The organism is Thalassovita mangrovi, assembly GCF_009857745.1.
GTDB classification, from domain to species: domain Bacteria; phylum Pseudomonadota; class Alphaproteobacteria; order Rhodobacterales; family Rhodobacteraceae; genus Thalassobius; species Thalassobius mangrovi.
On record NZ_WWEN01000002.1, the window covers coordinates 168,718 to 226,388 of the forward strand.

The 57,671-nt window shown below is 63.1% G+C and carries 52 protein-coding genes and 1 tRNA gene (2 of these 53 only partly in view); 22 read left to right on the forward strand and 31 right to left on the reverse strand.

Going from position 1 to position 57,671, the window contains the following annotated elements; all coding sequences use genetic code 11:
• Positions 1-352, forward strand: partial view of a helix-turn-helix transcriptional regulator gene (locus tag GR167_RS02600; RefSeq protein ID WP_160971893.1) — the 3' portion only. Its footprint begins 347 nt before the window's first position; 352 of the gene's 699 nt are visible here — the last part of the coding sequence; its start codon lies off the left edge, out of view; its stop codon occupies positions 350-352.
• 111 nt (positions 353-463) lie between these two features.
• On the forward strand, positions 464-1,333 hold the full coding sequence (locus GR167_RS02605) for an acyl-homoserine-lactone synthase (protein ID WP_160971894.1): 870 nt from the start codon (positions 464-466) through the stop codon (positions 1,331-1,333).
• Between the two features lie 62 nt (positions 1,334-1,395).
• On the opposite strand, the gene GR167_RS02610 is transcribed toward GR167_RS02605, so the two are convergent.
• The 3 genes from GR167_RS02610 to GR167_RS02620 form a co-directional block, all read right to left on the reverse strand.
• Positions 1,396-1,812 carry a DUF1330 domain-containing protein gene (locus tag GR167_RS02610; protein ID WP_160971895.1) on the reverse strand — a complete coding sequence of 139 codons (417 nt, stop codon included), beginning with the start codon at positions 1,810-1,812 and terminating at the stop codon, positions 1,396-1,398.
• A 138-nt stretch (positions 1,813-1,950) separates the two neighbouring features.
• Positions 1,951-3,285: a trigger factor gene (gene tig / locus GR167_RS02615; RefSeq protein WP_160971896.1), complete on the reverse strand. Its 1,335-nt coding sequence runs from the start codon at positions 3,283-3,285 to the stop codon at positions 1,951-1,953.
• Between the two features lie 22 nt (positions 3,286-3,307).
• Positions 3,308-3,392: transfer RNA gene (locus GR167_RS02620), tRNA-Leu, on the reverse strand.
• Between the two features lie 271 nt (positions 3,393-3,663).
• On the opposite strand from GR167_RS02620, the gene GR167_RS02625 reads away from it, so the two are divergent.
• The gene (locus GR167_RS02625; RefSeq protein ID WP_235915827.1) at positions 3,664-4,080 is read left to right on the forward strand and encodes a Hint domain-containing protein; all 417 of its coding nucleotides are present in this window, start codon (positions 3,664-3,666) and stop codon (positions 4,078-4,080) included.
• Here GR167_RS02625 and GR167_RS02630 read toward each other — a convergent pair.
• A complete protein-coding gene (locus GR167_RS02630) occupies positions 4,067-5,746 on the reverse strand; it encodes an NAD(P)H-hydrate dehydratase (protein WP_160971898.1) in 1,680 nt (559 codons plus the stop codon). The two genes, GR167_RS02625 and GR167_RS02630, sit on opposite strands and share 14 nt — an antisense overlap.
• 173 nt (positions 5,747-5,919) lie before the next feature.
• On the opposite strand from GR167_RS02630, the gene GR167_RS02635 reads away from it, so the two are divergent.
• The 4 genes from GR167_RS02635 to GR167_RS02650 all read left to right on the forward strand — a co-directional run bounded on the left by GR167_RS02635 (position 5,920) and on the right by GR167_RS02650 (position 9,802).
• Entirely contained in the window at positions 5,920-6,258 is a 339-nt protein-coding gene (locus GR167_RS02635) for a P-II family nitrogen regulator (protein WP_058261561.1), read from the forward strand.
• Positions 6,259-6,285: 27 nt separating this feature from the next.
• Positions 6,286-7,692 carry a type I glutamate--ammonia ligase gene (gene glnA, locus GR167_RS02640; protein ID WP_160971899.1) on the forward strand — a complete coding sequence of 469 codons (1,407 nt, stop codon included), beginning with the start codon at positions 6,286-6,288 and terminating at the stop codon, positions 7,690-7,692.
• 239 nt (positions 7,693-7,931) lie between these two features.
• Complete coding sequence (locus GR167_RS02645) at positions 7,932-8,876, forward strand: hypothetical protein (RefSeq protein ID WP_160971900.1); 945 nt, start codon at positions 7,932-7,934, stop codon at positions 8,874-8,876.
• 101 nt (positions 8,877-8,977) lie between these two features.
• Positions 8,978-9,802, forward strand: coding sequence for a lytic murein transglycosylase (locus GR167_RS02650; protein ID WP_160971901.1), 825 nt, complete (start codon positions 8,978-8,980; stop codon positions 9,800-9,802).
• A gap of 19 nt (positions 9,803-9,821) precedes the next feature.
• On the opposite strand, the gene GR167_RS02655 is transcribed toward GR167_RS02650, so the two are convergent.
• Positions 9,822-10,571 carry a heme-dependent oxidative N-demethylase family protein gene (locus tag GR167_RS02655; RefSeq protein ID WP_160971902.1) on the reverse strand — a complete coding sequence of 250 codons (750 nt, stop codon included), beginning with the start codon at positions 10,569-10,571 and terminating at the stop codon, positions 9,822-9,824.
• A gap of 511 nt (positions 10,572-11,082) precedes the next feature.
• Between GR167_RS02655 and GR167_RS02660 the strand changes: the two genes are divergently transcribed.
• The 5 genes from GR167_RS02660 to GR167_RS02685 all read left to right on the forward strand — a co-directional run bounded on the left by GR167_RS02660 (position 11,083) and on the right by GR167_RS02685 (position 16,512).
• The gene (locus GR167_RS02660) at positions 11,083-12,828 is read left to right on the forward strand and encodes a type I secretion protein (protein ID WP_160971903.1); all 1,746 of its coding nucleotides are present in this window, start codon (positions 11,083-11,085) and stop codon (positions 12,826-12,828) included.
• Positions 12,829-13,056: 228 nt separating this feature from the next.
• The gene (purB, locus tag GR167_RS02665; RefSeq protein ID WP_160971904.1) at positions 13,057-14,364 is read left to right on the forward strand and encodes an adenylosuccinate lyase; all 1,308 of its coding nucleotides are present in this window, start codon (positions 13,057-13,059) and stop codon (positions 14,362-14,364) included.
• A 69-nt stretch (positions 14,365-14,433) separates the two neighbouring features.
• Complete coding sequence (locus GR167_RS02670) at positions 14,434-14,586, forward strand: carbohydrate-binding module family 14 protein (protein ID WP_160971905.1); 153 nt, start codon at positions 14,434-14,436, stop codon at positions 14,584-14,586.
• Between the two features lie 172 nt (positions 14,587-14,758).
• Complete coding sequence (locus GR167_RS02680; RefSeq protein ID WP_160971907.1) at positions 14,759-15,628, forward strand: DMT family transporter; 870 nt, start codon at positions 14,759-14,761, stop codon at positions 15,626-15,628.
• On the forward strand, positions 15,625-16,512 hold the full coding sequence (locus GR167_RS02685; RefSeq protein ID WP_160971908.1) for a lysophospholipid acyltransferase family protein: 888 nt from the start codon (positions 15,625-15,627) through the stop codon (positions 16,510-16,512). The genes GR167_RS02680 and GR167_RS02685 overlap by 4 nt, the downstream gene beginning before the upstream one ends.
• Positions 16,513-16,638: 126 nt before the next feature.
• On the opposite strand, the gene GR167_RS02690 is transcribed toward GR167_RS02685, so the two are convergent.
• Positions 16,639-17,337 carry a DUF1223 domain-containing protein gene (locus GR167_RS02690; protein ID WP_160971909.1) on the reverse strand — a complete coding sequence of 233 codons (699 nt, stop codon included), beginning with the start codon at positions 17,335-17,337 and terminating at the stop codon, positions 16,639-16,641.
• 222 nt (positions 17,338-17,559) lie between these two features.
• On the opposite strand from GR167_RS02690, the gene acnA reads away from it, so the two are divergent.
• From acnA to GR167_RS02705, 3 genes are all read left to right on the forward strand, one after another.
• Positions 17,560-20,304: an aconitate hydratase AcnA gene (gene acnA, locus GR167_RS02695; protein WP_160971910.1), complete on the forward strand. Its 2,745-nt coding sequence runs from the start codon at positions 17,560-17,562 to the stop codon at positions 20,302-20,304.
• 205 nt (positions 20,305-20,509) lie between these two features.
• Complete coding sequence (locus GR167_RS02700) at positions 20,510-20,836, forward strand: TM2 domain-containing protein (RefSeq protein ID WP_160971911.1); 327 nt, start codon at positions 20,510-20,512, stop codon at positions 20,834-20,836.
• Positions 20,837-21,048: 212 nt separating this feature from the next.
• Positions 21,049-22,494 (forward strand): TrkH family potassium uptake protein, encoded by a 1,446-nt coding sequence (locus tag GR167_RS02705; protein WP_160971912.1) that lies wholly within the window; start codon positions 21,049-21,051, stop codon positions 22,492-22,494.
• Here the strand turns inward: GR167_RS02705 and GR167_RS02710 are convergent.
• The 10 genes from GR167_RS02710 to yajC form a co-directional block, all read right to left on the reverse strand.
• Positions 22,491-23,030: a DsbE family thiol:disulfide interchange protein gene (locus tag GR167_RS02710; RefSeq protein ID WP_212769813.1), complete on the reverse strand. Its 540-nt coding sequence runs from the start codon at positions 23,028-23,030 to the stop codon at positions 22,491-22,493. The genes GR167_RS02705 and GR167_RS02710 overlap by 4 nt on opposite strands.
• A complete protein-coding gene (gene ccmD / locus GR167_RS02715) occupies positions 23,023-23,178 on the reverse strand; it encodes a heme exporter protein CcmD (RefSeq protein ID WP_160971913.1) in 156 nt (51 codons plus the stop codon). The genes GR167_RS02710 and ccmD overlap by 8 nt, the downstream gene beginning before the upstream one ends.
• Positions 23,178-23,927, reverse strand: coding sequence for a heme ABC transporter permease (locus GR167_RS02720; protein ID WP_160971914.1), 750 nt, complete (start codon positions 23,925-23,927; stop codon positions 23,178-23,180). Before GR167_RS02720 ends, ccmD begins: the two co-directional genes overlap by 1 nt.
• A gap of 46 nt (positions 23,928-23,973) precedes the next feature.
• Entirely contained in the window at positions 23,974-24,630 is a 657-nt protein-coding gene (gene ccmB / locus GR167_RS02725) for a heme exporter protein CcmB (RefSeq protein ID WP_160971915.1), read from the reverse strand.
• Positions 24,627-25,244 carry a heme ABC exporter ATP-binding protein CcmA gene (gene ccmA / locus GR167_RS02730; RefSeq protein WP_160971916.1) on the reverse strand — a complete coding sequence of 206 codons (618 nt, stop codon included), beginning with the start codon at positions 25,242-25,244 and terminating at the stop codon, positions 24,627-24,629. Before ccmA ends, ccmB begins: the two co-directional genes overlap by 4 nt.
• A 141-nt stretch (positions 25,245-25,385) precedes the next feature.
• Positions 25,386-25,742 carry an Mth938-like domain-containing protein gene (locus GR167_RS02735; protein WP_160971917.1) on the reverse strand — a complete coding sequence of 119 codons (357 nt, stop codon included), beginning with the start codon at positions 25,740-25,742 and terminating at the stop codon, positions 25,386-25,388.
• Between the two features lie 26 nt (positions 25,743-25,768).
• Positions 25,769-26,521, reverse strand: a complete 753-nt coding sequence (locus GR167_RS02740) for a sulfite exporter TauE/SafE family protein (protein WP_160971918.1) — start codon at positions 26,519-26,521, stop codon at positions 25,769-25,771.
• Complete coding sequence (secF, locus tag GR167_RS02745) at positions 26,514-27,482, reverse strand: protein translocase subunit SecF (RefSeq protein WP_160971919.1); 969 nt, start codon at positions 27,480-27,482, stop codon at positions 26,514-26,516. The genes GR167_RS02740 and secF overlap by 8 nt, the downstream gene beginning before the upstream one ends.
• A 1-nt stretch (position 27,483) precedes the next feature.
• The gene (secD, locus tag GR167_RS02750; protein ID WP_160971920.1) at positions 27,484-29,148 is read right to left on the reverse strand and encodes a protein translocase subunit SecD; all 1,665 of its coding nucleotides are present in this window, start codon (positions 29,146-29,148) and stop codon (positions 27,484-27,486) included.
• A gap of 44 nt (positions 29,149-29,192) precedes the next feature.
• Positions 29,193-29,477 (reverse strand): preprotein translocase subunit YajC, encoded by a 285-nt coding sequence (gene yajC, locus GR167_RS02755; protein WP_160971921.1) that lies wholly within the window; start codon positions 29,475-29,477, stop codon positions 29,193-29,195.
• Between the two features lie 270 nt (positions 29,478-29,747).
• Between yajC and serS the strand changes: the two genes are divergently transcribed.
• Positions 29,748-31,040: a serine--tRNA ligase gene (serS, locus tag GR167_RS02760; protein ID WP_160971922.1), complete on the forward strand. Its 1,293-nt coding sequence runs from the start codon at positions 29,748-29,750 to the stop codon at positions 31,038-31,040.
• A 238-nt stretch (positions 31,041-31,278) separates the two neighbouring features.
• Here the strand turns inward: serS and GR167_RS02765 are convergent, their stop codons facing one another.
• The 4 genes from GR167_RS02765 to GR167_RS02780 form a co-directional block, all read right to left on the reverse strand.
• The gene (locus GR167_RS02765; protein ID WP_160971923.1) at positions 31,279-32,265 is read right to left on the reverse strand and encodes a fatty acid desaturase; all 987 of its coding nucleotides are present in this window, start codon (positions 32,263-32,265) and stop codon (positions 31,279-31,281) included.
• Positions 32,266-32,467: 202 nt separating this feature from the next.
• Positions 32,468-33,940: a ribosome biogenesis GTPase Der gene (gene der / locus GR167_RS02770; RefSeq protein ID WP_160971924.1), complete on the reverse strand. Its 1,473-nt coding sequence runs from the start codon at positions 33,938-33,940 to the stop codon at positions 32,468-32,470.
• 47 nt (positions 33,941-33,987) lie between these two features.
• Positions 33,988-35,310 carry a PQQ-like beta-propeller repeat protein gene (locus GR167_RS02775; protein WP_370741234.1) on the reverse strand — a complete coding sequence of 441 codons (1,323 nt, stop codon included), beginning with the start codon at positions 35,308-35,310 and terminating at the stop codon, positions 33,988-33,990.
• Positions 35,311-35,359: 49 nt separating this feature from the next.
• On the reverse strand, positions 35,360-36,028 hold the full coding sequence (locus tag GR167_RS02780) for a tetratricopeptide repeat protein (RefSeq protein ID WP_160971926.1): 669 nt from the start codon (positions 36,026-36,028) through the stop codon (positions 35,360-35,362).
• A 219-nt stretch (positions 36,029-36,247) separates the two neighbouring features.
• Between GR167_RS02780 and GR167_RS02785 the strand changes: the two genes are divergently transcribed.
• The 4 genes from GR167_RS02785 (at position 36,248) to GR167_RS02800 (ending at position 43,603) form a co-directional block, all read left to right on the forward strand.
• Positions 36,248-37,483 (forward strand): efflux RND transporter periplasmic adaptor subunit, encoded by a 1,236-nt coding sequence (locus tag GR167_RS02785; RefSeq protein WP_160971927.1) that lies wholly within the window; start codon positions 36,248-36,250, stop codon positions 37,481-37,483.
• A complete protein-coding gene (locus tag GR167_RS02790; RefSeq protein ID WP_160971928.1) occupies positions 37,480-41,067 on the forward strand; it encodes an efflux RND transporter permease subunit in 3,588 nt (1,195 codons plus the stop codon). The genes GR167_RS02785 and GR167_RS02790 overlap by 4 nt, the downstream gene beginning before the upstream one ends.
• Before the next feature lie 177 nt (positions 41,068-41,244).
• On the forward strand, positions 41,245-42,297 hold the full coding sequence (locus GR167_RS02795; protein WP_160971929.1) for a calcium-binding protein: 1,053 nt from the start codon (positions 41,245-41,247) through the stop codon (positions 42,295-42,297).
• Positions 42,298-42,511: 214 nt separating this feature from the next.
• Positions 42,512-43,603 (forward strand): calcium-binding protein, encoded by a 1,092-nt coding sequence (locus GR167_RS02800; protein ID WP_160971930.1) that lies wholly within the window; start codon positions 42,512-42,514, stop codon positions 43,601-43,603.
• Positions 43,604-43,622: 19 nt separating this feature from the next.
• On the opposite strand, the gene GR167_RS02805 is transcribed toward GR167_RS02800, so the two are convergent.
• Both GR167_RS02805 and GR167_RS02810 read right to left on the reverse strand, forming a co-directional pair.
• On the reverse strand, positions 43,623-45,446 hold the full coding sequence (locus GR167_RS02805; RefSeq protein WP_160971931.1) for an ABCB family ABC transporter ATP-binding protein/permease: 1,824 nt from the start codon (positions 45,444-45,446) through the stop codon (positions 43,623-43,625).
• 95 nt (positions 45,447-45,541) lie between these two features.
• Positions 45,542-46,963 (reverse strand): LysM peptidoglycan-binding domain-containing protein, encoded by a 1,422-nt coding sequence (locus tag GR167_RS02810; protein ID WP_160971932.1) that lies wholly within the window; start codon positions 46,961-46,963, stop codon positions 45,542-45,544.
• A gap of 100 nt (positions 46,964-47,063) precedes the next feature.
• On the opposite strand from GR167_RS02810, the gene GR167_RS02815 reads away from it, so the two are divergent.
• Positions 47,064-47,615: an LOG family protein gene (locus tag GR167_RS02815; RefSeq protein ID WP_160971933.1), complete on the forward strand. Its 552-nt coding sequence runs from the start codon at positions 47,064-47,066 to the stop codon at positions 47,613-47,615.
• A 10-nt stretch (positions 47,616-47,625) separates the two neighbouring features.
• On the opposite strand, the gene GR167_RS02820 is transcribed toward GR167_RS02815, so the two are convergent.
• The 9 genes from GR167_RS02820 to GR167_RS02860 form a co-directional block, all read right to left on the reverse strand.
• Entirely contained in the window at positions 47,626-48,081 is a 456-nt protein-coding gene (locus GR167_RS02820; protein WP_160971934.1) for a baeRF12 domain-containing protein, read from the reverse strand.
• A gap of 118 nt (positions 48,082-48,199) precedes the next feature.
• Positions 48,200-50,398, reverse strand: coding sequence for a PAS domain-containing hybrid sensor histidine kinase/response regulator (locus GR167_RS02825; RefSeq protein WP_160971935.1), 2,199 nt, complete (start codon positions 50,396-50,398; stop codon positions 48,200-48,202).
• A 184-nt stretch (positions 50,399-50,582) separates the two neighbouring features.
• Complete coding sequence (locus tag GR167_RS02830; RefSeq protein WP_160971936.1) at positions 50,583-51,182, reverse strand: superoxide dismutase; 600 nt, start codon at positions 51,180-51,182, stop codon at positions 50,583-50,585.
• Between the two features lie 171 nt (positions 51,183-51,353).
• A complete protein-coding gene (locus GR167_RS02835) occupies positions 51,354-51,782 on the reverse strand; it encodes a hypothetical protein (RefSeq protein WP_160971937.1) in 429 nt (142 codons plus the stop codon).
• Between the two features lie 105 nt (positions 51,783-51,887).
• Complete coding sequence (locus GR167_RS02840) at positions 51,888-52,460, reverse strand: sarcosine oxidase subunit gamma (RefSeq protein ID WP_160971938.1); 573 nt, start codon at positions 52,458-52,460, stop codon at positions 51,888-51,890.
• Positions 52,453-55,464, reverse strand: coding sequence for a sarcosine oxidase subunit alpha family protein (locus GR167_RS02845; RefSeq protein ID WP_160971939.1), 3,012 nt, complete (start codon positions 55,462-55,464; stop codon positions 52,453-52,455). Before GR167_RS02845 ends, GR167_RS02840 begins: the two co-directional genes overlap by 8 nt.
• Before the next feature lie 62 nt (positions 55,465-55,526).
• Positions 55,527-55,856, reverse strand: coding sequence for a sarcosine oxidase subunit delta (locus GR167_RS02850; RefSeq protein ID WP_160971940.1), 330 nt, complete (start codon positions 55,854-55,856; stop codon positions 55,527-55,529).
• Complete coding sequence (locus GR167_RS02855; RefSeq protein WP_160971941.1) at positions 55,850-56,134, reverse strand: hypothetical protein; 285 nt, start codon at positions 56,132-56,134, stop codon at positions 55,850-55,852. Before GR167_RS02855 ends, GR167_RS02850 begins: the two co-directional genes overlap by 7 nt.
• Positions 56,134-57,378: a sarcosine oxidase subunit beta family protein gene (locus tag GR167_RS02860; protein WP_160971942.1), complete on the reverse strand. Its 1,245-nt coding sequence runs from the start codon at positions 57,376-57,378 to the stop codon at positions 56,134-56,136. Before GR167_RS02860 ends, GR167_RS02855 begins: the two co-directional genes overlap by 1 nt.
• A 185-nt stretch (positions 57,379-57,563) precedes the next feature.
• On the opposite strand from GR167_RS02860, the gene ccmI reads away from it, so the two are divergent.
• Positions 57,564-57,671, forward strand: the beginning of a protein-coding gene (gene ccmI / locus GR167_RS02865; protein ID WP_160971943.1) for a c-type cytochrome biogenesis protein CcmI. 1,128 nt of this gene lie beyond the right edge of the window; only the first 108 of its 1,236 coding nucleotides appear in the window; its start codon is at positions 57,564-57,566; the stop codon falls past the right edge of the window.

Consider the following 57,671-nt stretch of genomic DNA (forward strand, 5'->3'; position numbering starts at 1 on the left):
GGATTTCGGCCTGTTGAGCGTCGCCCACGAATGCTCCGCCGAGGAATGGAAGAAATTCCTGCCCACCGTGATCGGCGACCTGCAGATGGCCGCCGTGCACCTGCATGACAATGTGCTTAACTCCGATATTCTGCCCAAGGCGCTGGCGCGCCCGACCCTTTCCAACCGGGAACTGGAAATCATGCAATGGGTCGCCGCCGGGAAATCGCAGCAGGACATCGGCGATATCCTGTCGATTTCTCATCGAACGGTTGAAGTTCACATCCGGTCCGGGCGCGAAAAATTGGGTGCGCTTACAACCGCACAGGCGGTTGGGCGCGCGATCAGCCTGGGTCTGATCCACCCCAGTTGAGCGAAAAGCGCCCAATTTACAACATTCTACACGGCTACGGGAATCCCCTAATAGTAGTATTGTCCAATTTTGCTCAAACTGAGTTCAAATCGGCAATAATAGGGGAAAGCCATGATTTTGACCGTAGACGCCTTGAACCGCCACTTATTCAAGGAAATCCTGGATGAAATGTATGCCCTGCGCGCACGGGTCTTCCATGATCGCCTGGGCTGGGATGTCGTCATCACCGACGGCAAGGAAATCGACGAATTCGATGCCCTGTCTCCCACCTACCTGATCGCGCTTGACGACGAAGGGGATGTCGTCGGATGCCTGCGCCTTCTGCAGACGACCGGCCCGCACATGCTGGCGGATGTCTTCTATGACATTCTCGACGGTGAACCGCCGCTGCGCAGCGCCCAGCTGTGGGAAGTCACCCGTTTCTGCGTCGACACGCAGAAGCTTCGCGGCGGCAAGACCCGCAACTCGGTGTCTTACGTGACCTCGGAACTGTTCATCGCGGCAACCGAATACGGCAAGAACGCCGGTATTCTCGATGCGATCGCCGTGATCGATCCGGTGATGAACCGGGTGATGATCCGGTCGCAGAACGCGCCTTACGACTATGTCGGTTCGACCAAGCAGATGGGCAAGGTCAAGGCGATGGCGGCCCTGCTCGATTGCTCGGATGAACGGATCGCCAGCATCCGCGATTTCGCCGGCATCAACCACGATGTCTTCGGCACCGAAGAAGAGGCGCTGAGCCTGTTCAAGGGAAGCGACGCCAAGAAAGGCGACCGCGAGATCGCGCTGGAATCGGCCTATGATTTCGCGGCCGAGCCGGAGGCCACCCGCAAGCCGACGCTGCAGGAACTGCGCGAGTATTGCGAAAGCCAGATTTCCACCGCGGCGGATGACGACGAAAAGGTCGCGGCCCTGGCGCTCAAGCTCGAACTGGCCGAAATCCTGCGCGGCGACGTCCATAAACGCTGCGACGCCTGACAGGCACCACTCACGCAACGCACAAAATGGCTGACCCCGTGTAAATCACGGGGCCGGCCATTTCACGTTCCGAAATTGTCCCCCACCTGCAGCGGCGCCATACGGATCAGTCTGGAATCCGCCACCCCCGCCTGCCGGTGCACCATCGCCGCGCGGTATTCGGGATCCTTCAGCATGTCGGCAAAGGCCTGCGGGCCGGGGTATTCGGCGATGAAGCACAGATCCCACTGCTGATCCCTGGGACCGATCACCATCTGCTCCATCCGGCCGCGCCAGACGATGCGCCCGCCCAGGCGCTTGAACACCGGCTCGCTGCCCTTGCCGTAAGCGGCATAGGCCTCGGCCCCGGTCGCGTCGCGCCCGTCGGCATACTCCGCCCTGTCGCGCAGCCTGACCAGATTGAGCATATGGATCGGCCCGGGCCGGTCATTTGCGCGGAACGCGTCGAAATCGTCCTTTGAAAAGCTGGTGTAGTCCATCACGTCCTCCCTGTGATCGCGCTCAGGAAAGGCCGGGCGGGGCAAACCGTCAACATGCGGGCCGAAAAACGCAGCGGAAAAAGCGAAAAGGCCGCCCCTGGGGGCGGCCTTTTGCAAAATGCGATATGGAAAGGAAGATTATTCGTCTTCCAGCGCTTCCACGGCTTTCTGCAGATCGTCCTTGCTGATCTCTTTTTCCGACACTTTGGCCTGTTCGACCACGTGGTCGATGACCTTGTCTTCGAAGATCGGCGCGCGCAGCTGCTGCTGCATCTGCTGGTTCTGCTGGATGAATTCGAAGAACTGACGTTCCTGACCCGGGTACTGACGCGCCTGGTTCATGATCGCCTGGGTCATCTCGGCATCGGTGACCTCGACCTCGGCCTTCTGGCCCAGCTCGGCCAGCAGCAGGCCCAGACGCACGCGGCGTTCGGCCAGCTTGTTATGCTCGTCGGTCGGCTCGATCTTGTCGTGGTTGTGATCGTGCACGTCGGGGTGCTCCTCGTGCCACAGCTGATGCGCGATCTGCTGGGCTTCGGCTTCGACCAGGCTCGGCGGCAGGTCGAAGGACACCAGGGTGTCCAGCTTGTCCAGCAGCTGACGCTTCAGCACCTGACGCGCGGCGCCGGCATATTCGGCTTCCAGACGCTCGGAAACCTGAGATTTCAGCGCGGCCAGATCCTCGGAGCCGAATTTCTTCGCCAGCTCGTCGTCGATCTCGGCCGCTTTGGGTTCCTTGACCGCCTTGATGGTGCATTCGAACACCGCTTCCTTGCCGGCCAGGTTTTCCGCGCCGTATTCCTCGGGGAAGGTCACGGTGACGTCTTTCTGCTCATCGGCCTTCACGCCGATCAGCTGATCTTCGAAACCGGGGATGAAAGAACCGGAGCCCAGCACCAGCGGGTAATCTTCGGCCGCGCCGCCTTCAAAGGCTTCGCCGTCGACCTTGCCGACGAAATCGAACACGATCTGGTCGCCTTCCTTGGCCTTGGAGCCTTTCTTGCGGTCGGCAAAATCCTGTGCGGTTTCGGCCAGCGATGCCAGCGCTTCGTCGACGGCCGCGTCATCGGCCTTGACCACCAGGCGTTCCAGCTCGACGCCCGAGAAATCGACTTCGGGGATTTCCGGCAGCGCTTCATAGGTCATAGTGACCTTCATGTCGTCGCCTTCTTTCCAGTCTTCCGCGCCGACCATTTCGACCTGCGGCTGCAGCGCCGGACGATCGCCGGAGTCTTCGAAATGCTTGTTCATCGCCTCGTCGACGGCTTCCTGCATGGCTTCGCCCAGCAGGCGCTGACCGAACTGCTTTTTCAGCAGGGCCATCGGCACCTTGCCCTTGCGGAAGCCCTTCATTTCGATTTCCGGCTGCGCCTCGGCAAGCTTGGCGTTGACTTTGTCGTCAAGCTCCTGCGCGGTCAGCATCATTTCATAGGCGCGCTTCAGGCCTTCATTCTGGGTCTCGGTGACCTGCATGTTCTCGTCCTTTTTTCCAACCTGGTGCGGGTGAAGGGACTTGAACCCCCACGCCTTGCGGCGCCAGAACCTAAATCTGGTGCGTCTACCAATTCCGCCACACCCGCAAAACTCGGGCAGGCAGCCCCGTCAAAGACGAGACTGCCCGCAGTTCCGGCGCTATCTAGCAAACAGTTCCAACGGATGCGAGAGGAAAATTAAGCGGCTCTGAAACGAAAAATTCACTAAAAAGGACAAGACAAGTGCCGTTATCCTCATTAATCTGTCTGTAAAAAAGCAGGCAGAGCAGTAGGATAAACGCCCATGGAACTCAAAACTCTGGGGCGCATAAGCGGTCAAAGAACCGCAAAGCGTCACGTTGACCTTATCAACGGGCTTATGCCCGGCACCTTGGTATTGACCGAAGACGGCGCGTTGCCGGTCGAAACCCTGGCCCCCGGCGACCGTATCATTACCCGCAATACCGGGCTGGTGACGCTGAAAGCGATCGAACACGACTTCGAGATTTGCGAAACCGTGCGCATCCGCGCCGGATCGCTGGGCCATGACCGCCCCGACGCCGACACGATCCTGCCCTCGCGGCAGAAGATCCTGATCCGCGACTGGCGCGCCAAGGCGCTGTATTGCGAGGACGAGGCCCTGGTCGACGCCCGCCGCCTGATCGACGGCGAATATGTCCGGCTGCAACCGCGCGCCCAGCACATGGTGTTCCGGCTCTATTTCGACGACCCGCAGGTGATCTATGCCGACGGTCTGGAACTGGAATGCGCCACCGCGCCGGTCATGGCCGGCTAAGCAGACGCCTCAAGACGTTCGGCAATTGCTCGGGCAGGTCCTCCGCGATCAGCCCGGGCCCGAAGTCCAACGCACATTCGACATGCAGCCAGGCCGCGGTTTCCGCCGCCTGTTGCGGCGCAATTCCCCGCGCCAGCAGCCCGGCGATGAAGCCGGTCAGCACATCCCCCGACCCTGCCGTCGCCAGCCAGGGCGCCGCCCGTTCGTATTGCGCCGAATTGATGCTGCAGCGCCCGTCCGGCGCCGCGATCACCGTGTCGGGCCCCTTGAACAACACCAGGCAGCCCGCCCGTTTCGCCGCCTCCCGCGTCGCATCCACCTTGGAATAGGCCGGGCCTTTTGTGGGCACAGCCTCCAGCTTCGCCGCGATATCCGGGAACAGTCGTTTGAATTCGCCCGCATGCGGGGTCAGCACGCATTTGTCGTGCAGCTTGGCAAACAGTGCCGCGTCCTTTGCCAGCAGGGTCAGCGCATCGGCATCCAGCACCGTCGCCCGCCCCGCCTCCAGCGCGGTGGCAACCAGTGCCGCCGCATCTTCGTCGAGCCCAAGCGCCGGCCCCAGCCCGATCGCGTTGAACCGCGCATCCTCCAGCACCTTGGCCAGCGCCGTCGCATCGCCCACCTGCCGCAGCATGATCGCGGTGACCTGCGCCGCCACCTCCTTCTGCGCCGCTGGCGGCACCGCCAGCGTCACCAGCCCGGCCCCGACCCTGAGAGCCCCCCGCGCCGCCATTCGCGCCGCCCCGGTCCGGCCGGGCCCGCCCGCAAGGATCAGGGCGTGGCCATGGGAATATTTGTGCGTGTCGCTGAACTTGGTCAGTGTTGATATCGTCGGATCGAACAAGCGTACAGCGTCGGCGATACAGGCATCCTTGAGACCAATATCCTTGACGACTACTTTTCCGCACCAAAGCGTTCCGCCGTCCGGTGGGCCTTTGGCCAACAGGTAGTGCCCGATTTTCGCGCGATGGAATGATACCGTCAGATCGGTAGGGAACGCCCCCTCCAAATTGCGGCCCGAGTCACTGCAAATGCCGCTGGGAATATCGACAGCGACGTATTTGGGTCTATCCTTTTGGTGCCAGCTGAAGACGCGGGGCACAAAACCATGCCACGTACGTTCTGTATCGTCCGGCATCAGGCGGGTAAGGCCGGTTCCGAAAACTGCGTCGACAACCAAATCATGGTCGCATTCGTCGAGGGTATCCTCGATAAAGTTGTCATCCCACCTGTGAACGCCTGCGTTTTCCAACCACCGCTCATAATTCGCCTTCGCATCCGGCGGCATTTTCACCGCATCACCGTAGAGAAAAACCTCCACCTCCCAGCCCCGCTGCCGCAACAGCCGCGCCACCACGAACCCGTCGCCGCCATTATTCCCCGGCCCGCACAGCACCACCGCCCTGAACTTCTTCTGTTCACAAATATCCTGGGGGGAATCCGGCAACGCCGGATGGAGGGCAACGCCCCCCTTCTCCGCCGGACGGGCAATGCCCCCCTCCCCGCCTGCCGCATCCGCCCCGGCAAGCTCCGGCCATTCCTCGAAAATCGCCTCGACAACGCCCGCGCCTGCGCGCTCCATCAGCTCCAGCCCGGTCACCTCACCCGACTCGATGGCGGCGGTTTCGATGGCGCGCATTTGTGCAGCGGTCAGGAGTTCTGTCATGATTTCAGCCCAAAAGTTTTCAAACGGCACATCTTTTAATCATCTTGCCGTTATTTTAATCTCACCCCAAGAATCCCGCCCAGCGGGTCCACGGGAATGACCTTAGCCAATTGAGACCCCCGGATGAAAGTGATCTGTGCCATGAACGAAGCATCTGGCGAGGAGACCCAGCGATGAAAAAGATCGAAGCGATCATCAAGCCATTCAAGCTCGATGAGGTGAAAGAAGCCCTGCAGGAAGCGGGCATTCAAGGCCTCAGCGTGATCGAGGTGAAGGGCTTCGGTCGCCAGAAAGGCCATACCGAGCTGTACCGCGGCGCGGAATATGTCGTGGACTTCCTGCCGAAAGTGAAAATCGAGGTCGTTCTGGACGACGATCTCGTCGACGGCGCCATCGAGGCGATCATCGACGCCGCCAAGACCGACAAGATCGGCGACGGCAAGATCTTCGTCAGCCCCGTCGAACAAGCCATTCGCATCCGCACCGGCGAAACCGGTTCGGACGCGCTGTAACACCCCATAAACGAAAGGGATAAGGGAATGAGCAAGGACGCAGTTCTCAAGACCATCGCGGATGAAGACGTCGAATATGTCGATATCCGCTTCACCGATCCGCGCGGCAAGCTGCAGCACGTGACCGTGGTTGCCGATCTGGTCGACGAAGACTTCCTGGAAGAAGGCTTCATGTTCGATGGCTCCTCCATCGCAGGCTGGAAGTCGATCGAAGCGTCGGACATGAAACTGATGCCCGACACCGACTCGGCCTATATCGATCCGTTCTATGCCGAAAAAACCCTGTGCATTCACTGCTCGGTCGTCGAACCCGACACCGGTGAACCCTATGAGCGCGACCCGCGCGGCACCGCCGAAAAGGCCGAAGCCTATCTGAAATCGACCGGTATCGGCGACGTGGCCTATATGGGCCCGGAAGCTGAATTCTTCCTGTTCGACAACGTCAAGTATTCGACCTCGATGAACAAAGTGTCCTACGAAGTCGACGCGATCGACGCCTCGTGGAACACCGACACCGATTACGAAATGGGCAACTCGGGCCACCGTCCGGGCGTCAAGGGCGGCTATTTCCCGGTCAACCCGATCGACGACGCGCAGGACCTGCGTTCGGAAATGCTGTCGACCATGAAGCGCATCGGCATGAAGGTCGACAAGCACCACCACGAAGTGGCGTCGTGCCAGCACGAACTGGGCCTGATCTTCGGGACCGTCACCAAACAGGCTGACGAGATCCAGAAGTACAAGTACATCATCCACAACGTGGCGCAGGCTTACGGCAAATCGGCAACCTTCATGCCGAAGCCGATCGCGGGCGACAACGGCACCGGCATGCACGTGAACATGTCGATCTGGAAAGACGGCAAGCCGCTCTTCGCCGGCGACAAATACGCCGACCTGAGCATGGAAGCGCTGTACTTCATCGGCGGCATCCTGAAGCACGCCAAGGCGCTGAACGCCTTCACCAACCCGTCGACCAACTCCTACAAGCGTCTGATCCCGGGTTTCGAAGCCCCCGTTCTGCGCGCCTATTCGGCCCGCAACCGTTCGGGCTGCGTGCGTATTCCGTGGGCGGAATCGCCGAAGGCAAAGCGTGTGGAAGCCCGCTTCCCCGATCCCTCGGCAAACCCCTACCTGGCCTTCTCTGCTCTGCTGATGGCCGGCATCGACGGCATCAAGAACAAGATCGATCCGGGCGAAGCCATGGACAAGAACCTGTACGATCTGCCCGCCGAAGAACTGGCCGGTATCCCGACCGTCTGCGGTTCGCTGCGTGAAGCCCTGGACGAGCTGCAGGCCGACATGGACTTCCTGATCGCCGGTGACGTGTTCACCAAAGATCAGATCGACGGCTACATCGCGCTGAAGATGGAAGAGATCCAGCAGTACGAACACACCCCGCACCCGGTTGAATTCGCGCTGTACTACAGCTGCTGATTTACCCGCAGGGGAAGAGTACGGAAAAGGGCGCCTGCGGGCGCCCTTTTTTATCAAGACAGCCTTAGCCATTGAGATTAAAGCACATTTTGCCAATTTCGCCGCCCCGCAGAGCACAATTAGGCCGGGAAAATTTTCGAAAAATTCACAACAATGCCTTCTTCCGCCGGAATTGCGCCACAGAATGTCCCATTTTGACTTCCACAAATGTCTCACAGGTTTCGAGCTGGAGATATGTCATGGAAAAGGACGTGTATCGGTATTCGGCAGGTTTGGTGTTCCTCGATGAAAAGCGTACCGAGGAAGCAGAGCTGAGCAACGCGCTGCAGGGCGTTCTGGAAGCGCGCGGTCAACGTATCCAGTCGGTGAACGTGCTGGAAAACGACCTGCTGCGCATCGTCACCGATACGCTGGAACTGGACCTGACCCCGCCGCTGCATCCCAACGAAATGGTGTTCGGCGCAGAGGACGACGACGGTATCGTGCCCTATGCCGATATGCTGATCGGCCTGTCGCTGACGCTGCGCGACGATACGGATGCGGGTGACAGCGACCCGGCCGATATCGAACACAGCCTGAAATCCTATCTCGCCGAAATGACCAGCCGCGTCGCCACCCTGACGGAACCCGATTTCGTGCTGTGGCTGCGCCCCTCCGACCTGCTGGAAACCTCGGAATTCCTCAAGGCGGCCACCCAAATCAAGCCGCGCAAGGTCCGCCGGACGGCCGCGGAGGCGAAACCACGCCATGCCCGCCCTGCCCCCATTCTGTTGCCGCAGCCCCGCGCCGCGACGGGTGCAGCCGCCAGCAATGTCACCCACGCGGCCGCCAAGCGGTTCCCCGAAATCCAGACCGCCTCGCGCAGCCTGGAAACCGAATACGAACGCCGCACCCATGTGTGCGACAGCCAGATCGACGCGGCCGACCTGCGCTCGGCGATCTATCCCCCGACCGACGATGCCCAGGATGCCAATAACAGCTTCGCTATGCGCATGGCCAGCTGGGTGCTGGTGACCACCGTGGGGCTGTTTTTCCTGCCGGTCGCGGTGTTGCTGACCTTCGCCAACGTGGTGCGGGGCGAAGATTTCCGCCTGGCCGCGCATACCCTGGCGCTGACCGGGATGATGATGGCGCTGAACACCTCCGGCGCGCTGGCCGATACGATGAGCATGATCGGCCTCTGATCCCCGCGACAGCGATCTTTTCGAAACGCCGTCAAAATCATTTGGCGGCGTTTTTCACTCCGGGTTACGCTGATCGCATTTAAACCGATCGGAACAGGCCCATGGCTGCAGTATTTTTCAAACCCGTTTCTCGTCTTCTCCCCGTCGTCATCATCGCCCTCGGCGGGATCGCCCCCGCGCCGGTCCGGGCCGCCTCTTGCGGCGACAATGCCGCGGGCTTCGCCGCCTGGAAAACCGCCTTCGCACGGGAAGCCAAGGCCGCGGGCGTCGGCAAAAAAGGGCTCGCCGCGCTGTCGGGCGCGCAATATGCCAGCCAAACGATCTGGGCCGACCGCAACCAGAAATCCTTCAAATATTCGCTGGAAAAATTCATGCAGGTGCGCGGCGCCGATACCATCGTCGCGCTTGGCCGCAAGCGCAAGGCGCGTAACCCGGCCTTCTATGCCAGCCTGGAAAAGACCTATGGCGTGCCTGCGGGCGTGCTGCTGGCGATCCACGGGATGGAAACGGCTTTTGGCAATTTCATGGGCGACAGCAACGTGGTGTCGGCGATCACCACGCTGGCCTATGATTGCCGCCGGTCGGATTTTTTCACCCCGCACGCGCTGTCGGCGCTGAAACTGGTCGACCGGGGCGCGATTTCGCCCGCCTCGATCGGCGCCAAGCACGGCGAGCTGGGCCATACCCAGTTCCTGCCCGGCAACATCCTGACCTACGGGGTGGACGGCAATGGCGACGGCCGGATCGATCTGACCGATGAGGTCGACGCGATGGCCTCGACCGCCAATTACCTGCGCAAGAAGGGCTGGAAACCCGGCCGGGGATACCTGCCGGACCAGCCCAATTTCAAGGTGATCAAGCAATGGAATGCCGCCGGGGTCTACCAGAAGGCCATCGCGATCATGGCCGACCGGATCGACCGCTAGCGCGCCACCCTCAGGACCGTCAGAACCAGGACCGGGCGATATCGCCGTGGATCATGAAGGTATGGATCGAAAACACCACCGCGCCGGTGTTAGGCAGCCGCATCAGCGCCTGCCTTTCGCTGCGCAAATAGCTCGCCTCCTCGCGCGGCACGGTGCTGTGCTCTTCGCTTTCCGAAAACGGATTGTGCAACAGGTCGTTGCCATACCACAGCACGTTGAAGCGCCATAGCGGCCGCCCCGGCTGGATGCCGTTGAACAGCCGCTGCACCCGCTTGGCGATATTGTCGTCATAGGCATTGACCGGGATGTGGATGCCGATCAGCGGCCGCAGGAACTTTTCCCGCAACATCCAGTTCGACGGGAAACACAGCACGGCGGCGGTCAGCACATGTTCCTCGCCGCGCTTTTCCATCACGCAGAGGTCTTCCTGCACCAGCATCCCCAGGATGGCCAGCGGGTCGTCGCGGTCGATTTCCACCCGCGCGCTGTCGGGCCGGATCACGTGATCGGCGGCGACCGTGAAACCGGCCATGCCGCGCAGCTGGTCCAGCACCATGTCGAGCAATTCGGCCACCGCCGGGGCGGCCGCGTCATCCATCGCGATCACCGCGTCGCGCCGGCCTTTGATCAGCCGCTCGCGTTCGGCCATCTGCGCCGCGTAAGCTTCGTCCACGATCAGCCAATCCACCGGATCCAGCGGCGCGATCCCGGGCAAGGGTCGCGGTTTGGTGATGTCATAAGGCAGGGAATTTTGAACAATCTTGGTCATTACCCGGCAATTTGACCTAATCCGAAAACAATCGCAATTCCTGCTAAACAGTTTTTGACTTATGACGTATGGCCTATGTGACAGGCAATAAAGGGTCCCCCACCTGGCATAGACCTTGCTGGACAGGACCTAGACCATAGGGATTAGCCACCCAAGGAAAGGGATTAGGCCTTAGAAATAAGGGTCATAGAATCACCTTTGCGCCCCGTCGCGGAACAAATCGGCCCGACCGATTTCGCTCCGCGCGAGCGTCGGCATGTGCGGATGCCCGCGCCCTGTTTTATACGTCGTAAACCGGAAATTTCGGACAATCGCCCCCTCCTTTTGGAGGTCGACGAGGGCGAATAAGTCGACCTTTTCGTGATCCCGTAGACCTCCGGCTTCGTCGCTCTCACGCTCATCTCATCAGGCAACCGACCGCCCCCTCACTCAAAGACGCGGCCGGATCGGGGCCACCCGGAAATGAAGACAGACGACCAACCACCTTTTCTTCGGAAAAGAGGGAACAGAGATGATTTACCTGGATACAAGAAGCGTAAGCAGTAACGATTATCATCAGGACCTGTTCGGCGCCAACATCCTGGCCAACCGCGACCAGCTTGGCGAGGATGGCACCTATGACGACGCGGCCGACGCCCTGGGCGTCACTCATATCCGTTATCCCGGCGGGTCGCTGACCGAAGACTATTTCGACATCTCCGACCCGGACAAAACCAGCGACATCGACCCCGACACCGGCCGCGAAATCGAACTGCTGCCCTATACCGAATTCATGACCTATGCCGAGGAAAACGATATCGACGTGACGATCGTTCTTCCGACGCGCAACTTCCTGAGCGAAGAAACCGACGCCGACGGTCACCGCTACGCCGATATCGACGAAGACGCGCTGCGCGGCTTCATCCAGGACACGCTGAACGGCGAATACGGTGAACCGACCATCCGTGCCTTCGAGATCGGCAACGAATACTGGGGCAGCGGCGAAATGGATTCGCTGGAATACGGCCGCGTCGCCAGCCGCATGGCCGAGATCCTGAACGAGGAAATCGACAGTCACGCGGAAAGCGACACCGCCTTCGCCGATATCGATATCCTGGTGCAGAACGGCCAGAATTACGGTTCCGCCCGGCTGGCCGACGATTACGATCACCTCGACACCGCCGAGGAACAGCTCGAAGCGATCATGGAAGACTATAACGTCGAGCTGGACGAAAGCTTCATCTTCAATTCCGGCGAAGTGTCCTGGGCCCGGGTCGCGAATGAAATCATCATCAGCGAATTCGACACCGAAGCCGAACGCGACGCCGTCGACGGCATCATCGCGCACATCTATTCCAAGGGCGAAGACAACCCCAACAGCCGCGAATACGATCTCAACGTGATCGAGTCGACCTGGGAAGCCGAGCTCGGCAATCTCGACACCTATGTCACCGAATGGAACCTGCGCGCCAGCCGCACCAGCTGGGACCCGGAAGAGGAATACGGGCTGCGCCAGGCGCATGAAATGCTCAACATGACCGAGGTCTTCGTCGAACACGAAGTCGACGCCGCCCATGTCTGGGCCATCCAACAGAACAACCTGACCAACCTCGCCGGCAACGAAGGCGGCGACGGACGGCTGACCGTCCCCGGCGAAATGTTCCGCATGATGAATGAATCCCTTCCCGGGACTCGCCCGATCGACTTCGTGTCGGATGACCGCGGCGAACACGAAGCGGTACAGGACGATACCAGCGTCCACGGTTTCTATGCCGAGGACCGGCTGGTCCTGTTCATCGCCTCGAATACCGAAGACCCGCAGAATGCGGTGATCGACATGTCGCAGATCATCGACGGCGCCGGTGGCATCCATGTCGACATCCTCGGGGTCAAGGACGGCTACAACCCCACCTCGCCCGACGCCCTGGCCGAAGTCACCGAAATGGACGGCGACCGGATGTTCGAAGACGGCATCCTGACCGCGCAGATGGACGGCTATGAAATCGTCCGTGTCGAAATCGACAATCCCGATTACAACAACGATTTCCTCGCCGCGCTCGACAGCAGCCCGAAGGCAAACGACATCGCCGAGGACGACCTGACCGATCTGTTCGACACCCCCGAAATCCCCGACGCCGCGGACGATAGCGTCGAAGAGGACGACGGAAACGATCCGATGGAAGCGGACGCGGCCGGCGATTCCGACGGCGGCACGTTTGGCGGCATGGGCATTGCGCTTGCCATTCTGCCCATCCTGGCGCTGCTGGGCGGCATGTGATCGCGCCCCTTCGGATTGCCGATCCCGGCGCCGCCGCCCCGATGACGCCCCCGCTGCGCCGGACCGCCTGACTTCCCCCGCGCGAACCCGCGACAGGCCGGCGCATTATTCCTCCCGGCCCGGCCAAAGCGCGGCGATGCGACGACATATCTTTCCCCCTGCCCTTGCTGTAATGGCTTTGCGCCGCTAAAGACTGGCGCGAGTTCCCGCTTTCCAAGGAAATTGACGATGATCCCTCGCTATTCCCGTCCTGAAATGGTCGCCATCTGGTCGCCCGAAACCAAGTTCAAGATCTGGTACGAAATCGAAGCCCATGCCTGCGACGCGCAGGCCGAGCTGGGGGTGATCCCGAAGGAAAACGCCGAAGCGGTGTGGAAAGCCAAGGACGTGGAATTCGACGTCGACCGGATCGACGAAATCGAAGCGGTCACCAAGCATGACGTGATCGCCTTCCTGACCCACCTGGCCGAACATGTGGGCAGCGAAGAAGCCCGCTTCGTGCACCAGGGCATGACCTCGTCGGACGTTCTCGACACCTGCCTGAACGTTCAGCTGGTGCGCGCCGCCGACATCCTGCTGGCCGATCTGGACAAGGTGCTGGCCGCGCTGAAGACACGTGCGTTCGAGCACAAGAACACCGTGCGCGTCGGCCGCAGCCACGGCATCCACGCCGAACCCACCACCATGGGCCTGACCTTCGCCCGTTTCTACGCTGAAATGGACCGCAACAAGGCCCGCCTGCAGGCCGCGCGCGACGAAGTCGCCACCGGCGCGATTTCCGGCGCCGTCGGCACCTTCGCCAATATCGACCCGGCGGTCGAGGAACATGTCTGCAAGATGCTGGGGCTGAAGCCGGAACCGATTTCGACCCAGGTGATCCCGCGCGACCGCCACGCGATGTTCTTCGCCACGCTGGGCGTGATCGCCAGCTCGATCGAAAACGTCGCGATCGAGATTCGCCACATGCAGCGCACCGAAGTGCTGGAAGGCGCGGAATTCTTCTCGATGGGCCAGAAGGGTTCGTCGGCGATGCCGCACAAGAAGAACCCGGTCCTGACCGAAAACCTGACCGGCCTGGCCCGTCTGGTCCGCATGACCGTGGTGCCGGCAATGGAAAACGTGGCGCTGTGGCACGAACGCGACATCTCGCACAGCTCGGTCGAACGCGGCATCGGCCCGGACGCCACCGTGACGCTGGATTTCGCGCTGAACCGTCTGGCCGGCGTCGTCGAAAAGATGCTGATCTTCCCCGAGAACATGCTGGATAACATGAACAAGTTCCCGGGCCTGGTGATGTCGCAGCGGGTGCTGCTGGCGCTGACCCAGGCGGGCGTGTCGCGTGAAGACGCCTACGCCATGGTGCAGCGCAACGCGCTGAAGGTCTGGGAAGACCGCGTCGATTTCCGCGAACAGCTGCTGGCCGACAAGGACGTGGTCGCGGCGCTTGGCGTGGACGGGATCAACGAAAAATTCGACATGGATTATCACACCAAACATGTCGACACGATCTTCCGCCGGGTCTTCGGCGAAGCCTGACTTCGCGAAAATCGCGATCTGTGATATGCTCCCTGCCAAGGTTCACCGCTTGGCAGGGAGTTTTCTTTTATGATCAAGACCATACTGACCGCTGTTATCCTGACCGCCGCACCGCTGGCCGCATCCGCCCAATGTACGAAAGATCATCAGCAGGCGATGTCCTGTGCCGACGGCACGGTCTGGGATGCGGAAACCAAAAGCTGCACCAAGGTCACCGGCTGACAGCGCCGGAAAAAACCGCCCTCCGGGGACATGACAGTGTCGCAGAGTTGCGCTACAGCGTACTGCCCGCCCAGCCCGCGGGCAGCGACGGGATGAATGCGGCCAACTGCGCCGTGCTTCCAGCCGCGTTTCGATGACCGGCACCGGCCTGCCGCGCTACCCGGAGTGAACTATGTCGCAGACCGCCAAAGCCATCGCCCTGATGATCGGGGCGATTTTCTTTTTCGCGGCGATGGACGCGACGGCCAAGGAAATCAGCATGCGGGTCAGCACGGTTCAGGCGGTCTGGGCCCGCTATGCCGGCGCGGCGACGCTGATTTTCCTGATCGTTCTGCCTCGGATCGGCACCGTGGCGCGCACCCGCTACCCGATGCTGCAATTGGCGCGCTCGATCTTCCTGATGTTCGGGACCGGGTTCTTTTTCTTCGGCATTGCCAATATCGGCCTGGCCGAGGCGACCGCTATCATGGACGTCAATCCGGTGATCATCACCCTGGGCGCGGCGCTGTTCCTGGGCGAAAAGATCGGGCCGCGCCGGGCGTTCGGCATCGCCGCCTCGCTGATCGGCGCGCTGATCATCATCCGCCCCGGCAGCGGGGTGTTTTCGCCCTATGCGCTGTTCCCTCTGGGCGCCGCCTTCAGCTATTCCGCCTATAACCTGGTCACCCGCTATGTCGGGCTGAACGAAAATCCCTGGACCTCGCTGCTGTACACCACGCTGTTCGGCGCGGTGGTGCTGAGCTGCATCGTGCCGTTCCACTGGGAACCGATCGACCTGACCACCGCCGCCCTGATGGCGATGCTGGCGGTTTTCGGCACCCTGTCGCAACTGCTGCTGATCCGCGCCCTGTCGATCGGCGAAGCGGGTATGCTGGCGCCGTTTTCCTATGCCGGGCTGATCTTCGCCACGCTTTGGGGGATGCTGTTCTTCGCCGAATATCCCGATTTCTGGACCGTGGTCGGCGCGCTTGTGATCGTCGGATCGGGTATCTATGTGTGGCACCGTGAAACCTCGCAAGCCCGGGAAAAAGCCGCGTCATGAGCGATAAGAAGCTGTCTTTCTCGGCCCGCGCCGGGCAGTACGCGCTGAACCTGGTGGCCAGCGCGCCGCTGTTTTTGACCCTGGCGCTGCCCTATCGCTGGCGGGTGCCGCTGATGGGCTGGATCGTCAGCCGGGTGATTGCGCCGCTGGCGGGATATGACAAGCGGGTGCGCCAGAACCTGGCGCTGGCCTGGCCCGAATTGCCGCAATCCGAAGTCGACCGGCTGGCCCGCGCGGTGCCGGACAATTTCGGCCGCACATTGATCGAGGTCTATTCCGGCGAGGCGTTCAAGCGCCACGTGGAAGGGACCGAGCTGGAAGGCCCCGGCGCCGCGGCGCTGATCGAGGCCTGCGAGGCCGGGCGCCCGGTGATGATGGTGTCGGGACATTTCGGCAATCACGACGCGGTGCGCGCCATCCTGGCGCAAAAATACGGCAATATCTCGGGCCTGTACCGGCCGCTCGACAATATCTATTTCAACCGCCACTGGGTGCGGGCGCTGAACGCCATTTCCAGCCCGGTCTATCCCCGCACCAGGCGCGGGCTGGCCGAGTTGGTCAAATTCCTGCGCCAGGGCAATATCGTGGCCTTCCTGATGGATCAGCACGTCGCCGAGGGCGCGCGGCTGAGCTTCTTCGGCCATCCCGCCATGACCTCGCTTTCGGCGGCCGAACTGGCGCTGAAATACGATGCGCTGTTCCTGCCCGCCTTCAGCATCCGCAAGGAAGACGGCCTCACCTTCCGCGCCTATATCGACACGCCGATCCCGCATAGCAGCGCCGAGGACATGACACAGCAATTCAACGACCGGCTGGAAGCGGTGGTGCGGCAATATCCGGATCAATGGTTCTGGGTGCATCGCCGCTGGAAGGCGAAGCCGTAAGACGCTGATAAACTTACGAAAGCCGGGCCAGCGCCAGCCCGTCGGGGCGGACTGGCGCTGGCCCGGCGGGCTTCGGCCTTGTTCCGGGCCGGGGTCTCTTTTGAAGGACGTTCCGGGTCGCTACCCTCAGCGCAGCCGCGCCGCCGCGATGATCGGGCCCGGCCCCGGCGCCTGCAGGATCACCACCACCGGGTCGTCGCCCGAAATACGCGCCTGCAGCTCCAGCGGCTTGCGGGTGTCCCAATCGCCCAGCCGGTGCCATTCGGTCACGATATTGGAATACAGCAAGTCCCGTCCGGCATTTTCCCCGGCGCGTATTTCCACCTTCTGCATCGGTTCATAGCGCACCAGCTGCACCACCAGCGGCCCCGGCAGCGCCTGTTCCGCATGGGCCGAAATCGACAGCACCCCGTCCTGTTGAGTCAGTTCCATCGCCACCGGTTCGGGCCCCTTGGCGTGTTTGGCGATCAGCGCCTCGACATCCACCGGGTGGTTTCCGACCACATGTTCGACCCCGTTGACGATCATCTGCGGGGTATAGACCGAACGGCGATGCGCCGCGATCGCGTAAGCCTTCTGCCGTTTGGTGAATTGCGGATTGGCGAAGGCGTCCTTCCAGCCGATGTAATCCCAGTAATCCACATGCAGCGCCAGCGCGATCACGTCGTCGCGTTCGGCCAATGTCGCCAGGAAGGCGTCGGCGGGCGGACAGGAGGAACAGCCTTGCGAGGTGAACAGTTCAACGACGACAGGATGATCATCGGCCAGAACCGGCGACGAAAACGAAATCAGGGCAGCGGCAAGCCAAGTGACGAAACGACGCATTCTCGGGGACTTCTTTCTTCGTTTGAACTGTCTCTGTTCTAGGCATTTCCGAGTGAAATAACCAATCAAGGTTTTGTCAGGCTGCGGTGAGCGGGGCAAGAAAATGAATTTTAGTGTACATTCGTATACATTTTGACTTTCTCCCCCTTGATTGCCGTCGCGTGATCGGGCAGAAGCAGCGCCAGCAACACCCCTTTCACCTGATCTGAGGGAGGCCATCTCATGCCCATCGTCGTTGGACAAGATACCGCAAAAACTCGCAAGACCCTGTCTGCGGGCGGCAAGTCCGTTTCCTATTACTCCATTCCCGCCGCCGAAGCTGCCGGTCTTGGCGATTTCTCCAAGCTGCCCGCCGCGCTCAAGGTCGTGCTGGAAAACATGCTGCGTTTCGAAGACGGCGGCCGCACCGTTTCGGTCGACGACATCAAGGCCTTCGCCGAATGGGGCGCCAAGGGTGGTAAGAACCCGCGCGAGATCGCCTATCGTCCGGCCCGCGTCTTGATGCAGGACTTCACCGGCGTTCCCGCCGTGGTCGACCTGGCCGCGATGCGCGACGGGATCAAGGGCCTGGGCGGCGACGCGCAGAAGATCAACCCGCTGAACCCGGTCGACCTGGTGATCGACCACTCGGTGATGATCGACGAATTCGGCAATCCGCGCGCCTTCCAGATGAACGTGGACCGCGAATACGAGCGGAACATGGAACGCTACCAGTTCCTGAAATGGGGCCAGTCGGCCTTCAACAACTTCCGCGTCGTTCCCCCGGGCACCGGCATCTGCCACCAGGTGAACGTTGAATACCTGGCCCAGACCGTTTGGACCGACGATGACCAGAACGGTGAAACCGTCGCTTACCCCGACACCCTGGTCGGCACCGACAGCCACACCACCATGGTCAACGGCCTGGCCGTCCTGGGCTGGGGCGTCGGCGGCATCGAGGCCGAGGCGGCGATGCTGGGTCAGCCGATTTCGATGCTGATCCCCGAAGTCGTGGGCTTCAAGCTGACCGGTGAAATGGTCGAAGGCACCACCGCGACCGACCTGGTTCTGAAAGTCGTCGAAATGCTGCGCAAGAAGGGCGTGGTCGGCAAGTTCGTCGAATTCTACGGCGAAGGGCTGGACCGCCTGCCGCTGCCCGACCGGTCGACCATCGCCAACATGGCCCCCGAATACGGCGCCACCTGCGGCTTCTTCCCGATCGACGACGAAACCCTGCGCTACCTGCGCCAGACCGGCCGCGACGAAGACCGTATCGCGCTGGTCGAAGCCTATGCGAAGGAAAACGGGTTCTGGCGCACCGCCGATTACGACCCGGTCTACACCGACACCCTGGAACTGGACATGGGCACCATCGTGCCGGCGATCTCGGGCCCCAAGCGCCCGCAGGATTACCTGCCGCTGACCAATGCGGCGAACGCCTTCTACGACGTGGTCGGCGAATATCGCGGCATCGACGTGTCGGCCGAAGCGCGCGACATGGCGTCGGAAGGCGATCACAACACCGCCAACAACGTGATCAAGTCGCAGGCCGTCAAAGGCGAAGACTACAAGCTGAACGACGGCTCGGTCGTCATCGCCTCGATCACGTCGTGCACCAACACCTCGAACCCCTACGTTCTGATCGGGGCCGGTCTGGTGGCGCGCAAGGCGCGTGAACTGGGCCTGAACCGCAAGCCCTGGGTGAAAACCTCGCTGGCGCCCGGCTCGCAGGTCGTGACCGAGTACCTGGAGGCCGCGGGCCTGCAGGAAGACCTCGACGCGATCGGCTTCAACCTCGTTGGTTACGGCTGCACCACCTGCATCGGTAACTCGGGGCCGCTGCAGCCGGAAATTTCCGAAGCCATCGCCGAGGGCGACCTGGTCGCCACCGCCGTGCTGTCGGGCAACCGCAACTTCGAAGGCCGGATCAGCCCCGACGTGCGCGCCAACTACCTGGCCTCGCCGCCGCTGGTCGTTGCCTATGCGATCGCGGGCGACATGAACATCGACCTGACCAGCGAACCGCTGGGCCAGGACAAGGACGGCAACGACGTCTTCCTGAAGGACATCTGGCCGTCGAACGCCGAAATCGCGGAACTGGTCGAAAAGACCGTGACCCGCGAAGCCTTCATGAAGAAATATGCCGACGTGTTCAAAGGCGACGAGCACTGGCAGGGCGTCGACGTCACCGGCGGCGAAACCTATGACTGGCCGGCTTCGTCGACCTATATCCAGAACCCGCCCTACTTCCAGGGCATGGGCATGGAACCGGGCACCATCTCGAACATCGATGGCGCCAAGGTCCTGCTGGTTCTGGGCGACATGGTCACCACCGACCACATTTCGCCCGCCGGTTCCTTTGCCACCACCACCCCGGCCGGCAAGTACCTGACCGAACGGCAGGTTGCACCGCGTGAATTCAACTCCTACGGATCGCGCCGCGGCAACCACGAAATCATGATGCGCGGCACCTTCGCCAACATCCGCATCAAGAACGAAATGCTGGACGGTGTCGAAGGCGGCTACACCAAGGGCCCCGACGGCGAACAGACCTCTGTCTACGAAGCCTCGATGGCCTATCAGGAAGCGGGCACCCCGCTGGTGGTCTTCGGTGGTGAACAGTACGGCGCGGGATCGTCGCGCGACTGGGCCGCGAAAGGTACCGCGCTGCTGGGCGTCAAGGCCGTGATCGCCGAAAGCTTCGAGCGTATCCACCGTTCGAACCTGGTCGGCATGGGCATCATCCCGTTCGAATTCACCGGTGGTGAGAACCGCAAATCGCTGGGTCTGACCGGCGACGAGACCGTGTCGATTTCGGGTCTGGACAGCGTCCAGCCGCTGCAGGAAGTGCCCTGCACGATCACCTTCGCCGACGGGTCGTCCAAGACCATCCAGCTGAAGTGCCGGATCGATACCGAGGTCGAAATCGAATATATCGAAAACGGCGGCGTGCTGCATTACGTGCTGCGCAACCTGGCGAAGTCGTAAGACTTCTCCAAACCGTCGAACCTAAGAAAGCCCCGGCAACACTGCCGGGGCTTTTTTCATTGCAAATGATCAGCCTCTACAGGGACTTATAAAAACACCCTGAGCGATTGCATTTTTTCGAGAATCTATTTAAAATTGTGGTCTGTTTTGAGTTTCCCCACCCCCCCTTTTATGTGAGTTCCCCAACCCCATTTCGAGGTCTGAAATGAGCCTGTCGACGGAACAGCGCATTGTCATTGAACAGCGCCTTACCAGCGAAAAGAAATCTATTGGCCTCGCTTACATGCTTTGGCTGCTGCTCGGCATTTTCGGGGGGCATCGGTTTTACCTGGGCAGAAATGGCAGCGCCGTCGTCATGCTTGCGGTATCGACGCTGGGCTGGATCACCCTGGTTCTGACGGACAAACCCTTTCTGCTTGTGCCCTTGGGCGTATGGCTCATTGTGGACATCTTCCAGATACCGCCGATGATACGGTCGGATACCGATGTGCGTCGCAACTTGCTGGCCTGCCGGGTCGCCCGTTTTTCCTGAAATCGACCTGGCCTGAGGCGCCGCGCAGGTCGAAACCGGAACGGAAGCCGTCGCAGTTGGCGGTACTCATCCTGTCCCCTGCCGTATGGCGAGGCCGCAAGGGAAACCCCGCACCGCCCCGGCAGGTGGCTGACCGGTATTGTCCGACGGTTTGCACTGGACCTTCCCCTGGTGCAGGCGTTAACTCGGGCCACGCAAACCGGACATGGGCGATGCAGTACAGCCAGGTCATCCGCATAAACGGCTATCTCACCATCGCCATGGGTTTGGCGATGCTGCCTTGCATGCTGCTCGACTGGGCGATGGGACAGCAAAGCCCCTTCGTCTTCGGTGAAACCGCCGGGCTGGCCTTGCTGGTGGGCGTTCTGGTGGTGCTGGCGACGAATAACCGCCGCTCGGCCGATATCGGCACCCGCGAAGCCTTCCTGCTGACCACCGGAACCTGGGCCTACCTGCCGCTGGTCGGCGCCCTGCCCTTCATGCTGGGCGAACCGGGCGTCGGCCTGACCGACGCCTATTTCGAAGCGGTGTCGGGCATGACCACCACCGGGTCGACGGTATTCGAACAGATCGAAACCCTGCCCGAAGGGACCCTGCTGTGGCGCGGCATCCTGCAATGGCTGGGGGGCCTGGGCATCGTCGTGGTGGCGATGATCTTCCTGCCGGTCATGGGGCTGGGCGGGATGCAGTTCTTCCGCTCCGAAGGGTTTGACACGCTGGGCAAGATCCTGCCGCGCGCCCCCGACATCGCCCGCGCGCTGCTGAGCACCTATATCCTGCTGACGGTGATCTGCTGGTTGTGCTACCGCATCCTGGGCATGTCGACGCTGGACGCGACCGTGGTGTCGATGTCGACCATGTCCACCGGCGGTTTCGCCAATTCCGACGCCTCCTTCGCGGATTTTTCGGGGCCGCTGGAATACGTGTCATCGGTGTTCATGCTGCTGGCCTCGATGCCGTTCATCCGCTTCGTGCAGCTCAGTCAGGGGCACAGCCGGCCGCTGTGGGAAGACGTGCAGGTGCGCACCTATCTGCGCTGGACCGCCTATTGCATCGCCGCGGTGGTGACCTGGCGGCTGATCCACGAATCCGGCGATTTCTGGGTGGTGCTGCGCGAAACCACCTTCAACATCGTCACCCTGTTTTCCGGCACCGGCTATGCCAGCGCCGATGTCACCGGCTGGGGCCCCTTCCCGCTGACCGTCATCCTTGCCGCCGGGCTGGTGGGCGGCTGCACCGCCTCGACCGGCTGTTCGATCAAGATCTTCCGCTGGCTGGTGGTAATCGAAGCGCTGAAGGCGCAGATCAAGCGCATCCAGGCGCCCCACGCGATGGTCACGCCGAAGCTGGGCAAGCAGCCGATCGGTGAAGACGTGTTCAACTCGGTGATCGCCTTCTTCGCCCTTTTCCTGCTGACCTTCGGCTTGCTGACCGTGGCGCTGGAACTGACCGGACTGCACAACGCCACCGCGCTGACCGCCGCCTGGACGGCGATCGCCAATGTCGGCCCCGCCTACGGGCCCGAGGTCGGCGGGTCCGGCGCGCTGAACGCCTTTCCGGACACCGCCAAGTGGCTGATGATCTTCGGGATGCTGGTGGGGCGGCTGGAAGTCCTGTCGGTCTTCGTGCTGTTCACCCCGGCCTTCTGGCGGGTTTAATTCCCCGCCGCCTTGGCGATCGCCGCGCCCAGTTCACCGTCGATGGCCCGCTGGGTGATCGGCCCGGCGTGGCGCATGATGATATTGCCCGCGCCGTCGATGACATAGGTTTCCGGCACGCCGTAGACGCCCCAGTTCAGCGCCATCCGGCCGGATTCATCCGCGCCAAGCGCCGCATAGGGATTGCCCAGCTCGGCCAGGAAGCCAAGCGCCTTGCCCGGCTGGTCCTTGTAATTCACCCCGTAGATCGTCACGCCGTCCTGAGCCATCTTTTCCAGGTTCGGGTGTTCCACCCGGCAGGGCGCGCACCACGAGGCCCAGAAATTCACCAGCTTGACCTTGCCGTCGCGCAGCGTCGCATCGTCGAATTGCGGCGCGTCGCCCAGCGGCACCATCTGCACCGCCGGCGCCTGCTTGCCCGCCAAGGCGGTGGGCAGCTCATCGGGGTTTTCGCGCCCCATGCCGATCCAGAACATCGCCGCCAGGCCGGCGAAGATCACCGGCGGCGCGATCATCATCGGATTGATCTTAGCCATTCGATTTGCCCCGTTTTTCAATTTCTTCCAGCGCCGCCTTCACCTTGCGCGACCGCCGCACGCTGACCACGATCATCGCCACGATCAGCAGGATCGACAGCACGTAGGAGGACAGCACCGCCTCGGCGTATTTTCCAAGATCGGGCATCAGTTCATCCTTTCGCGGGCCAGCAGCGCCCGCATCCGGCGAGCACGGATTTCGGTCTGGGTGCGCAGGAAGACCAGCGCGATGAACAGCAGGATGAAGCCCGCGATGCAGACGAACAGGGGCACGGCGTAGACATTGCTCACCCGCTCTTCGGTGTCGCCCATCATGGCCCCCGCCCGCATCACCGACGACCCCTGGTGCAGCCCCTGGTTCCAGAAATTCACCGCATAGCGCGACAGGATCGCGAAGACCGATCCGACAAGGCACAGGATCGAGGTCAGATCGGCCGCGGTATCGTCGTTTTCAATCGCCGCCCACAGCGCCATGTAGCCCAGGTAGAACAGGAACAGGATCAGGAACGAGGTCAGCCGCGGGTCCCATTCCCACCAGGTGCCCCACATCGGCTGGCCCCAGATCGCCCCGGTGATCAGCGCGATCAGCGTCATCACCGCGCCGATGGGCGCCGCCGCGCGGGCCGCCAGCGCCGACACGTGGTGCCGCCGCACGATCCAGATCAGCGAGGCCACCAGCATCATCATCCAGGCATTGATCGCCATCAGGGCGCTCGGCACGTGCAGATAGATGATCTTGACCGTCGACCCCTGCTTGTAATCGTCGGGGGTGAAGAAGAAGCCCCAGATCAGCCCGCCGACCAGCGCCACCAGCGCCAGCGCCGACACCCACGGCAGCAACCTGTCCGTGGTGGCGATGAATTTCTTCGGATTGGCGTATTCCCAGATCGAACCCATAAGTGTTTCCTAACTCCTCCCGCGCCGCGCGCAAGTCACATCCCCGTCAGCGCAGGTTCACCCTCAGTACCGCAGCCGAGGCAAAAGGCAACAGCGCGATGGTGCCGCAGGTAATCCCCGCCAGCATCAGCAAGGGCGTGGTCGCCTCCATCCCCTCGATCGCGCGCCGCGCCATTTCCGCGCCGAAGATCAACGTCGGCACATATAGGGGCAGAACCAGCAGGCTCAACAGCAGCCCGCCACGTTTCAGCCCCACCGTCAGCGCCGCGCCGAAAGTGCCGATCACCGACAGCGCCGGAGTGCCGATCAGCAGCGAAATGACCAGCGGCACATACCCGGCATCCGGCAGGTTCAGCAGCAGCCCGAAGACGGGCGCGGCCAGCACCAGCGGCAACCCGGTGGTGATCCAATGCGCCAGCGCCTTGATGCTGACGATCGCCTCCATTGGCAGCGGCGCGGTGGCCAGCAGGTCCAGCGATCCGTCCTCCCAATCGAGCGCCAGGATGCGGTCCAGCGACAACAGGCAGGCCAGAAGCGCCCCCAGCCACAACACCCCCGGCGCGATCTTCGACAACAGCCCGCTTTCGGGGCCGACCCCGAAGGGCACCAGCACGACCACGATCAGGAAAAAGGCCAGCCCCAGGCCAAAGCCGCCACCGGCGCGCACCGCCAGCCGCAAATCCCTTGTCAGAAGCGCAATCACAGGAAAGCTCCGTCAAAATCGTCCAGCGGCGGCGGCACCGCCTTGAACGGTTCCACGTCCAGCACCCGCGCCTCGGCCAGGCCCAGATCGATATGGGTCGCCAGCAAGGCCAGACCGCCGCCCGCCAGATGCGCCCGCACCGCGTCGGCGAACATCGCGACCGAGGCCACATCCAAAGACACGGTCGGTTCGTCCAGCACCCAGACAGGCCGCCCGGTCACCACCATCCGCGCCAGCCCCAGCCGCCGCTTCTGCCCGGCGGACAAGCCGCCCGCGGCGCGGTTCTCCAGCCCGCGCAGGTCGAAGGCGTCCAGCGCCGCGTCGATGCTGCCGGTCTCGAACACGTCGGCCCAGAATTGCAGGTTCTCGCGCACGCTCAGCACCGATTTGATGCCGTCGGCATGGCCGGCATAGGCCATCGCGTCGCGTTCCAGCCCCACCGCCCCGCTCAGCGGCGGCTGCAGCCCGGCCACGGTGCGCAACAGCGTCGTCTTGCCGATGCCGTTCGGCCCGCGCAGCACCAGGGCCTCGCCGCTGGCGATGGTGAACGACACCCCCTCCAGCACCGCGATGCCGCCGCGCGCGACGGAAAGATCGGATACAGTCAATTCCATGCATCCCTCCTATCCCATTGACGCCGCCACGAAAAGCGCCATCGCACGGGATGCGGCACTGCGCCATGCGCGCCCATCCCGCTTCTTCTGTTCACAAATATCCCGGGGGTGTGGGGGCAGCGCCCCCACCGATGCGCCGGTTCAAACCGGCAGCGCCGCCAAGGCGACGCGGCGCCCCTCCGACACCAGCACGTTATAGGTCCGGCAGGCCGAGGGCGAATTCATCACCTCGACCCCGATCCCCGCCGCCTCCAGCCGCTGGCGCAGCTCGGACGGCAGGAAAGCGATCTCGGGTCCCATGCCGACGAAGATCACGTCGACCTCGCCCGCCAGCGCCAGCAGCGCTGCGCCATCGTCCTCCAGCCCGGCCCAGACCCGCGCCTTGTCGGGCGTCACGATCACAGCGCCGTGCAGGACCTGCCCGCCGACCCGGAAAAACCCCGGGCCGTAGCCGTCCACCGGCACCGCGTCGTCGAATGTCACCTCGGTCAGCTGCATCGCTTTTCCTTTCAGTCTCAGGCCGCTCAGTCCCAGATCGGCAGGCCCGACAGGCCCGACATCATGGTGATACCATATCCCGCCACCCGGTAGAGCCGCTGCCGGTCGGGGTGGAACATAGCCGCCCCGGCCAGATTGCCCAGCAGGTTCGGCACGATCAGCAGCACGCCCAGCAGCACCGGCGTCAGTTCCATCTTGTCCTGCAGCGCCAGCATCGCGATCACCGCGAAATCGAAGATGATCAGGTAGAGCATGATATTGGCGCGGATCACCCGCGCCGGTTCGCTCGACGCCATGTAAAGCAGGATCACCGGTGGTCCGGGCACGCCCGCCACCCCGCCCAGGAATCCCGACAGGGTACCCGCGCCATATTGCAGCCCCGGGCCGATATCGCGGCGCAGCCGTACCCCGCCCGCCAGCAACAGCGGCACGGTCAGGGTCAGCACGCAAACGCCATAGCGGAACAGTTCGGGCTTCATCGCGAACAGGATCAGCAGGCCCAAAGGCAGCGCGATCGTCGCCCCGATCAGCATCCGCCGCACCTGGTCCAGCCGCGCGGTGCGGAAGGCAGAGGGCGTGTTGGGCAACGGCCCCACCGCCTCCATCAGCACCAGCGTGGTCAGCGCCCAGACCGGCGACATGAACTGCCCGGCGATCGGCAGATAGACCAGCGCCGTGCCGAAGCCGGTAAAGCCCCGCACGGTGCCGGCCAGGAAGACGCCGAAGATCAGCCAGCCCAGGCCGTCATAGGCCAGAAGCTCGGAAATGGCCTCAGGCATCTACGTTGGCGAACTGGTTGCCCTGGTTGTTGTCGGGCTTCGACCAGTCGCGCTTCACCCCCAGCATCAGGACGATGTTCTTGGCGACGTAGACCGAGGAATAGGTCCCCACCACGACGCCCCAGGTGATGGCGAAGATGAAGCCGCGGATCACGTCGCCGCCCAGCACCAGCATGGCGATCAGCGCCAAAAGCGTGGTGCCCGAGGTCATCAGGGTCCGGCTCAGGGTTTCGTTGGCGGTCAGGTTCATCAGGTCGCGCAGCGGCGTGGTCTTGAACTTGACCAGGTTTTCGCGCAGCCGGTCGAAGATCACCACCGTGTCGTTGATCGAATAACCGATGATGGTCAGCAGCGCCGCGATGGTAGCCAGGTCGAAGCGGATCTGCAGCACCGAGAAGATGCCGATGGTCACGATCACGTCATGCGCCAGCGCCGCGACGGCGCCGACCGAGAACTGCCATTCGAACCGCAGCCAGATATAGAACAGGATCGCCGCCAGCGACGCCCCCACCGCCAGCACGGCGGTCCAGATCAGTTCGCCCGACACTTTCGGGCCCACGGATTCGACCAGCGGGAAGCTGATGGTGTCGTCCACCCCCTGCAGCGCGGCCTCGATCTGGGCGATGGTGTCCTGATTGACGCTTTCCTGCCCGTCCTGGGACTGGATGCGGATCATCGCCACGTGCTGATCCTCGGCGAAGGTCGGATCGAACACCTCGGCGATCGACACGTCGCCCAGCTCCAGCGGGGCCAGCGCCTGACGGTATTGCCCGACATCGACGGCCTGGGACGACTGGGTCCGGATCATCGTGCCGCCTCGGAAATCGATGCCGAAGTTCAGCCCGATCATCCCCCAGGCGACCAGCGACAACACGACCAGAACGCCCGACAAGCCCAGGGTCGCCCATTGCCAGCGGAAGAAATCGAAATTCGGGACTTCGCGGAAAAATCTCAGGCGCATGTCAGACCTCAATCGTTTTGGGACGGCGGCGTTCGAACCACATCACGATCAGCAGACGTGTGACGAAGATCGCGGTGAAGACCGAGGTGATGATACCCAGGCCCAGCGTGATAGCGAAGCCGCGCACCGGGCCGGAGCCCAGGGCGAACAGGATCACCGAGATGATGAAAGTGGTGATGTTGGCGTCGATGATCGCCGACAGCGCCCGGTCGTAGCCCAGCTCGATCGCGCGGGCCGGCCCCTTGGCGGTGCGCAATTCCTCGCGGATACGCTCGAACACCAGAACGTTGGCGTCCACCGCCATACCGATGGTCAGCACGATCCCCGCGATCCCCGGCAGGGTCAGCGTACCGCCGATCAGCGACAGCGCGCCGAAGATCAGCGCCACGTTGATCAAGAGCGCGATATTGGCGAAAACGCCGAACAATCCGTAGCTCAGCACCATGAAGACCAGCACGGCGGCGAAGGCGACGATACAGGCGATCTTGCCAGCCTCGATGCTGTCGGCGCCCAGTTCCGGGCCGATGGTGCGCTCTTCGAGGAATTTCAGCCCCGCCGGCAGCGCGCCCGCGCGCAGCAGGACGGCCAGGTTGGTGCTTTCCTCGACGGTGAAATTGCCGGTGATGATACCCGATCCGCCGCCGATATGGGCCTGGATGACCGGGGCGCTGATCACTTCGTCATCCAGCACGATGGCGAAGGGATTGCCGATGTTTTCGGCGGTGTAATCGCCGAACTTACGCGCGCCGGAAGTGTTGAAGCGGAAGGTCACCGCCGGGCGGCCGTTCTGATCGAAGGACGGCTGCGCATCGACCAGTTCCTCGCCGGTAACGACGGGGGCCTGTTCCAGCACGTAATAGACGCCTTCGTCATCCAGCGAGGGCAGCAATTCGTTGCCCGCGCCCGGCGGCATGTCGGCATTGCCGGTGCGGGTGACGACCGGCTGGAACGACAGCTGCGCGGTGGTGCCGATGATGTCCTTCAGTTCGGCCGCCGATCCGATGCCGGGCACCTGGATCAGGATCCGGTCGGCGCCCTGGCGCTGGATGGTGGGTTCGCGGGTTCCGACCTCGTCGATCCGGCGATTGATGATTTCCAGCGACTGCTTGACCGTGCGCTCGTCCGTCGCAAGGCGTTCGGCCTCGCTCAGGGTGACGACGATATCGGCGCCGTCGACGGTGACCTCGATATCGTTGGCCCCTGCCCCGGTCAGGCTGACCACCGGGCGGGCCAGCCCGCGCACCAGTTCGGCGGCGCGCGCGGCCTTGTCGGGATGCTGGTTCAGCCGGATGCGCAGTTCCGCGCCTTGGGTTTTCTGCAGCCGGATGGTGCCGATTTCATCGCGTTCCTCGCGCAGAAGATCGCGTACCTCGGGCCACATCGCCTGCAGCCGGGCCTCGTAGACATCCGCGACCTGCACTTCGGCCAGCAGATGCGCCCCGCCGCGCAGGTCGAGCCCCAGATTGACCAGCCCGGACGGCAAAAAGGCGGGCCAGAGTCCCGCCTGTTCTTCCAGCCCGCCGCCGGACGCGCCCGATTCAAGGGCCATGACGGCATCGTTGCTGGTTTCCACCCGTGTGTAAAAGGCATTGGGAAGCGCCAGCAGCAACCCGAGGGCGCAAAGCCCCCAGATCACCACGCGCTTCCACAGATCAATCTGTAGCATATGTGCAGCTTTCGCTTTTCAGCCCCTGTAGGGGCCGGGAAAAATCAGGATTCGGCGGCCGGTTCGGTCTTGCTCACCACCTGGGCGATGGTCGACTTGACGACGCGGACCTTGACGCCCTCGGCCAGCTCGACCTCGACCTCGTTGTCGTCCTTGACCTTGGACACCTTGCCGATCAGACCGCCCTGGGTCACCACCTGATCGCCCCGGCGCAGCGCGCCGACCATGGCCTGGTGGTCTTTCATCTTCTTCTGCTGCGGGCGGATCAGCAGGAAATACATGATCACGAAGATCAGGATCAGGGGTACGAACTGGCCGATGGATTCCATCAAGTGCATCCTTTGTTTTGGGTCAGGGGCATCCCCTGCGATTTCGACCCGGAAACTATGTGCCGTTGTTGGGTTTTGCAAGGCACCTCGGCATTGGCGTCCGGGTAAACGGCGGCGGCGCTTGCCGCGTTGCCGGGTTCGTGTCCCATCCCCGCGGCCCGCCCTTTGCCGAATCCGACCGGCGCCGCGCCCCCGAACCGGTTTGCAAGCCGCGCAAAATAGGCAATAACCTCGGCGAACAATCGACTCAGCCAACCCGGAGCCCTCCTCATGCATGACATCCGCGCCATCCGCGAAAACCCGGCGGCCTTCGACGCCGCGCTTGCCCGCCGGGGCGATGCACCGATGTCGGCCGAGTTGCTGGCGCTGGACGAGGCGCGCCGCGCCAAGATCCTGGCCGCCGAATCCGCCCAGGCCGAGCAGAACAAGGCCTCCAAGGCGATCGGCGCGGCGAAGGCCAAGGGCGACGAGGCCGAATTCGAACGGCTGCGCGCCGAGGTGGCCGCCAAGAAGGACGAGGTCGCAGCGATGCAGGCCGAGGCCAAGGAACTGGACCTCAAGCTCACCGACATGCTGGCGCGCATCGCCAACCTGCCCGCCGATGACGTGCCCGAAGGCGCCGACGAAAACGACAATGTCGAGGTGAACCGCTGGGGCACCCCGCGCACGTTCGATTTCGCCGCGAAGGAACATTACGAAATCGCAGCCGTCGCGCCGTCGATGGATTTCGAAACCGCGGCCAAGCTCTCGGGCGCGCGCTTCGTGGTGCTGAAGGGCGCGCTGGCGCGCATCCACCGGGCGCTGGCGCAGTTCATGCTCGACACCCATGTGGACGAAAACGGCCTGACCGAAACCCAGACCCCGGTGCTGGTGCGCGACGAGGCGATGTATGGCACCGATAAGCTGCCGAAATTCGGCGATGACAGCTATCAGACCACCAATGGCTGGTGGCTGATCCCGACCTCGGAAGTGACGCTGACCTATTCGGTGGCGGGCGACATCCTGGAAGCCGCACAACTGCCGATCCGGATGACCGCGCATACCCAGTGCTTCCGCTCCGAAGCCGGGTCGGCGGGCAAGGACACCGCCGGCATGCTGCGCCAGCACCAGTTCGAAAAGGTCGAAATGGTGTCGATCACCCATCCCGATGAAAGCGACGCCGAGCAAAAGCGCATGCTGCGCTGTGCCGAGGGGCTGCTGGAAAAGCTCGGCATCCCCTACCGCACGGTGGTGCTGTGCACCGGCGACATGGGCTTCGGCGCGCGCCGCACCTATGACATCGAGGCCTGGCTGCCCGGCCAGAACACCTATCGCGAGATTTCCAGCGTCTCGACCACCGGCGCCTTCCAGGCGCGCCGCATGAATGCCCGCTTCCGTCCCGAGGGCGGCGGCAAGCCGGAATTCGTCCACACGCTGAACGGATCGGGCCTGGCGGTCGGCCGCTGCCTGATCGCAGTGCTGGAAAACGGCCAGCAGGAAGACGGCTCTGTCACCCTGCCCGATGTGCTGCATCCCTATCTCGGCGGCAAGTCCACCCTGGACGCAAGCGGCAACCTGATCTGATTGTCTGCGCCAAGGCGCAGTCAGGTTTAGCCCGTTCCGGGCGGTTTGAAGGGGGCCTTGCCCCCTTCTTGGCCTATGGCCAATTCATCCCCCAGAGTATTTTCACCAAGAAGAAACCAGATGCGCCCTGCTCTTCTTCTTGGTGCAAATACTCCGGGGGTTTGGGGGCAGCGCCCCCATTCCGCTTCGCCCCTGGGCGAAGCACATCCTGCGCGGCCTGCAAGGCCGCACCGCTGGCTCAGGCCGTGGCCAGGTTGGCCTGACGGGCCCCCGGGAACGGCACCAGCTTACCCTTGTCCTCATCCCAGAGCTTCAGCCGGAACGACGCGATCGCCTGCGGCCATTTCACGATATTGGTCTGCGGCGCCAGCACATGGCCGATTTCGCGGTGGCATTTGCGCAACCGGTAGGACGGGATGCGCGGATCGTAATGGTGGATGTCGTGATAGGCGATATTGCCGGTGCCCAAGTCCCACCACCAGCCCAGATCCAGCGCCGAGGAGCCCTTGAGCGCAGCGACGGACGGGTCGAGATCGGGGCGCCGGTCCCAGTGGGTGTCTTCGAAATTGTGCTGCAGATAGACCAGGAAGACGCCGATCACGCCCGCCACCACGGCGGTCGCCGCCCAGACCGCCAGCCCGGTCGCCCCCGCCGCCAGCCAGATCGCACCGATCCAGGCCGCCAGCGCCAGGTTATGCGCCAGCACCCCGGCGATCCCCGCCTTCAGCGTGTTCTTGGGCCAGCGGTAGCGCAGGAAATAGACGAAGATGCCGCCCACCAGCATCAGCACGAACGGGTTGCGGTAAAGCCGGTAATAGAGCCGCTTGCCAAAGCCTGCCTGGTTCCATTCGGCCAGCGTCATCGTGTAGATTTCGCCGTCTTCGCGGAAATCCAGATTGCCGACATGGGCGTGGTGCAGATTGTGATTGTGCCGCATCGCCCAATAGGGCGTCAGGGTGAAGACCGACAGGCCATAGCCGGCCAGGTCGTTCTGCCGCCGGGTCTCGAACAGCGATGCATGGCCGCAATCGTGCTGCAGCACGTAAAGCCGCACCCCGGCAAAGGCGTTGAGCACCACCAGAGGCACCACCGCCCACCAGGTCGCGGCCCAGTGGATCGCTGCCCAGAGCGTCGCGAAATAGACGGCGAAGGTTCCGAAATAGCTGGCCGCGGCGATGCGGTTGTCTTTTCCGATGTAATTCTTGGTGTAATCCCTGACAGACATGGCTCTCCTCAAGGTTCGATAATGCGGGGGCCTTCCTCGTGCGGCGCGGACACCTGCCTCCCTAAATCACACAGACAACAGTTTTTTGACCAAATAGAAGGTCTGCAATGCAAAACAACCGGCGCGGGCGGCGCCGGTTGCAATAACTGTAAGCGGAGATGAATATTTCTCAACCCCCTGCGCGACAGGACCTGTACGCGGGTCAGCCGCGCGGCTGGCCGCGCTTTTTCGTCAGGTGCTTGCCCAGGGCGCCGGGTTTCTTTTCCCGCTTGGCCTTATAGGGGTTCTTGTCGCTTTGCCCGCGCATGGTCAGCCGGATCGGCGTGCCGGGCATGTCGAAATCTTCCCGCAGCCCGTTGATCAGGTAGCGCGAATAGCTGGCCGGGATCTTGTCGGGATGCGAACACATCACCACGAATCCGGGCGGCCGGGTCTTGGCCTGGGTCATGTAGCGCAGCTTGATTCGGCGCCCGCCCGGCGCCGGCGGCGGGTGCTGTTCCAGCATCCCGATCAGCCAGCGGTTCAGCCTGGCGGTCGATACCCGGCGGTTCCACACGTCATAGGCCTTTTCCACCGCCGCCTGCAGCCGGTCCAGCCCGCGCCCGGTCTTGGCCGAAACGGTGACCAGCGGCGCGCCGCGCAGCTGCGGCAGCAGGCGTTCGAACGCTTCGCGCATCTCGCGCAGCTTTTCCTGCTTATGTTCCTCGATATCCCACTTGTTCACCGCGATGACCACGGCTCGGCCTTCGCGTTCGGCCAGGTCGGCGATGCGCAGATCCTGCTGTTCGAACGGGATAGCGGCATCCAGCAGCAGCACCACGACCTCGGCGAATTTCACCGCGCGCAGACCGTCGGAGACGGACAGTTTTTCCACCTTGTCCTGCACCTTGGCGCGCTTGCGCATGCCGGCGGTGTCCCAGATCCGCACCGGCAGCCCGCCCCAGTCGATGGTCAGCGAAATCGCGTCGCGGGTGATCCCCGCCTCGGGCCCGGTCAGCAGACGGTCCTCGCCGAGGATCTTGTTGATCAGGGTCGATTTACCGGCATTGGGGCGGCCGATCACGGCCACCTGCAAGGGCTTGTCGAGCGTCGGCTTGCGATAGCCTTCCTCGTCCTCGCCTTCTTCCTCGTCCAGGGTGACGTCGGTTTCGGGCATGTGTTCGGCGGCCTTGGCGGCATATTCCTCGGCCAGCGGCCGCAGCACATGCATCAGCTCATCCATGCCTTCGCCATGTTCAGCCGAGATCCGCAACGGTTCGCCCAGCCCCAGGGCATAGGCTTCCAGCACGCCCGCATCGGCGGCCTTGCCTTCGGCCTTGTTGGCGCCGAGGATCACGTGCTTGGCGCGCTTGCGCAGGATTTCGGCGAACATTTCGTCGGTCGGCGTCACGCCGACCCGCGCGTCGATCATGAACAGGCAGATATCGGCCATGTCCACCGCGCGTTCGGTCAGCCGCCGCATCCGGCCCTGCAGGCTGTCGTCGGTGGCGTCTTCCAGACCGGCGGTGTCGATCACGGTGAAGCGCAGATCGCCAAGTTTGGCATCGCCTTCGCGCAGGTCACGGGTCACGCCCGGCTGGTCGTCGACCAGGGCCAGGCGCTTGCCAACCAGGCGGTTGAACAGGGTGGATTTGCCCACATTCGGGCGCCCCACGATGGCGAGGGTAAAGCTCATTTAACGCTCCAAAACGGATCAAGCCGCCCTGTTACACCAAGTTTCGGTCAACGGAAAGCGAACAATTGACCATTCGTGCCGACGACGTAAAGCGTACCGCCCGCCACCACCGGCGCGGTGGTCGCGCCGCCCGGCACTTCGACGGTGCGGGTCAGGTTGCCGCTGGCCGGGTCGAAGAAGCGCAGCAGCCCGTCATTGGAGGCCACCACCAGCTGACCGCCGGCCAGGATCGGGCCGTAATGGGCATAGACCTCGGACGCCTTGCGCGGATGGTATTTCACGAAATTGGGCAGCGCCGTGCCCCAGATCCGGCTGCCGTCGCGGGCATCCAGCCGCACCAGTTCGTTCTGATCGGTCAGCGCGAAGACCGAGCCGCCAACCGGCCAGACCGGGCTGATCGCGCCTTCGGTGGCGGTCCAGATGCGTTTGCCGGTGTTGATGTCCAGCGCCGCCAAACGGCCCGAATGCGACCCGACATAGACGGTATTGCCATCAATCACCGGATCGCCGGTGATGTCGCCGACCTTGGCGATCGACTTGAACCGGCGCTGACCGGATACATAGCTCGACCACAGCCGCAGCCCGCCCTTGCGGAAAGCGCCGTGCAGCGCGCCGTCGCCATAGGCGAAGACCACGAACTTGTCGTTCACCGCCGGGGCCGAGGCGCCCAGCACGTTGTTGATATCGGGCGCCTGCGACAGTTGCCAGCGCACCCGGCCGGTTTCGACCTCCAGCGCCCAGGCGGTATCGTCGCCGCCGGTCAGATAGACCAGATCGCCGTAAACGGTGGGCGCACCGGACCCGGTTTCGCCCAGTTTCTGCTGCCACAGGACCTTGCCGCTGGCCGGGTCGATCGCGGTCAGAGTGCCGAAGCCCGAGGACACGAAGAGCTTGCCCGCGCCAATCGCCAGACCGCCGCCCGAAGCGTCGCCCGGCTGATCGCGTTCCGGCGCCAGGTCGGTCCGCCACAGCGTCGCGCCCGCGGTCGAGGTCGCGGTGACCAGCGCCTGGGCATCCAGGGTGAACACGCGGCCCTGATCGACCACCGGGTCGGCGGTGATGCGGTTGCGCTTGCCGTCGCCCATGCCGATATCGGCGGCCCAGACCAGCGCGGGCGCGGCGGCAAGCGCGGGATGGGTCGGGCGGTATTTCGGCGACCCGATGCGATGGGTCCAGCTGGCATTGTCATGCACCCGCGGCAGGGTCAGCCTGCGGGTCACGGCAGCGGTTTGCACCTCGCCGGTCTCGGCGCCGTCCGACAGGATCGAGCGGATATCTTCACGCTTGCCCGGCAGGATGACTTCTTTTTCGGTGCAGGCCGCCAGCAGCGAAACCGCCGCCATACCAAGAACGAAAGAACTGCGTTTCACCAATCCTGCCCTCTGTCTCATTATCCCCAAGCCGACCAAGGCGGCGGGTTCAATTCGTCTGTGTCGTTGCGGCGGTATCGCCCCCGAGCGCCACAATCAACTGCGACGCGCGGCGACGCAAGCCCGACGTGGCTTCGGCATCGTCGATGATCCGCTGCAGCCGTTCGATCGCCGCCTGCGGCGCGTCTTCGGAAATGTCGATCAGCGCCAGTTGTTCCTCGGCCAGAAGCCGCAGGGTCGATCCGGTCTGGATCAGCCCTTCCAGCCGCAGGCGCCGCTGATCGGCGGCCAGCGTGTCGGCCTGCAGCAGCACCGATTTGAACCCGGCCAGCTGGCGATAGATCGGCGCGGCTTCGCCATTGGAGGACAGCGCGTCGAGGATTCCGACGGCGGCGGCGATTTCACCGGCCTGTTCCAGTTCGGCGGCCCGCAGCAGCGAAACGACGATGTCACCCTTGGGCTGCTCCGAACCGATCGCGGCCAGGGCTTCGGCGCGGGCGGCCGCATCGTCCTGGTCCAGCGCCGCGACGATGCCGTCGCCAAGCGCCTGCGCGGCGGCCAGGTCCTGCGCCTTGCGCCATTCGTTCCAGGCCGCGCCGCCGACCAGCAGAAGAACCGCCAGAACCGCGATCCAGCCATAGCGGCGCATCAGCGCGAACAGCCGGTCACGGCGTACTTCCTCGGTCACTTCCTCGATAAAACTGTCGGTATCGCTCACAACCGTGCCCCCTTGATTTTCCCCCTCTTACCCCGAAGCTCCGGGCCTGCCAAGGGTGCGCAAAAGACACGTTCTTGCGACCGCCTATCGGCTTGCGCCCGGGCGGCCACCCGCGTAAAAACTGAACCGATCCGTTCAGAACCCTCCGAACCGGGTTGTAATTTGCCGTAAAAGCCCCAGTTTCGACATTTCAAATGCTTGCATAGTTAAGGACCTCGAATGCGTATTGTACCGATTCTGACCGCAATTCTGGTGACGGTCGTTCTGTTCCTGCTGGTAATGAAGCGCGAGGCCCTGATCGCCTTTGCCGTGGGTGACGCCGGACAGACCGTTCAGGCCGGCGAAGACCCCGTGCCCGCGGTAGAGGATGCCGATGCAAAACCGGTCATGAAGGTCGTGGTCCAGCGCTCGCAAAGCCGCGAAATCGACAGCGCGGTGGTGTTGCGCGGCGAAACCGAAGCCGCCCGCCAGGTCGATGTCCGCGCCGAAACCACCGCCCAGGTGATTTCCGATCCGCTGCGCAAGGGCAGCTTCGTGCAGGCGGGGCAGAAACTGTGCATTCTCGATCCCGGCACCCGGCCCGCGGTCCTGGCCAATGCCCAGGCGCAGCTGGCCAATGCCAATGCGCAGGTGCCCCAGGCCGACGCGCAGCTGAAAAAGGCGCAGGCGCAGCTGGACGAGGCGCTGATCAATGACAAGGTCGCCTCGGAACTCTCAAAAGACGGCTATGCCTCCACCACCCGGGTCGCTTCGACCCAGGCGGCGGTGAAAGCGGCCGAGGCGGCGGTGGAATCGGCGCTTTCCGGGCTTGAAGCGGCGCAGGCGGGCATTCGCGCCGCCGAATCCAACGTCGCGGCGGCGGAAAAGGAAATCGAACGGCTGAGCATCAGCGCGCCCTTCGCCGGTCTGCTGGAAAGCGACACCGCCGAACTGGGCAGCCTGCTGAGCGCTGGATCGGTCTGCGCCACGGTGATCCAGCTCGACCCGATCAAGGTGGTGGGTTACGTGCCCGAAACCCAGGTCGGCCGGGTGTCGCTGGGCAGCCCCGCCGGTGCGCGGCTGAGCGACGGGCGCGAAGTGCGCGGCCAGGTGACCTTCCTGTCGCGCTCGGCCGATCCGCAGACCCGCACCTTCCGCGTCGATATCGAGGTCGCCAACGGCGACATGAGCATCCGCGACGGCCAGACCGCCGAGATCCTGATCGCCTCGGCCGGGACCATGGCGCATCTGCTGCCGCAATCGGCGCTGACGTTGGACGATGACGGCCATCTTGGCGTGCGCGTCGTGGCCGAGGGCAATATCGTCGCCTTCATGCCGGTCACGCTGGTGCGCGACACCGCTGCCGGGGTCTGGATCACCGGGTTGGGTGAGAGCGCCGACGTGATCGTGGTGGGTCAGGAATACGTGGTCGATGGCGTCAAGGTCGAACCGACCTACCAGGAGCTGGGCCAATGACCGGTATCGTCGACTGGGCCGCCGCCCGCGCGCGGATGGTGATGGCCTTCATCCTGCTGTCGCTGCTGGCGGGGGGATATGCCTATTTCGGCCTGCCCAAGGAAGGCGAACCGGATATCGAGATCCCGGCGCTTTTCGTGTCGGTCCCCTTCCCCGGCATTTCGGCGGAAGATTCCGAAACCCTGCTGGTCAAGCCGATGGAAACCGAACTGGCGGGCCTCGACGGGCTGAAGACCATGTCCTCGACCGCGTCCGAAGGCTATGCCGGGGTGGCGCTGGAATTCGAATTCGGCTGGGACAAGACCCGGGTGATGGCCGATGTGCGCGACGCCATGTCCACCGCCGAAGGCCAGTTCCCGGCCGGGGCCGATAAATATTCGGTCAACGAAATCAACTTCTCGGAATTCCCGATCCTGATCGTCAACCTGACCGGCGACGTGCCCGAACGCACCATGTACCGGGTCGCCAAGGACCTGCAGGACCGGCTGGAATCTCTCGACTCGGTTCTGGAAGCGGGCATCGCGGGCAATCGCGATGAAATGGTCGAAGTGGTGATCGATCCGCTGCGGCTGGAATCCTACAACGTCACCGCGCAGGAACTGATCAGCGTGGTGACCAACAACAACATGCTGGTCGCCGCCGGCGAGGTGGAAACCGAACAGGGCACCTTTTCGGTCAAGATCCCGTCCTCCTTCGACGAACCGCGCGACATCTATTCGCTGCCCGTGAAGATCAACGGCCAGCGCGTCGTTACCCTGGGCGACCTGGCCGATATCCGGCTGACCTTCGAAGACCGCACCGGCACCGCCCGGTTCAACAGCGTGCCGACGGTGGCGCTGCAGGTGGTCAAGCGCAAGGGGTTCAACCTTCTCGACACGATCGACGAGGTGAAGGCCGAACTGGAAACCGCGCGCGAAGACTGGCCCGAGGACCTGAAGGCGGCGGTGCGGCTTGGCACCTCGAACGACCAGGGCCGCGTCGTGGGATCGATGGTCAGCCAGCTGGAAGGCTCGGTCCTGACCGCCATCGCGCTGGTGATGATCGTGGTGCTGGCCTCGCTTGGCAGCCGCGCCGCGCTGCTGGTGGGCTTCGCGATCCCGACCTCCTTCCTTCTGTGTTTCCTGCTGCTGGCGGCGATGGGCGTGACGATTTCCAATATCGTGATGTTCGGCCTGATCCTGGCGGTCGGGATGCTGGTCGACGGTGCCATCGTGGTGGTGGAATATGCCGACAAGCGGATCAATGACGGCGTCGGCCCGATGCACGCCTATGTCGAGGCCGCCAAGCGGATGTTCTGGCCGGTGGTCAGCTCCACCGCGACCACGCTTTGCGCCTTCCTGCCGATGCTGTTCTGGCCCGGCGTGGCGGGCGAATTCATGGGGATGCTGCCGATCACGCTGATCTTCGTGCTGACGGCGTCGCTGGTGGTGGCGCTGATCTACCTGCCGGTGATGGGCGGGGTGTCGGGGCGGCTGAGCCGCAAGTTCCACCAGATGTCCGAGTTCCTCAAGCGCAAGCTGCCCTGGGTGGTGCGCGCGGCGCTGGTGCCGGTGGCGATGCTGGTCATGTTCTCCGGCGCGATGCAGGTGCTGAACCCGAACTACCTGTTCCAACTGGGCGATGCGGGACTCGCATCGCTGTTTGTGGGCGGGGTGATCTTCATCCTGGGCGCCTTCGCCGCCTCGGTCACGCTGCAGGCCGCTGAAATCCAGTGGGGCCGGCGCAAGATCAGGGTCGGCCATCGCCGCACCGGTTTCGGCTGGGTGATCAAGGCCATCGTCGGCAACCCGGTGATGCCGCTGGTCGCCGTCGTGGCGGTGGGCTTCGTGGTGATGAACGTCTTCAGCTACTACGGCGAACACAACAAGGGCACCGAATTCTTCGTCGAATCCGAACCGGAACAGGCGATCGTCTATGTCCGCGCGCGCGGCAACCTGTCGCTGACCGAAAAGGACGCGCTGGTGCAGCAGGCCGAAGACATCGTGCTGGCCCATCCCGGCGTGCTGAACGCCTTTTCCTTCGCCGGCGAAGGCGGGCTGAAGAACAACACCGGCGGGGCGCAGCCGCCGGTCGACACGATCGGGCAAATCCAGCTGGAAACCATTCCGTGGGAAGACCGCTCGGGCCGGCCCGATCTGGACGGCGATATCATCCTGAAGGAACTGACCCAGGCGCTGGAACAGATCCCCGGCATCAAGATCGAAATCCTCGCCCAGGCGCGCGGCCCGGCCTCGGCCAAGCCGGTGCATCTGCGGCTGAAGGGCGACAATTGGGACGACCTGAAGACCGCCACCGACCTCGCCCGCACCCGGTTCGAACAGACCGAGGGGCTGGACCTGATCGAGGACACCCTGCCCCTGCCCGGCATCGACTGGCAGATCGACGTGGACGTGGAAAAGGCCGGCCGCTACGGCGCCGACGTGGCGACGGTGGGCGCGATGGTGCAGCTGGTCACCCGCGGCATCCTGCTCGATACGATGCGGGTGGAAAGCTCGGACGAGGAAATCGACATCCGCGTGCGGCTGCCGGAAAAGGACCGGGTGCTGTCGACGCTGGACACGCTGAAGGTGCGCACCAGCGACGGGTTGGTGCCGCTGGCCAATTTCGTCACCCGCCAGCCGGTGCCGAAACTGGCGACGATCAGCCGGGTCGACCAGAAGCGTTATTTCGACGTCAAGGCGGCGGTGACTGCCGGTCTGACCAAGACAACGACCGATGACAGCGGCAACGAGGTGACCGAGCCGATCAACGCCAATGAACGGATCGAAACCCTGACCAAATGGCTGAACACCGATCCGCTGCCCGCCGGCATCACATGGGAATGGACCGGCGACCAGGACGATCAAGCGGAAAGCCAGGCCTTCCTCGGCACCGCCTTCGGCGCGGCCTTGGCGCTGATGTTCATCATCCTGCTGGCGCAGTTCAACAGCTTCTACAACTCGGCACTGGTGCTGCTGGCGGTAGTGCTGTCCACCGCCGGGGTGCTGATCGGCATGCTGGTGATGGATCAGACCTTTTCGATCATCATGACCGGCACCGGGGTGGTGGCGCTGGCCGGGATCGTGGTGAACAACAATATCGTCCTGATCGACACCTATCAGGAATATTCCGCCTACATGCCGCGGATCGAAGCGATCGTGAAAACCGCCGAGGACCGGATTCGCCCGGTGCTGCTGACCACGGTGACCACGATGGCCGGTCTGGCGCCGATGATGTTCGGCCTGTCGCTGGATTTCATCCAGGGCGGCTACAGCATCGACAGCCCGACCGCTTTGTGGTGGAAACAGCTGGCCACGGCGGTGGTGTTCGGGCTGGGCATCGCCACGGTGCTGACGCTGGTCTTCACCCCGGCGATGCTGGCGATCCGGGTTTGGTTCAACACCTATCTGCGCTGGATCGCACGGGCGCTGGCGGCGCTGTCGATGGGCCGCGCCAGCCGCGCCGCCCGCGACCTGGCGCTGGCCCGCGCGGCACGCAAGCTGAAGGCGCCGGAAATCATCTGGGATGATGACATGCCGGACCCGTTCGATGCCCCGGACAGCGGCAAAAGCGGCCCCGGACAGAAGCTGAAAGCGGCGGAATAAGGCGGCCCGACACCCCCCTTCCCGCTCACAACTGAACCGCAATCAGACGCGGCCCCGGTCCTCCGGGGCCGCGTTTTTGCGTACATGTTCGAATTTCGTTCCCGATTCACGCCTGCTTAAGAAATTCCGATTAATCACAAATTTTATATTTCTACTTTTATAAGAGAGAGCGCTGCCATGTTCGCCTTGACCGTATTGCCGCTGCTGCTTGGGATTCTGCTGGTCGATTTCGGAGCCGCGGACGGGACCGATCCCGACGAAGACGACAATTTCACCGGCACCGAAGAAGACGACCGGTTCCTCGCGATGGGCAATGACAACGACCTGACGATCTTTGCCCACGAAGGCGACGATGTGATCCGCACCGGCGACGGCAATAACGAAATCCAGGCTGCCGAGGGCGCGGATTCGATCGATTCCGGCGATGGCAACGACCTGATCTTCGGCGGTGCCGGCAATGACGACCTGAACGGCGGCGGTGGCGACGACACGATCGATGGCGGCGACGGCGACGACCTGCTGGAGGCGGACAGTGGCGACAATATCATCGACGGCGGCGCCGGTAACGACCGGGTCAAGACCGGCGATGGCGATGACCAGATCACCACCGATGACGGTGAAGACACGGTGACGGCGGGCGGCGGCAACGACCTGATCGATCTGGGCGAAGGCGACGATCGCTGGCTCGACAACCTGCTGGATCACGACCTGGCGGCGGATGACAACGATACCGTTTCGGGCGGCGACGGCCGCGACCTGCTGACCTCCTACCAGGGGGCGGACCGGATCGATGGCGGCGACGGCGACGACCGGATCGTCGCCCGCGACCTGCAGTTCGACGAAGACCGCAATCCGCTGGCGGACGCCCCCGACACGCTGAACGGCGGTGCCGGCGACGATTTCATCCGCAGCGACGACGGCGATATCGTGACAGGCGGCGAAGGCGCCGACCGGTTCTGCGTCTGCGTCAACCAGGACCCGCGGCTGGTGCAGGACAGCAGCGATGCCGAAACCGTCACCATCACCGATTTCGATCCCGAAAACGAAACCGTCCGCATCACCCTGATCGGCGGGCTGGAATTCGATTTCGACGAAATCTCGGCGGTGGAAGACGCCGATGGCGGCGGCATCACCCTGGTCGCCGAGGATATCGAATTCCTGCATCTGCTGGGCGTCAGCTTCGACCAGCTGACGCCGGAAAACCTGACCGTGCGGGTGCTGGCGGGCTGAGGCTTCATGGCGCGCCTCGGGCCCCGGCGCGTCACAGGATGCCGGGTCGCGTAAAATTCACCGCGGGCCGAAGCCGGTCCGGCGCAAAGCCCTATCGATTTCAACAATAAGCCAGCATCATCGCCATTGTTAACCGCGCAATGAGAAGTAGAAATTTACTGTTTGAATTCTCTGTTTTCGGGGATAAAAAAACCGAAACCTACAGGAATTTCAGATGCTTGCTATTGTACTTATGTCCCTACTGGGAACCTATGCAACTTGGACGATCGTCGACGAGATGGGAAACGACGACAATGACGACGACAACGTCGTCGACAATATCGACGACGCGACCGATCCCAAGGAAACCCTGATCGGGACGGATGAAGATGACCGGTTCATGGAATTCGAAAACAACGATGACCTGCTCATTCGGTCCGGCGATGGAAATGACGTGATCCGTACCGGCGATGGCGACAATACGGTCCGGGCCGATGCAGGTCATGATACGGTCGACACCGGCGAAGGTGACGATCTGATCTATGGCGGGCTGGGGGATGACGACCTGAATGCCTATGGCGGCGACAACACCGTTTATGGCGGTTACGGCGACGACCTGATCATGACGGAGGGCGGCAACGACTTTGTCGACGGTGGTCAGAACAACGACGAGATATCATCGGGCGAAGGCGATGACACCGTTTATGCCGGCGACGGTTCGGACAGCGTAATCACCGATATGGGTGATGACATTGTCGATCTCGGAGAGGGAGCCGACCGTTGGCATGATGGCGCAGATGGCGCTCTGTTCGTGTCGGGCAATGATACCGTCCTGGGCGGAGACGGCGATGATATTCTGCTATCCCATTCCGGCTCCGACAGTTTGAGCGGAGGAGAAGGCTATGACCGTTTGCAATCGCGTGAATCCGCCTTCGACATTGGCTCGGTTACAGCGCTCGAAGCCGACACGCTTGATGGCGGCGACGGGAACGATTCCATTTTTGCCGATACGGGCGACATGATAACCGGCGGCGAAGGCGAAGATTATTTCTCCGTCTTCCATTTTCCCACCGACGGCATCGACGCTTCGGCGGAAGGTTTGTCGACCGCCGCGACGATTACCGACTTTGACCCCGAAACGGAAATCGTCAGTTTGGTCTTCCCCGTCGGCACCGACATATCCTTCGACGGTCTGAGCTTCGAAGAAGCCGAAGGAGGTTTGTGGGTGACTACAACAGAGGGTGGAACGGAATTGCTGTATCTTCAAAACGTGGCAGCGGCCCAAATCACCCCGGACAATCTGACAATCACCGTCCAAATTCAGTAATCGCCCGTACGGAGGCGGGCTAGGCCGCCTCCTGCTCGCTTGCCTGGCGCTGCCACAGGAAGGCATAGCGCCCCTGCCGCTCCAACAGCTCGGCGTGGGTGCCGGTTTCCACGATCTCGCCCTTTTCCAGCACCACGATGCGGTCGGCATCGGCGATGGTGGACAGCCGGTGCGCGATGGTGATCACCGTACGCCCCTGCCCGGCCCGCGCCAGCGCGCCCTGGATTTCCTGTTCGGTCTCGGTGTCGAGCGCCGAGGTCGCCTCGTCCAGCAGCAGGATCGGCGGGTTCTTCAGCAGGGTGCGGGCAATGCCCACCCGCTGCTTTTCGCCGCCCGACAGTTTCAGCCCGCGTTCGCCCACCGTGGTGTCATAGCCCTGCGGCAGGGCGGAGATGAAATCGTGGATCTGGGCGGCCCTGGCGGCGGCCTCGATTTCCTCTTGGCTGGCGCCGTCGCGGCCATAGGCGATGTTGTAGCGGATGGTGTCGTTGAACAGCACCGTGTCCTGCGGCACCACGCCGATCATGTCGTGCAGGCTGTCCTGTGTCACGTCGCGCACGTCCTGCCCGTCGATCCGCACAGCCCCGTCCACCACGTCGTAGAACCGGAACAGCAGCCGCCCGATGGTCGATTTGCCCGACCCCGAGGACCCGACGATGGCCACGGTCTTGCCCGGTTCCACCGTCAGGCTGATGCCGTGCAGGATCGGCCGTTCGGCGTCGTAGCCAAAGACCACATTGTCCAGCTCGACCTGCCCGCCCGTGACCTTCAGCGCCGGTGCGCCGGGCTTGTCGGTCACCTCGGCGGGCTGTTCCAGCAGATCGAACATTTCGCCCATATCGACCAGCGCCTGGCGGATTTCGCGATAGACCGAGCCGAGGAAGTTCAGCGGCATGGTGATCTGGATCATGTAGGCGTTAACCATGACGAAATCGCCCACCGTCAGGTCGCCCTTCTGCACGCCGATGGCCGCCATCACCATCACCGCGGCCAGACCGCTGGTGATCAACAGCGCCTGGCCGAAATTCAGGAAGGCCAGCGAATAGGCCGTCTTCAGCGCCGCCCGCGAATAGGCCTGCATCGCGCCATCATAGCGCGCGGCCTCGCGCGCCTCGGCGCCGAAATATTTAACCGTTTCGAAATTCAGCAGGCTGTCGATCGCCTTCTGATTGGCGTCGGTGTCCTGGTCGTTCATTTCCCGCCGCAGCTTCACCCGCCATTCGGTCACCTTGAAGGTGAACCAGACGTAAATCGCGATGGTCAGAACGACAACGGCCAGATACCAGACGTCGAACAGGTAAAACAGGATGCCCGCGATCAGCAGCAGTTCCAGCACCAGCGGCCCGATGGAAAACAGCAGGAAGCGCAGCAGGAATTCCACCCCCTTCACGCCGCGTTCGATGATCCGGGACAGCCCACCGGTCTTGCGGGTGATGTGGTAACGCATCGACAGCCGGTGAATATGGACGAAGGTTTCCAGCGCCAACTTGCGCAGCGCCCGCTGGCCGACGGCGGCGAAGATCGCATCGCGCAACTGTTGGAACCCGTTCGACATCAGCCGCGCCAGACCATAGGCCAGCGTCAGCCCGACCGCGCCAAGCGCCAGGTCGGGCACGCCTTTGGCGCCCAACGCATCGACCGCCTGCTTGTAGAGGATCGGGGTATAGACCGCCACCAGCTTGGACAGCAGCAGCGCCACCATGGCAAACACCACCCGGCGCTTGACCCAGGCATGCGCCGGATCGGCGGGCCACAGATAGGGCGCGACGCGCCGGATCGTGCGCCAGCCGGATTGCCGTTCGTTATTCAGGGTGGCATCACTATGGGGGGCTGCACGCCGCATCGCTCGATCCTCTATCCGCTCGGAAGCCTAGAAATAGGCCCCCCGCCAGCGGATTGCCAGCGGGAAAGCCCATCGATCTGCGTGTTCCGGCGGGATCAGTCGCGCGGGATTTCAAACACCTGGCCGGGATAGATCAGGTCGGGGTCGCGGATCAGGTCGCGGTTGGCCTCGAACAGGCGGACATAGAGCAAACCCTCGCCATATTGTTCGCGCGCGATGGCCCACAGCGTGTTGCCCGGCTGGATCGTCACCACCCGGATCGGCGCGGCTGCCCCGGCCTGATCCGCGCCGGCTTGCTGCGCCTGCGCGGCTTCGGCGGCGGCGACCTTTTCGGGCGCTTCGCGCTTGAACGGGGTTTCGATACGCGCGGTGACCTTGCCCGCCGCGTCGATCTGATCGATCCGCAGCGTGTAGATCCCCGGTTCCACATCGGTCAGCCGGGTGGTCCACAGACCGGCCTCGCCGATCGCGGCGGTGGCGCGAGCGCTGTTGTTCAGATAGGTGCGGATATTCGCCCCGCCTGCCCCGCGCCCGGTCAGTTCGACCGCGCCGCCATCGCCATAGCTGATCGCGTCAAGCACCAGATCGAAAGGCGCGGTGCCGGTCTGGGCGGGCTGGATGACGCTGACGCCGTCCTTGCCGGCCAGCAGCACGGCGGGTGCTGCCGGTTCCTGTTCGACAGCGGGTTCTACGGCACTGTCATTCGTTGCGGTTTCCGTTGCGGTTTCAACAGGTTGCGGCGCTTCTTCGGTCACGGTCGCCGTCGCGGTTTCGACCGGTTCCTTGGCCGGTGTGTCCGCTGCGCTGTCTGCGGATGCCGCTTCGCTGACCGGTGCCGCGTCGGCCGTTTCGGCCGGGGCGGTTTCGGCAACCGGCGTTGCGGCCTGTTCCACCTGCGGTTCGGCTGCGGCCACGACCACCGGTTTCACCGGCGCGATGATCACCTGATCTTCCGAGGCGACGCGCGCCTCTCCCGCGTGCAGCAGCAGCGACATCAGCCGCGGCGCTTCGGACGGGTCCAGGGACAGGAAGGCGGTGAACTTGCCGTCCGATCCCGGCTCGGCGCTGGCGATGACGCCCCGGTCCAGCAGAATTTCCACCAGTTCGCCATTCGCGGTCCCCGCGACCAGCGTGTTGCCGTCGGATTCGACCCGCACCACGTCGAAGCTGGGCGCGGCGGGCAGCGGCGCGGCTTCGGGTTCGGGCGCCGCTTCGGGGGCAGCCGCGGCGACCGGTGCGGCTTCGGGCGCCGCTTCGGCAGGTTCCGCGACCTCTTCGGCGGGCGCTTGCGCCTCAGTGGCGGGTTCGGTCACCGGCGCGGGTTGCTCTGCCGCCTCGGTTGCGGTTTCGACGGGCTGTTGCGCCGCCGGTTCGGATACCGGCTGAACCGGCGCTTCGGCCTGGTCTTCGCTGTCGAACAGGCCCAAACCATACGCCGCCGCCAAAGCCGCCACGACAAGCCCCGCGGCACCTAAAATCAGGGTCTGGCTGCTGGCCAGTCCGGAATTCTTCGTCATCTTTTTCCTTTCAGCCCGCCCACATCCCCTTTGGCGGTTGAGCGACCATAGCAACAAGGGTATCACGGGTCAAAAGCATGTTTGCCCAAGGAAAATCAAGATGACGAGCAGGTCAGTCTGCGTCTTTTGCGGATCGCGCCCAGGCAATGATCCGGTCTATGCCGCCGAAGCCGAAGCAACAGGCACAATGTTGGCCGAAAACGGCTGGCGGCTGGTTTACGGCGCGGGCGATGTCGGATTGATGGGAACGGTGGCGCGCGCGGCCCAGGCGGCGGGCGGTGAAACCTTCGGGGTGATCCCGACCCACCTGTTGAAGGCCGAGGTCGGCAAGACCGACCTGTCGACCTTCGTGATCACCGAAAACATGCATGAGCGCAAAAAGGTCATGTTCATGAATTCCGACGCCATCGTTGTGCTGCCGGGCGGCGCCGGATCGCTGGACGAATTTTTCGAAGTGCTGACCTGGCGCCAGCTGCACCTGCATCAGAAACCGATTTTCCTGCTCAATACCGCAGGGTTCTGGAACCCGCTTCTGGCGCTGGTCGACCATGTGGTCGAACAGGGCTTCGCCGATGCCTCGCTGCGCGAACTGATCCGGCCCAAGGACACTACGGCGGACCTGAACGCGGCGCTGCGCACCGCGCTCAGCTAGTTTCAACCGGTCAGAGCTTGGCCAGTTCGGCCATGACCAGTTCCCCGATCTTCGGCAGCGGGTGATTGGTCAGGTCCTTGGCCAGTTCGGCCCGCACCACGCCCTTCGCCGAGGGCCCCATTGCCGCGCGCAGATCGCCAAGGCTGGAAGGCGGCGCCACGATCACCAGGTCGTCGATCCCGCCGGCATTGGCCCATTTGTTCAACAGACCGGCGACACCGGATGCGAATTCGCCCTTGGCCAGCTGGTGCCAGTCGGTCGGTTCGATCGAGGACCGCCCCGCCCCGCCAGGCCCGTCACGGCGGCCGGGCTGATCGGTGCCCTGCGCCCCGGTGGGGGGATTTTCCATCTCATCGACGCGCATCACCCGCAAATCGGGTTCCACCGTATCGCTGACATTCTGAACAAACAGCGCCTTGGCGCCATCGGCAACAACGATCCAAAGCCCTTTCGGCATCTTGATCATAAGCGACCTCCTTTCGCATTCATGCCATCAGAAGACAGCATCGCTGCATCCGAAAACATGACATTGGTCAAACTGCGAAAAAAGTTTTCCGCCCCGGCAGAAGCCGGACCGGGCCGGATCAGGCCGCCTTGCGCCCGATCCAACGGTTCAGGCAGTCGCGCAATTCGTCCAGCCGGGCGGGCTTGGTGAGGAAGGCGTTCATCCCGGCGGAAATGCAGCGATCGGCCTCGCCCTTCAGCGCGTTGGCCGAAATCCCAACGATCGGGATCGGGGCCAGTCCCCCGGCACCTTCTTCGTCCCGGATATGGCGGACCATTTCCAGACCGTCCATCACCGGCATCTGGCAATCGGTGACGATCATGTCGTAGCCCCCTTCACGCCAGAGCCGCAGCCCCTCTTCGCCGTTATGCGCCGCCTCGGCGCCATAGCCGAGCAGTGCCAGCTGCCGCATCAGAACATCCATGTTGATCCGGTTGTCCTCAACCAGAAGGATGCTGCCGTGGCGCACCGCCGCCTGCTGCGGTTTCGCCTCCGGGGCCGGCGCCTCGGCACCCTGCAGCAGCACGCTCAACGCCGTCATCATCCGCGACGGCAGCAGCGGCGCGTAGCGCATCATGTACAGATGGCTGTCCAGCCGGCCCAGCCGCATCGCGGGATCATTGGTCAGCCCGAGGAATTTCGCATCCGGAGAGATTTCGAGCATCTGATCGACGAGCTCCCGGCAGACTTCGGACCCGTCCAGCCCCAGCAGCACCAGCGGCGCCTTTTCCTGCCCCGACACCCAGCTCAGCATCCTTTCGTCGGTGCTGAAGAAGCGGATCTGCTGGCTCCAGTCATTGGCGAAGCGCAACAGCTGCTTGCGGCAGATCTGATCTTCGACCCGCACCACAAGCGGATGGTTGGACAACTGATAGATCCAGGATTCGAACCCGTCCCCCTCGGCCCCCTCCTCTTCGGTCAGCGGCAGCGTGACGGCAAAGCACGATCCCCGGCCCAGCACGCTTTCGGCGGTGATCTGACCGCCCATCATCTTGATCAGGTCGTGGCTGATCGCCAGCCCCAGACCGGTGCCGGCGATCATGCGGGAATCGGCCTCATGGGCCTGATAGAAGGGTTGGAACAGGTGCTCCAGCACGTCCGCGGCGATGCCGATCCCGTTGTCGCTGACCTGGAACTGGGTCTGCCCGTCGCTTGTCGGACGAACCGACAGCCTGACCAGCGGCCGGGCCTCATCCTTTTTCAGGCCGGTGAATTTCACCGCGTTGCCGACAAGGTTCAGCAACACCTGCCGCAACCGCCCCGAATCCAGCGCGGCATGGCGCGGCGTGTCGCCGTCGATTTCCAGCTCCAGCCGCACGCCGCTCTGCTGTGCCGTCGGCGCCACGGTTTCCACCACGTTTTCGACCAGCTTCCAAAGATCGGCCCTGTTTTCGCTCAGGGTCATCTTGCCCGCCTCGATCTTGGAAAAATCGAGAATGTCGTCGATGATGCCCAGCAGCGAGGCCGAGGAATTCTGGATGGTTTCCAGCATCTGCTGCTGGTTTTCGTCCAGATCGGTCCGCTTCATCAGGTCGACCATGCCGATGACGCCGTTCATCGGGGTCCTGATTTCATGGCTCATATTGGCCAGGAAGGCCGATTTGGCGCGGTTCTGCGCCTCGGCCTGTTCCTTCTGCTGACGCATCGCCTGACGGCCGGTGACGTCCAGGATGGTGCCGACCATGCGCACCGCCTGGCCTTTTTCGTAAACGATGAAAACGCGGTTCAGCACCCGGATCCAATGCCCGTCCTTGTGCCGCATGTCCACTTCCACCTCGTCCGTCTCGGTCTTCGAGGAAAGCCGCGCCAGCATGACATTGCGGACTTTCTCGTTATCCTCCGGGCGCAGCAGTTTCGCACTGGTGCGGATCGTCGGTTCGAGCTCATCGACCTCATAGCCCAGGATGTCGGCGTATTTGGGCGAATAGAACACGTGACCAGTGATCATATCCCAATCCCAAAGACCGTCGCTGGCGCCTTTCAGGGCAAGATTGAAGCGCTCTTCGCTTTCCTGCAGCACCCGGAAGGATTCGTCCTTTTCGGCCAGGCGCAGATCGAACTGCCGCTTGATTTCCTGCAACAAGGCGGCGGTCATGCTCATCATGGTGCCCAAGACGACGCCGACAAAAAGCGGAACAAGCGCCTTTGGCGTCGTGATGCTGGCCGGATACATGGCGTAGGAAACGTAAACGAGAGCCGCCCCGCCAAGCGCAGCGCTCAACAGGAACAGCGGCCAGGATCTGGTAAAGATCCTCCTGATTTCCGGTAAAAAGTTCATGTGTCGACTTTTTCCGTGAATCTATTCACGTGCACTGTTCTGTCCTGCTTTGGCCTTGTTCGCTCAGGCAACGGAAACCCGCTGCTACTCTTAACGGCAGATCAGCCGCGTTCTAAACAAAAAAATCCCCCTCCCGCGGGTGGCGGAAGGGGGACCTATCCGAATGAACCGGATCAGTGCCGCGTTACAGGCGCGACGCGACGTTTTCCCAGTTGACCAGCTTGTCGAGGAAGTTGGTCAAGTAAGCCGGACGCTTGTTGCGGAAATCGATGTAATAGGAATGTTCCCACACGTCGCAGCCCAGCAGAGCGGTCTGGCCGAAGCACAGCGGGTTGACGCCGTTTTCGGTCTTGGTGACCTTCAGGCCGCCATCGGTGTCCTTGACCAGCCAGGCCCAGCCCGAACCGAACTGACCGGCGCCGGCGGCGGCGAAGTCTTCCTTGAACTTGTCGACCGAACCGAAGCTTTCGACGATCGCCTTTTCCAGCTCGCCGGGCATCGCGTTGCCGTTCGGGCCCATCATTTCCCAGAACTGGGCATGGTTCCAGTGCTGCGAAGCATTGTTGAAGATGCCGTTCTGCGCCACCGCGCCGGCGTCATAGGTGCCGGTGATGATGTCTTCCAGCGACTTGCCTTCCCACTCGGTGCCGGCGATCAGCTTGTTGCCGTTGTCGACATAGGCCTTGTGGTGCAGGTCGTGGTGATATTCCAGCGTTTCCTTGGACATGCCCAGGTCGGCCAGGGCGTCATGTGCATAGGGAAGATCGGGAAGTTCGAAAGCCATGGGAAAATCCTTTTCGGTTCGAGCGTTTGTTTCCTGCGGAAAATGGTAGGGTTTATGCTGGAAGGTCAAGCCCTGTCGCCAATATTATTCGTTCAGAATGCAACACTTCTCTTGTGTCCCTTAGTCAGGCAGGCGTGCGCCGTCAGCTGAACGCCGCACGCCTCGGGCCAACTATTTTTCCTTCCGCGAGCACAGCCCCGAACCGCTCGGGACATTGTCACCGGCAGACAGGTTCACCGTCAGCATCAGCTTGTTGGTCTTGCGCACGATCACCGCCTTGTAAAACGCGGTGGGCATCTTGGATCGCACACCGATGTCATCGATCGCTTTCAGCCCTTTCAGCTTCCAGCGAACGGTATAGCGATTGGGCGCGGTTTCCAGCTCCGCAAGCATCGGGGCTTCCTGAACCTCATGGATTAGCGGGTCATAAACGGCGACAGCGTTTTCTTTCTCATCAATGCTGAAATAGATTTTGTCCCCCATCCAGCCATCCGGCGAAGGGAGGGTGATGTCGCAGTCGTAAACGACAGCAAAAGCGGATTGGGTCGAAAGGAAAAGCGCAGCCAGAGCACCGATTGGTCGAAGCATGTATTCAGACACCTTTGGTTAATATTCAAATCACGATTATCAACCACAGGTATGCATTGCAACCATTCTTACCGGCACGGAAAACGCCCGTTCCCAGCCTTCGCGCTTCCGCCGCGATCAGCCGTAAAATCCGACCTCGCCGCCCTCCTCCGCCGATACGCAAAGCAGCTTGTAGGCATAGTCCGCCACCGAGCGGAAACAGATCACCCGCGCCGTTGTGCTGTCGTCGAACCAGAAGGCGCCCGCCACCTGGGCCAGGCGCGTGCGGCGGAAATCGCCAGGGCCGAACGCTTCCGCCGACAGGTCCACCGGGGCCAGTTTCGCCAGCACCTCGCGCAACACGCCCGGCGCGCCGGCCAGCCGGAACATGGCGCGCGCATCCGACATGTTCTGCACCAGCGCATGTTCGCCCTGCAGCGCTTGCGCCAGTTTCGCGGCGATGGCCGGGGCGTCCTCATAAGGCGTCAGGATCAGCAATTCGTCGGGCGACATCCAGGCCAGCGCCCGGTCGTCGCCAAAGCCGATCTTGCGCTGCGCCGGGATCGCCAGCCCGGTCGCCGCCTTCACCGCCTTGGCCAGCTTCGCCGAGGCCAGGTCGCCGCGCAGGGTGATCATGCCCTGCAGGCCCGCATCCTCGACCGTGACGGTCCCCTGAAAGGCGGCGCCGTTCAATGCGCTGAGCTCAGACATTCTGCTTCTCCCCGTCCTTGTCGAAGAAGACCGGATCGCAGATCCGCGCCTTGTAGGTCTTGCCGTCGGTGCCGGGGAAATCGATCACTTCGCCCATCCGGTCGGGTCCGTCCAGCACCAGCCCCATCGCGATCCCCTTGCCCAGCGTCGGCGAATGGTAGGTCGAGGTCACCCGCCCCTGCATGTTGCGCTGCCCGTTGGCGTTGCTGCCGTCCGCGACCGCATAGGCGCCGTCGGGCAGCACGCTGCCGTCCAGCGTTTCCAGCCCCACCAGTTTCCACCGCTTCGGATCGGTCATGTGCGACCGCGCCTGCGCCCGCTTGCCCAGATAATCGTCCTTCTTCTTGGAAATCGCCCAGTTGAGCCCCAGGTCCTGCGGGATCACCGTGCCGTCGGTTTCGTCCCCGATCATGATGAAGCCCTTTTCGGCCCGCATCACGTGCAGCGCCTCGGTACCGTAGGGCATGATACCGAACTCGGCCCCGGCCTCGGCGATCTTGTCCCACAGCGCCTGGCCATTGCTGGCGGGGACGGCGATTTCATAGGACAGTTCCCCCGAGAAGGAGATGCGATAGACCCGCACACCGATCCCGGCCAGTTCGCCATCCTGCCATTGCATGAAGGGCAGAACCTCCTTCGACACATCCATTCCGCCCAGCTTTTCCAGCAGCTTGCGGGCATTGGGGCCGACCACGGCTACTTGCGCGTATTGTTCGGTCACGTTGGCGGTATAGACCTTCCAGTCCCACCATTCGGTCTGCAGCCATTCTTCCATGTGACCATGGATACGGTCGGCGCCGCCGGTGGTGGTGTGGCACAGGAAGGTGTCGTCGTCGATCCGCGCCACCACGCCGTCGTCGATCAGGAAACCGTTTTCGCTGCACATCAGCCCGTAGCGGCATTTGCCCGGCTTCAGCGTGCTCATCATGTTGGTGTAGAGCATGTCGAGGAACCGCCCGGCATCCGGCCCCTTCACGATGATCTTGCCCAGGGTGGAGGCATCCAGCATCCCCACCGAGTTGCGCACCTGATTGATCTCGCGCGCCACCGCATCGGAATGGCTTTCGCCCGTGCGCGGATAGCAATAGGGCCGCCGCCAGTGGCCGACCGGTTCCCAATGGGCGCCGTGGTCTTCGTGCCAGCCGTGCATCGGGGTCTTGCGCAAGGGCTGGAATATCTCGCCGCGCGCCTCGCCCGCGATGGCGCCCATCGAAATCGGCGTATAGGGCGGGCGGAAAGTGGTGGTGCCGACTGCCGGGATGTCGGCGTTCAGGGACCGCGCCAGCGTCGCCAGCCCGTTGATGTTGCTGAGCTTGCCTTGATCGGTCGCCATGCCGAGCGTGGTGTAGCGCTTGGTATGTTCGACGCTTTCATAGCCTTCCTGCGCCGCCAGCATCACGTCGGACACCTTCACGTCGTTCTGGAAATCCAGCCACGCCTTCATCCGCAGCTTCGGCCCCGCCCCCTGCGGCATCAGCCAGACGGGCTCGATCGGGGCCTCATCGCTTTGCTGCGCCTGCGGCGCGCTGGCGCGCTTCGGCTTGAACCAGGCCGCCTTCGCCGCCGCCGCCCCGGCGGATTGCGCATCAGACAGAATGTCATTCAGGTTCATCGCCCCATTGGCGCTTCCGGCCGCGATTACAAACCCTTGCCCGTCGGCGCCGGTCGGGGCTTTGTCCACATCTGGGCGGAACATTGCCGTAGCGTCATCCCAGATCAGCTTGCCGCCGCAATGCGACCACAGGTGCACCACCGGCGACCAGCCGCCCGACATCGCCACCGCGTCGCAGGGGATTTCCTCGATCACCGCGCCCTCGCCCGCCTGGGAACACAGGGCGACGCCGGTGACCTGCTTGCCGCCCAGCACCTTGGCGATGCCCTTGCCGGTCTCAATGCGGATGCCAAGCGCCTTGGCCTCTTCGGCCAGCGCACCGCCGCCCGAGGCCCGTGCATCGATCACCGCCGGGACCTCAAGACCGAGGTTTTTCAAAGCAATCGCAGTACGATAGGCGTCGTCGTTATTGGTCACCACCACGGTGCGGTCGCCGATGGACACGCCGTAATCGACGGCATAATCGCGGATCGCCGCGGCCAGCATCACGCCCGGCACATCGTTGCCCGCGAAGCTGAGCGGCCGTTCGATGGCGCCGGTCGCTGTGACGATCTGCTTGGTCCGGATGCGCCACAGCCGGTGACGCGGACCGGGGGCGTCCGGCGCATGATCGGTCAGCCGCTCATAGCCCAGGACATAGCCGTGATCGTAGACGCCAGATGCCATGCAGCGCAGCCGCATCGTGACGTTGGGCATGGTTACCAGCTCGGCAACCAATTCCTCCACGAACTTATCCACAGGTGCGCCGTCGACCTCTCCACCATCTACCGGCGCACGCCCGCCCCAATGGGACGTTTGTTCCAGAACCAATACTTTCGCACCGGACAACGCCGCCGCCTTGGCCGCCTGCAGCCCGGCCACGCCGCCGCCCACGACGACCACGTCCACGAAGGCATAGAAATGCTCGTACCGGTCGGCATCGCGATCCTTGGGCACCCGGCCCAGGCCGGCCGATTGCCGCACGATGGGTTCGAACACCGATTTCCACGCCGCGCGCGGCGCCATGAAGGTCTTGTAATAGAACCCCGCCGGGAAGAACCGCGCCAGTTTGTTGTTCACGGCGCCGACGTCGAATTCCAGGCTGGGCCAGTGGTTCTGCGACGTGGCGCTCAGCCCGTCGAACAGTTCCGTCGTGGTGGCGCGCTGGTTCGGTTCGAACCGTGCGCCGGTCCCCAGACCGACCAGGGCGTTGGGTTCCTCCGCCCCGCTGGCGACGGGGCCGCGCGGGCGGTGGTACTTGAACGACCGGCCCATCAGCAACTGACCGTTGGCCAGCAGCGCCGAGGCGAGCGTGTCGCCCTCATAGCCGGTCATCTGCTTGCCGTTGAAGGTGAAATGCAGCTGCTTGCCGCGATTGGTGAGGCGGCCGCCAGTGGCCAGTCGGGTGCTCATCTGTCAGACCTCCCGGGCCGTGGTGAGGGTGCTTTTTTGAGTATTTTTGCCAAGAAGAAACGTCATTTGATGTCTCTCCAGCTCCAGCCGGGGCGTTTGGCGGTGATCTTGTCGCGGATGTCCTGCGGCGGTTCGGAGACCTGCGCGGGATAGGTGCCGAAGACCTCGAGCGTCATGGTGCAGCGGGCGGCGTGGAACCACTTGCCGCAGCCATTGGCGTGGCGCCAGCGTTCGAAATGCACCCCCTTGGGGTTTTCGCGGGCGAAGAGATAGGCTTCAAACTCGGCGTCCGACGAGCCCGGGCCGAAGCGTTTCAGATGCGCCTCGCCGCCTGCGTGCAGTTCGGTTTCCTCGGCATCGACGCCGCAATAGGGGCAGTTGAGGATCAGCATTGCAGACCTCCCATCCGGTATTTTCCGAGTTCCGAAATGAAATCTTCAAAGGACAACGTGACTTCGTCAGCGCCGTCGCTGAAAGTCGCATAAACCGAAACGGCATCTTCATCGGCGTGATATTCGAAACCCAGCGTATTGCTTTGATAGCTGGTGTCGGTCCCTTCGCGACGCCCTGTTTCCAGTGCTTTTTTCACAGCGGTGAATGGCGTCCTTTCGGACTGAAGCAACTCTATATGAATGGTCGACAGCGTCGATTGCATGGATTTTTCAGTCATCAGTGCGCCACCCCCGCTGCCACGCTCTCGTCGATGAAACGGCCCTCGGCGAAGCGGTTCAGGCCGAACTCTTCCGTCAAAGGTGAATGCCCCTTGGCCATCAGCTCCGCCATCGCCCAGCCGGAACCGGGGATCGCCTTGAAACCGCCGGTGCCCCAGCCGCAATTGACGAAGACGCCCTCCACGGGCGTTTTCGACAGGATCGGTGAGCGGTCGCCGGTCATGTCGACGATGCCGCCCCATTGGCGCAGCATCTTCAGCCGGGAAATCATCGGGAAGGTTTCAACCAGCGCCCGGATCGTTTCCTCGATATGATGGAACGATCCGCGCTGCGTGTAGTTGTTATACCCGTCGGTGCCACCGCCGATCACCATTTCGCCCTTGTCGGATTGCGACATGTAGCCGTGCACGGTGTTGGCCATCACCACCACATCCATGCAGGGTTTGATCGGCTCTGACACCAGCGCCTGCAGCGCCAGCGATTCAATCGGCAGGCGGAACCCGGCCATGTCGGCCAGCACGCCGGAATGACCCGCCACCACCAGCCCCAGCTTGTCGCAATCGATGGCGCCCTTGGTGGTGTCGACGCCCACGACCTTGCCGCCGTCGCGGCGCACGCCGGTGACTTCGCATTTCTGGATGATGTCCATGCCCATGTCGGAACAGGCCCGCGCATAGCCCCAGGCCACCGCGTCGTGCCGTGCGGTGCCGCCGCGTTCCTGCCAGAGCCCGCCCAGAACCGGGTAGCGGGGGCCGGAAATGTTGATGATCGGCACCAATTCCTTGACCCGCTGCGGCCCGATGAATTCGGTCTTCACCCCCTGCAGCGCGTTGGCATGCGCCGTGCGCTGGTAACCGCGCACCTCGTGTTCGGTCTGCGCCAGCATGATCACGCCGCGGGGGCTGAACATGACGTTGTAGTTCAGGTCCTGGCTCATCGTTTCATAGAGCGAGCGGGCCTTTTCATAGATCGCGGCGGAAGGATCCTGCAGGTAGTTCGAGCGGATGATCGTGGTGTTGCGGCCGGTATTGCCGCCGCCGAGCCAGCCCTTTTCCAGCACCGCCACGTTGGTGATGCCGAAATTCTTGCCGAGGTAATAGGCCGTGGCTAGCCCGTGACCACCGGCGCCGACGATGATCACGTCATATTTACCTTTCGGCTGCGGCGAGGCCCAGGCGCGTTCCCATCCCGAATGGTAACGGGCGGCTTCCCGGGCGATGGCAAAGGCGGAATAGCGTCTCATAAGCGGTTTGGCCCCGAATCCGGTGATTTTCTGTCCCCTACTTTACTGGACCCGCAGCGCCCGCCAGCCCCGTTTCTTTGCGTCACAATTGCGTGCGGTTGCGACATGCCGAACCATTGCGTCAGTTTGCCCTTTTTCCAGAGGCCCCGCGCATATACATGTTTGTCGAAATTGCAGGAGGCTTCATGCTGTTTTGGATCATCACCGCCGCGATCGCCCTGATCGTTTCCGGAATTCTGGCCTATGCGCTGATGCGCGGGCGCAGCGGCGGCGAGCCGCCCGCGGCCTATGAC

Coding starts and splice junctions, on each gene's coding strand:
- GR167_RS02605 (WP_160971894.1), top strand. CDS start 464: ATGATTTTGACCGTAGACGCCTTGAACCGCCACTTATTCAAGGAAATC.
- GR167_RS02610 (WP_160971895.1), bottom strand. CDS start 1,812: ATGGACTACACCAGCTTTTCAAAGGACGATTTCGACGCGTTCCGCGCA.
- tig (WP_160971896.1), bottom strand. CDS start 3,285: ATGCAGGTCACCGAGACCCAGAATGAAGGCCTGAAGCGCGCCTATGAA.
- GR167_RS02625 (WP_235915827.1), top strand. CDS start 3,664: ATGCCCGGCACCTTGGTATTGACCGAAGACGGCGCGTTGCCGGTCGAA.
- GR167_RS02630 (WP_160971898.1), bottom strand. CDS start 5,746: ATGACAGAACTCCTGACCGCTGCACAAATGCGCGCCATCGAAACCGCC.
- GR167_RS02635 (WP_058261561.1), top strand. CDS start 5,920: ATGAAAAAGATCGAAGCGATCATCAAGCCATTCAAGCTCGATGAGGTG.
- glnA (WP_160971899.1), top strand. CDS start 6,286: ATGAGCAAGGACGCAGTTCTCAAGACCATCGCGGATGAAGACGTCGAA.
- GR167_RS02645 (WP_160971900.1), top strand. CDS start 7,932: ATGGAAAAGGACGTGTATCGGTATTCGGCAGGTTTGGTGTTCCTCGAT.
- GR167_RS02650 (WP_160971901.1), top strand. CDS start 8,978: ATGGCTGCAGTATTTTTCAAACCCGTTTCTCGTCTTCTCCCCGTCGTC.
- GR167_RS02655 (WP_160971902.1), bottom strand. CDS start 10,571: ATGACCAAGATTGTTCAAAATTCCCTGCCTTATGACATCACCAAACCG.
- GR167_RS02660 (WP_160971903.1), top strand. CDS start 11,083: ATGATTTACCTGGATACAAGAAGCGTAAGCAGTAACGATTATCATCAG.
- purB (WP_160971904.1), top strand. CDS start 13,057: ATGATCCCTCGCTATTCCCGTCCTGAAATGGTCGCCATCTGGTCGCCC.
- GR167_RS02670 (WP_160971905.1), top strand. CDS start 14,434: ATGATCAAGACCATACTGACCGCTGTTATCCTGACCGCCGCACCGCTG.
- GR167_RS02680 (WP_160971907.1), top strand. CDS start 14,759: ATGTCGCAGACCGCCAAAGCCATCGCCCTGATGATCGGGGCGATTTTC.
- GR167_RS02685 (WP_160971908.1), top strand. CDS start 15,625: ATGAGCGATAAGAAGCTGTCTTTCTCGGCCCGCGCCGGGCAGTACGCG.
- GR167_RS02690 (WP_160971909.1), bottom strand. CDS start 17,337: ATGCGTCGTTTCGTCACTTGGCTTGCCGCTGCCCTGATTTCGTTTTCG.
- acnA (WP_160971910.1), top strand. CDS start 17,560: ATGCCCATCGTCGTTGGACAAGATACCGCAAAAACTCGCAAGACCCTG.
- GR167_RS02700 (WP_160971911.1), top strand. CDS start 20,510: ATGAGCCTGTCGACGGAACAGCGCATTGTCATTGAACAGCGCCTTACC.
- GR167_RS02705 (WP_160971912.1), top strand. CDS start 21,049: ATGCAGTACAGCCAGGTCATCCGCATAAACGGCTATCTCACCATCGCC.
- GR167_RS02710 (WP_212769813.1), bottom strand. CDS start 23,030: ATGGCTAAGATCAATCCGATGATGATCGCGCCGCCGGTGATCTTCGCC.
- ccmD (WP_160971913.1), bottom strand. CDS start 23,178: ATGCCCGATCTTGGAAAATACGCCGAGGCGGTGCTGTCCTCCTACGTG.
- GR167_RS02720 (WP_160971914.1), bottom strand. CDS start 23,927: ATGGGTTCGATCTGGGAATACGCCAATCCGAAGAAATTCATCGCCACC.
- ccmA (WP_160971916.1), bottom strand. CDS start 25,244: ATGGAATTGACTGTATCCGATCTTTCCGTCGCGCGCGGCGGCATCGCG.
- GR167_RS02735 (WP_160971917.1), bottom strand. CDS start 25,742: ATGCAGCTGACCGAGGTGACATTCGACGACGCGGTGCCGGTGGACGGC.
- GR167_RS02740 (WP_160971918.1), bottom strand. CDS start 26,521: ATGCCTGAGGCCATTTCCGAGCTTCTGGCCTATGACGGCCTGGGCTGG.
- secF (WP_160971919.1), bottom strand. CDS start 27,482: ATGCGCCTGAGATTTTTCCGCGAAGTCCCGAATTTCGATTTCTTCCGC.
- secD (WP_160971920.1), bottom strand. CDS start 29,148: ATGCTACAGATTGATCTGTGGAAGCGCGTGGTGATCTGGGGGCTTTGC.
- yajC (WP_160971921.1), bottom strand. CDS start 29,477: ATGGAATCCATCGGCCAGTTCGTACCCCTGATCCTGATCTTCGTGATC.
- serS (WP_160971922.1), top strand. CDS start 29,748: ATGCATGACATCCGCGCCATCCGCGAAAACCCGGCGGCCTTCGACGCC.
- GR167_RS02765 (WP_160971923.1), bottom strand. CDS start 32,265: ATGTCTGTCAGGGATTACACCAAGAATTACATCGGAAAAGACAACCGC.
- der (WP_160971924.1), bottom strand. CDS start 33,940: ATGAGCTTTACCCTCGCCATCGTGGGGCGCCCGAATGTGGGCAAATCC.
- GR167_RS02785 (WP_160971927.1), top strand. CDS start 36,248: ATGCGTATTGTACCGATTCTGACCGCAATTCTGGTGACGGTCGTTCTG.
- GR167_RS02790 (WP_160971928.1), top strand. CDS start 37,480: ATGACCGGTATCGTCGACTGGGCCGCCGCCCGCGCGCGGATGGTGATG.
- GR167_RS02795 (WP_160971929.1), top strand. CDS start 41,245: ATGTTCGCCTTGACCGTATTGCCGCTGCTGCTTGGGATTCTGCTGGTC.
- GR167_RS02800 (WP_160971930.1), top strand. CDS start 42,512: ATGCTTGCTATTGTACTTATGTCCCTACTGGGAACCTATGCAACTTGG.
- GR167_RS02805 (WP_160971931.1), bottom strand. CDS start 45,446: ATGCGGCGTGCAGCCCCCCATAGTGATGCCACCCTGAATAACGAACGG.
- GR167_RS02810 (WP_160971932.1), bottom strand. CDS start 46,963: ATGACGAAGAATTCCGGACTGGCCAGCAGCCAGACCCTGATTTTAGGT.
- GR167_RS02815 (WP_160971933.1), top strand. CDS start 47,064: ATGACGAGCAGGTCAGTCTGCGTCTTTTGCGGATCGCGCCCAGGCAAT.
- GR167_RS02820 (WP_160971934.1), bottom strand. CDS start 48,081: ATGATCAAGATGCCGAAAGGGCTTTGGATCGTTGTTGCCGATGGCGCC.
- GR167_RS02825 (WP_160971935.1), bottom strand. CDS start 50,398: ATGAACTTTTTACCGGAAATCAGGAGGATCTTTACCAGATCCTGGCCG.
- GR167_RS02830 (WP_160971936.1), bottom strand. CDS start 51,182: ATGGCTTTCGAACTTCCCGATCTTCCCTATGCACATGACGCCCTGGCC.
- GR167_RS02840 (WP_160971938.1), bottom strand. CDS start 52,460: ATGTCTGAGCTCAGCGCATTGAACGGCGCCGCCTTTCAGGGGACCGTC.
- GR167_RS02845 (WP_160971939.1), bottom strand. CDS start 55,464: ATGAGCACCCGACTGGCCACTGGCGGCCGCCTCACCAATCGCGGCAAG.
- GR167_RS02850 (WP_160971940.1), bottom strand. CDS start 55,856: ATGCTGATCCTCAACTGCCCCTATTGCGGCGTCGATGCCGAGGAAACC.
- GR167_RS02855 (WP_160971941.1), bottom strand. CDS start 56,134: ATGACTGAAAAATCCATGCAATCGACGCTGTCGACCATTCATATAGAG.
- GR167_RS02860 (WP_160971942.1), bottom strand. CDS start 57,378: ATGAGACGCTATTCCGCCTTTGCCATCGCCCGGGAAGCCGCCCGTTAC.